The organism is Aeromonas sp. PrichA-15, from assembly GCF_017939245.1.
Taxonomy (GTDB): Bacteria; Pseudomonadota; Gammaproteobacteria; order Enterobacterales; family Aeromonadaceae; genus Aeromonas; species Aeromonas caviae.
The window spans coordinates 1-57,117 of sequence record NZ_JAGKRH010000027.1; the positions used below are offsets into that span (position 1 = coordinate 1).

Consider the following 57,117-nt stretch of genomic DNA (forward strand, 5'->3'; position numbering starts at 1 on the left):
AGGGTCTTTGAGTTCAGAGAAGAATTGAGTAAATGCAGCATGGTGGTTCATCGCGAAACTCCCGTAAAAGAGAGTATAAGATCACACCCAGATCGGTCGGTCAAATCCTCTTAACATTGCTTCAAAACGTTCACGATCTCGCCCTGGGGGGATCCTGGCGAGTGCAAACTACCCGATGCACACGAGTGTGCTGGAAGGGGTGAACAACAAGATCAAAGTGATAAAGCGCATGGCATATGGATTTAGGGACTCAGAATACTTTTTTCTGAAAATCAAGGCGGCCTTCCCCGGAAAGCCGCGATGAACCGAAAAAATGCGGCACCGTGGGAGGAAGACCATCCCCGCAACGAGGCGGTGACGGCGCTCAAGGCCGGTGAACTGAAGCAATGGAAGAAAGACTCCGGCTATCACCAGCGCTCGATAGCCGAGACCGCCATGTACCGGTTCAAGCAACTCATCGGGCCAACGCTGAGCCTGCGGAACTACAACGCCCAGGTGGGCGAAATCCTGGCTGGCGTGAAGGTGATGAACAAGCTGATAGGGCTTGGTATGCCTGTTCGCCAGCCAGTGAATTGAGTGGTATCAACGGGTTGGGGAACGGCCATCCAGCGACGGATTTGATCAACAACGCCGCTTCCAGGTAGTGGTGGCCATGGTGCTGGGCGCGCTGGTCGGGGCGCTCATGGGAGAGCAAGCCACGGTGTTTGCGCCGCTCGGCACCCTGTTTATCCAGCTGATCAAGATGCTGGTGATCCCGCTGGTGGCGGTGGCCATCCTGTCCGGGGCCGCCAACCTGGGGGCCAGTCCCGCTGCTGGCAAGATTGGCGTCACCACGCTCGCCTTCTTCCTCGGCACCTCCGCACTGGCGGTGTTCCTGGCGCTGGTGATGGGTCAGGTGTTCAAACCCGGTGTGGGCGTTGACTTTGGCGCCACCGCGGCCATGTTCTCCGGCGACTACGCCGACAAGGGTGCACTGCCCGATGCGGTGGCCACCCTGCTTGGCATGATCCCGACCAACGTGTTCAGCGCCTTGAACGAGGCCAACATCCTGCAGATCCTGGTGTTCTGCATGTTCCTCGGCATCGCCCTGGCCAAGCAGCCCCGCGAGCGCGCCAAGCCGCTGGTGGACGGGCTCAACACCCTGGTGGACGCCTTCGTCTGGATGATCAACAAGGTGATGCTGATCGCCCCCATCGGCGTCTTCGGCCTGATGGCCGACGCCATCGGCACCTACGGATTTGACGTGCTGACTCTGGTGCTCAAGCTGTTCGTCGTCTATGTCGCCGCCATCCTCATCTTCGGCTTCGTGGTCTATCCGCTGCTGATCGCGTTCTTCTCCAACACACCGGTACGCAAGTACTTCTCCGCGATGAAGAAGCCGCAGATCGTGGCCTTCTCCACCGCCTCTTCCATGGCGACCCTGCCGGTCAACATGGAGACCTGCGAGCGCGATCTGAAGGTGACCAACGCCACCGCTTCCTTCGTGCTGCCGCTGGGCGCCACCATCAACATGAGCGGCAATGCCATCTATTACGGCCTGGTCGCCATCTTCTTCGCCCAGGTCTATAACATCGATCTTTCCATGGGTGCCTGGGCGGCGATCATCGTCACCTCCACCCTGGGTGCCATCGGTCAGGCCGGTGTACCGGGCCCGAGCTTCCTGGTGGTTGCCGTGCTGCTGGCGGCCGGGATTCCCATCGAGGGTCTGCCGCTGCTGTTCGCGCTGGATCGTCTGTTCGACATGATCCGCACCGCGCTGAACATCACCGGCGATGCGGCCTGTGCCATCATCGTCGATCGCTACAGCCCGGATTACGATCCGAACCGCTGGAGCAAGGAGGCCTGATATCGGTCGTCCACGATGCATGACAAGAGGGAGGCTTCAAGCCTCCCTCTTTCATTTGTGTCTATTTGCTGGCGGTGTTCCCCGCTCGCCTCGCCCGTCTGCGTGCCTCAGGGGGAGAGGTGTGCCAGGGCCTGGCGGCAGCGCTGTTCGGCCGCCTCCAGCTCCAGCAGGACCATCTGGATATCTTCCAGCTGTTGCTGCAGGGTCTCCCGCTTGTCGGCTACCAGCCCCAGCATGGTCTGCAACTGGGAGCGGCTGCTCTTGTCCGCATCGTAGAGATCGAACAGCTCCCGGATCTCTGCGAGGCTGAAGCCCAGACGCTTGCCACGCAGGGTCAGCTTGAGCCGCACCCTGTCCTGACGGCTGTAGATCCTGTGCTGTCCCTGGCGGGTCGGGTTGAGCAGGCCCTGATCCTCGTAGAAGCGGATGCTGCGGGTGGTCACATCGAACTCGCGAGCCAGTTCGCTGATGCTGAAGGTGCGGGTGTCGTCCCTGGATTTGGTCATGGGGCTGTCTTGGCTGCCATCTGGTTGTCAATGCAGGCTGGCACCTTACCCAAACGTCAACTTCCCCGCAAGTCTTGTTCCTGTCGCGGTCGCGGCATATGTTATCCCGATGTAACAAGGAGAGTGCTATCGATGGATATCGTGATTGTGGCGGCCAAACGTACCCCCATGGGGGCTTTCCAGGGGGCCCTGAGTGTGCTCGGGGCCCCCGAGCTTGGCGCCTGCGCCATCCGCGCCGCGCTGGCGCAGGCCGGGATGACGGGGGAGCAGGTCAATGAGGTCTATATGGGCAACGTGCTGAGCGCAGGGGCCGGCCAGGCGCCAGCCCGCCAGGCGGCGCTCAAGGGGGGGCTGCCGGACAGCGTGCCCTGCACCACCATCAACAAGGTATGCGGCTCCGGCATGAAGGCAGTGATGCTGGCGGCGGACAGCCTGCGTCTGGGGGAGGCCGAGGTCGTGGTGGCGGGGGGCATGGAGAGCATGAGCCGCGCCCCCTATCTGCTGGACAAGGCGCGCAGCGGTTTTCGCATGGGGCACCAGAGCGTGCTCGATCACATGTTCCTGGACGGCTTGCAGGATGCCTACGAAGGCCATCTCATGGGGCATTACGCCCAGTTGAGTGCCGATCGCAGCGGACTGATCCGGGCCGATATGGATGCCTTTGCCATCGCCTCCCTGGAGCGGGCGCTGACGGCGCAGCGCAGCGGTGCCTTTGCCGCGGAACTGGCTCCCGTCATGACCTCTGAGGATACCCTGCTGCTGGCCGAGGATGAGCAACCGGGCAAAGCCAGGCCCGACAAGATCCCCGGCCTCAAGCCGGCCTTCAGCAAGCACGGCACCATCACGGCGGCCAATGCCAGTTCCATCTCGGACGGGGCGGCAGCCCTGGTGCTGATGCGGGGGGAGACCGCTGCCCAGCTCGGATTGCCGGTGCTGGCCAGGGTAGTGGGTTACCAGAGTCACGCCGCCTTGCCGGCGGAGTTTACCAGTGCCCCCGTCGGCGCCATTGACAAGTTGCTGGCCCGGGTGGGCTGGTCGGTGGAGGAGGTGGACCTGTTCGAGGTGAACGAGGCATTCGCCATGGTGAGCATGCTGGCCATGGCCGGGTGCGGCATTCCCCATCACAAGTTGAACGTGAACGGCGGGGCCTGTGCGCTGGGGCACCCTCTTGGCGCCAGTGGCGCCCGCATCCTGGTGACCCTGATCCATGCCCTGCGTGCCCGCGGGCTCAGACGAGGGGTGGCGAGCCTGTGCATCGGGGGAGGGGAGGCAACGGCCATCGCCATCGAGGCAGGCTGAATGCGTGGGTGAGATTGCTGCGGGTTGATGAAATGACAACGTCCCTTCAAGAGGGACGTTGTCATGTCTGGCGGGAGTGGACCGGTTGCTCTTCCATGGCCTGAAGCTGCTGGTTGACCCAGGCGGTGGCGCTCAGATAGAGGTGGCTGACCTTCTCTTCGTTGAGGCCGAGCCGGACGGTGTTGGCGGCGACCCGCTGCCAGTCGGCTTTCTCGAAATCTTCACACAACGCCAGGTAGAACCCGAGCTTGCCCTTGCGGGTGAGCAGGGCGGCACGAATGTCGTCGGTCAGGGGAATGGAGCCGAGCAGCTGATCCAGCGGTTCACCCATGAGCACGTCCAGCAGGGAGAAGAGGCCGGTGACAAAGGCTTGCTGTGCCTGCTCTGCGGGCGCATGGGTCTGGGCCAGCAGTTCGCAGAACCGGGCTCTGATGAGGGACATCTGGTGGAGTTCGGCGCTCTTTTCACTTCCCGCACTGGTGGCGGCGATCAGGGCGACGAAGCGCTTGAGCTGGGCGTGCCCCAGGGAACTTGCGGCCTGGCGAAACGAGGCGATGGGCTGGGGGAAGCGCTTGAGGTGGTTGATGTAGCGCAGCAGCTTGAGGGAGAGGGTGAGATCCTGGTTGAGCAGTTGCTCAATCTTGTCCAGATCCGGTTCGGTCTGATTGACCACCTCGAGCAGCTGCATCACCACCAGTTGGGCCGGCGGTATGGTGGGCTGTTGCACCATCTGGGGGCGGCTGAAGAAAAATCCCTGGAACAGGGTGACGCCGAGCTGCTTCATCCGCTCGAACTCGGCCTGATCCTCGACTTTCTCGGCCAGATAGGTGAGGGGTAGGTGGCGATGATTCGCCATGAAGTGCTCTATGCAGGGTTGCGGAGTGCTGCGCAGGTCGAACTTGATGATATGGATGTAGGGGAGGAACCTGTCCCAGTCTGAGACCATGGTGAAGTCATCCAGCGCCAACCGATAGCCCAGCCCATAGAGCTGGATCACTTTTTCCAGCAGCGCATCGTCGGGCTCGGCATCCTCCAGTATCTCGATCACCACCTTGTCCCGTGGTAGGCACTCGGCCAATCCGTCCAGCAACAGGGAGTGGGGGAAATTGATGTAGCAGGGGTGATCTCCGATGAGATGATCGATGTTCTGCTGCAAGAACTGCTCGGCAACCAGCCTGGAAGTGGCCTGCTGTGCGGAGACGGAGGGAAATACATTGTCCAGGCTGTCGCGAAACAGCAGCTCATAGGCTTGGGTGTTCAACTCCCGATCCAGAATGGGCTGCCTTGCTACATAGGAATACATGCATCTCTCCACCATGGTTACAGGCTTGATTCTATGGTGAAGCGGATCACTATGCCAGTGCCGACCGGTCGGGAAGGTCAACAACTGGCATACTATTTGTCAGGAAACCCGGGGTGTCAGAACAGGTAGTTGAGCTGCAGGCCGGCGAGCCAGGCATCCCCTTCCGAGGTGCCATTGAAAGTGGAGGTGGTCTGGGGGATGCCGGGCCTGAGCTGCATGGTTTCGCTCACGTCCACCTTCTTGCCGTCGATCAGCGTCACCCCCAGATCCAGCGAAAGGTTACGATCGATCTGATAACCCACCCCGGCGCTGTACCAGACCCGATCCGAGTCGGGGATGGAGATGGTGCGGCGATCCGCCGGGACCGGGCTGCGGTCGTAGGCGATACCGGAGCGCAGTTGCCACTGGGGGGCCAGCTGGTAGGTCATCCCCAGCGCATAGCGCCAACTGTCTTCCCAGTGCTCATCCTTTATATGCATGGTGCCGTGGTGGTCGAGCTCGGATTCGAGCTGCACGAATTTGCTCCAGTTGGTCCAGTTGATGCTCGAATGCAGCGCCAGCGCCGGCGTCAGCTGATGGAACAGGGCCAGCTCGGCGGTGGCGGGCAGCGGCAGATCCAGGCTGCCGGTATCGGTGAAGGGCTGCCCGTTCTGATCGATGCCGATGGCGTCGCCGGAGAGGGTCAGGGTGACGTCGTGGCGGTAGGAGAGGCCGATGCGGGTTGCCTGCGACAACTCAAGCAGGGTGCCCAGGTTCCAGCCCATGGCCCAGCCATCCCCTTTCAGGTGCTTGGCGATCTGGTTGTTGGACGGGAAGGTGCCACCCACTTCCCCTTCGCCCTGAATGGCGGAGAGGCCGGCGCCGACGGACCAGACGCGGTTGATGCGGTAGGCCAGTGACGCCCCCAGATCCACGGTCTTGATGTCGGAGACATTGCCGAAGTGACCGGCATTGTAGTTGTCCGGCATCTTGACGCCGAGCCCGTAATAGGAGGTGGCAGCCAGCCCCAGGCGCCACTGGTCGTTGAGGGGCACAATGAGGTAGGCGTTGGGCACCCAGGCATCATCGGCGATGTCGTGGGCCGCCGCATCCAGACTGACCGGCCCCTTGGGGGTCGGCACCCGGGTGGTGCCCTCGATGTTGACGTCGGGGTGCACATAGATGAAGCCACCGGAGAAGGCCATGGTATCGAAACGGGTCATGGCGGCGGCGTTGCGGGAGAGCACGCTGGCATTGTCGGCGATGGCGGCTTCGCCGGCGAAGGCGCGGCCCATGCCGGTGGCGGATTGCTCGGCCAGCTGAAAACCTGCCGCCTGGGCCTGGCTCGACAGCACCAGCAGGGCGATGAGAGACGGCTTCATGATGGAGTGCATTGCATTATCCTTGAAAATGAACCTGGAGTTCGAACGTTCTTATGGTTGGAGGCAGGATTTTATATGGTATGACCAGTAAGGCAACGGGCGTGGGAGTGAGCGGATGAAAACGGGATTAAATGCTGGGGGATGTGCTGCTAATAGCTTGATAAAAAAAGAAAAGTGTACAGTTGTTTACTACAGATGTACGCTGAAACAGGAATTCGGAATAAAAAAAGAGCGCCCTGGGGCGCTCTCGATGATGACGTGAAAATCAGAATTTCATGTTGAACTGAGCGGAAGCGAGGAAGGCGTTGCCGTGGGAGGTGCCTTTCCAGCGCAGTCCGTCATCATGGCTACGCAGTCCTTCGTTTACGTCTACTTCTTTGCCGTCCAGATAGGCCATGCCGAAGTCGACGCTCATGTCCTTGTCTATGTGGTAGGTGGCGCCGGCGCTATACCATACGCGGTCGGAATCCGGAATGCTCAGGCTGCGATATTCCGGCTCGATCGGGGTGTTGTCGTAGGCAAAGCCGATACGGGCTTCCCAGGACGGGTTGACGTACCAGGTACCGCCCAGAGAGTAACGGGTGGAGTCCTTGAACTTTTCCGGTTTATTGAGGCATACACCTGGTTGGCCAGGCATATTACATCCTGAACTTGTTGCTTTCAGCTCCTGAAAGGCGCTCCAGTCGGTCCAGTTGACGGAGTAGTGCACGGCAAACTGCTGGTTCAGACGGTGATAGCCGGCGAATTCGGCCTGGGCTGGCAGATCCAGCTTCAGGTTGCCGTCGACGACCCGGTTGAGGGAGGTGGCGCCCTGGAAGTCGCCGTCAAAGCTCAAGTCGACCTGGGAGCGGTAGGTCAGGGCGAGGCGGTTGTTTTCGTTGATCTCGTACAGGGTGCCGACGTTCCAGCCAAAGCCCCAGGTGTCGCCCTTCAGGTGAGCCAGACGGGTATCGGAGTTGGCACCCGGAATGGCAGCGGAGAGCGCACCGGCATAACGGTTCAGCTCGGCGGCGGCGTAGACGGCATTGATGCCGGCACCGACGCTGAAGCTGGAATTGATGCGATAGGCGATGTTGGGGTTGATGTTGAAGGTCAGCAGCTCGGTGTCACCGGCACCAGCACCGGCCGCGAAGGTCTTGGAATATTCGGTGGAGAGGCCGTAGTTGGAGAAGAGGCCGATCCCCCAGGCCCACTGATTGTTCAGGGGCTGGATGAAGTAGCTGGCCGGCACGAAGGCATCGGGGGCGATGTCGCTCTCGCTAGCCGGAATAGCACCTGCAATTTTCCCCTCCACATCCACATCGGGCTTGATATAGGTGCCGGAGAAAGACAGAGCCATCTTGTCGAAGGTGGTCATGGCTGCCGGGTTGCGGGACAGCACGGCTGCATTGTCGGCGATGGCGGCTTCACCGGCATAGGCACGGCCCAGACCGGAGGCCGAGTGCTCGTTCAGCTGGAACGCGGCGGCGAAGGTCTGGGTGCTGGCCAGGGTCACGGCCGCAGCGATCAGGCTTTTCTTGAAAAAGGCAGTCGTCATAGTGTTCTCTCTTTGTAGCAGATTTTCTGTCGACATCGCGGCTCTTTGGCGGCTATTGACGACATGATCTGTTGTTATGTCAGCTTCTTCCCATTCATTGCTGGCGTGATTCTATGGATCTGGTAGGAGGTAAGAAATCAGACCAGTGACAGCAGAATACATAAAAGTTTCCATTGTGTTAATCATTTGTTTTAAATTGCCGTTTTATTAGGCTAATTTATCTATTATTGGATAAATAAAGCACAAATGGTGCCGTTTGCGTCATTTAAAATAAATAGTAAAAATGTGACTTCGCGCGGGCAATGGGCGGGAACATGCGGGGATGTGGGGATGAACAGGCAGACAATGAGGATGTCTGCCTGTGATGTGGCTGAGGCGGAGGACGAGTCAGCCTGGGTCAAGGTCTGTTAAATGGACCAGTGCAGGCGTGACTCAAGCTGGCGGGCAACCGGGGCGAGGGGCTCCTGCATGTCTCCGATGAGCACCATGTTGGCCCCCTTGAGCGGCAGTATCTCCCCCTTGAGGGTCCCGTCTGCAAAATCGGACTGGATCGTCAGTGGCAGATGCTTGGGGACGAGGAACAGGGTGACCGGTCCCATCTTGCCCTGGAGCACCATGTGCAGGGCCGGTCCCTGGTAGAAGGCGCAGTGGTTGACATAGGTTACCTTCATGCCCGGCATCTCGCTCAGGGTGGCACCATATTTCTCCATTTTTGCGTTGATGGTGTGCAGGCTGACCCGCTCATCCACCGCATGAATGAAGGGCTCTTCCCCATAAACGTGGGACATGGCGACCTGAGCCAGCGACAGGGTGTCCGGTGCCACAGGCCAGCTGATCCAGCGGGTGCTCATGCCGAGCAGGAAGGCGACCGAGGCTGCGATAGCCAGAGCGCGCCATTGCGTGTGTGCAGGAGTGACGGGCAGCGGGACCACCTGCTCCTCTTCGGCTGCCATCGCCTGCCTGAGCAGGATCCGCTCCGCAAGACCGGCCGGTACGTCCACTTCCAGAGTGCTGCGCACCTGGCGCTCGAGCTGCTGCATCTCGTCCAGATGCTTGCGATTGGCCGGTGACGCCTCGGCGGCTTTCAAGAAGGCGGGATCCCTGTCCGAGGGGTGAGTGATGGCCCGGCGGCGAAATTCAAGCTCATCCATTGGTGTGTCCTCTCTGTTGTTTCGCAGACTCCATGGCCTCTTTTATCTGGTTGCGAGCGCGAAACAGCCTTGTCATGACGGTGTTCTTGTTCAGGCCGAGTTGCTCGGCGATCTCCTCCCCGCTGAATCCCCCCAGTACCTGCAGCAGCAGCGGCTCCTGATACTCGGCAGGCAGGCGGGCGATGTGGCGCCTGAGCCATTCGTGCTCCATCTCCTGCTCGCTTGGCAGGACACCCTGATCCCGCAGGGGGTGCTCGTCGAGGTCGACAAGATCGAACTGCTTTCGCTCAAAGCGGCGGGCATTCTCCCGCCGCAATATGGTGATGAGCCACGCCTTGGCAGCCTTGTCGTCCAGCAGGGTATCTATCGCCTTCCAGGCGCGCAGGAAAGTCTCCTGCACCAGATCGTCGGCGATTTGCGGATCCCGGCACAGCCAGTAGGCGTAGCGGTAGATGTCCCCGTGCAGGGCGTGCACCAGGGCTTCGTACTTGGTTTGTTTGTCTGCCATCTCCCCATAGACCGGAGAAGTGCAGGGATCCTTTCCCGTGTCGGCCCTTTTTCTTCTGAAAAAACCTAACGCCATAAAGGGGTGTCCTGTTTCATGAGGGGCGCATCATGCACGCATCCACGCCAGTATTCGAAGACCATAGGCTATCGCAAAGCTCTCCCTGGAGCACAACTCCCTGGCGAGCGCCTGCCTGGGCAGGTGTTCGCCAGGGACTCGCTTGGGGGAAAAACAGGCCCGATCCAGGTCGTCCAGCAGCGCCCCCATGGCGGGGTCGCGGTGACAGGGCAGCCTGGCCAGATGCAGGCAGGGGGTGTCCCAGCGCAGGACGGCCCAGGTCAGCAGGGTTTCCCTGGCCTCGTCAGGAGAGCCCGTTGCGAGGGCCCGTTGCAGGCGATAGAAAGCGCGCCAGCGCGGCCAGCGGCGCATGAATGCCCGCAGCAGGATGGCCAGGAGCACCCAATAGAGATACTGGATCCCTGGTGCGGGGGAGGCGGGAGTGGCGCTCTCCCTTGCCGTGAACACCAGAGGATGTGCGGGCAGGCGCGCCTCCTCGATGCGACCGCTCTGGGTGTTGAACCAGCGCAGGGTCTGGGGGGGCAGCACATAGCGCCCCGCCTCGTCGGCGGTCAGGGCCTGGCGCCACTGGCGCTCGAAGCGTAGCGCCCCCTCGGCCACGAATCGCTCCTGTTGCTGCTCGCCGTCCGGCTTCATGGAGAGGCCGGCGGGCAGGGGCGGGGCCGGCAAGGGGGGCAGGCGGTTGCCATCCCCCCCTTCCATCACCAGGGTGAGGGTGCGGATCACCGGCTCACCCACCCTGGCCTGGGCCGGGCTGAACTGCTGGCGCAACACCAGGCTGCTCGCCACCGGCTCCAGGGGGGCCTTGTCCACCTTGATGAAGAGGGTCGCCGCCCTGGCGGACAGCAGATCCCCCGCGTTGCCCGGCGCGGTCGCACCGGCCTGGTCCTGGGGCGGCAACCGCCCCTGAAAGCGGGGGGATTCGACGGGATGGAGCCCGGGTCCTTTGGCCTGCAGCAGCCATTTTCGCGTGAGACGCCCGGGCAGGCCGGGGCTGGTGGGAGAGTCCCAGCGGTCATCGCCAAGGCGGCGAATGGTAAAGGCCGGGGTGATGGGCTCGCCGAGGTTGGGGGCCTCCAGGTTGGCAGGCAGCCAGAGGGTCAGCTCATAGATGAAGGGCTGGCCGGGGTAGAGATTCCCCTCATGGAGCACCCGGGCCTGCAGCTCGACCGGAGAGAATACCGGGTCTTGTGCCGGCATCAGGGTGCCGTCCAGAGAACGTGTCGGCACCGCCAGGGAGGGGGTGAGATCGGCGCCAAGGGGCAGGGAGGGCACCTGGCGCGGGCTGGTATCGAGCAGGTGCAGGGGGATCTGCCAGCGGGTCAGGCTGCGGCTCTGGGCACTGACCCGCTGGATGCTGACCCGCCCGACCGCAAACTGGCGCAGCAGCGGTTGCAGGTTGAGATCCTCATCGCGGTGCAGCCCGTCGGCCTCGATGACGAGCAGCCAGTCGCGCTCGCTCGCCCCCGGCAACAGCTCGGCCTCGACAGGGGCGGCCTGCACCCGCATGGCGCACAGGGCGAGCAGCAGCCAGCAGCCGATCCGGGGGGAGAGCAAGCGCAGTACGAGGATCACCAGGGCTCCTCCACCTTGATCAGGGGGCGGCGCAGGGCCTCCTTGCGAAGGCGCTGCTCCAGCAGCAGCACGGGGGGCGCCGGGGGGCGGGGAGCCTCTGAGGCGTGGGCGGGGTCGGGAGTGTCAACCTGCTCCGGGGCATTTGCCGAGGGCGTTGTCTGCGGCGGGTTGGCCCGCAGCAGGGCCAGGTTGTGCAAGGCATCCCTGTGCCCAGGTTCAAGGCGAAGGGCGCTCAGATAGGCCTGCTCCGCGGCGGCAAGATCCCCGAGCCAGACCAGGGCATTGCCCCTGTTGTAGTGGGCGGTGGCGCTGCTTGCCCTGCCATAGGCGGCGACGGCCCTGGCGTAATCCCCGGATCTATACCAGGCGTTGCCTTGCCAGACCGGATCCTGGAAGGCGTTGGCCGCTTCCCGATAGTGTCCCTGGCGATAAGCCTGCCAGCCTGCTTCATCTTGTCGGGAGGCCGCCTGCAGGGAAGGGGGCGCGAAGCCAATGACGAGGATCACCAGCAGCCAGTGGGCGCCGATCCGCGCCAGCAGCGCCAGGGGGAGCAAGGGGATGAGCAGCCAGGGGCCGAGATCCCGGGATTGCCCCTGCGTCAGGGCCTGGCCCATGGGCAGGGGACCAAAGCGGGGCAGGCCGGAATCAAGCCAGGCCAGCCTGCCTCCGGTACTGGCGGCAAGGGCGGCCATGGCCTCCTCGTCGGGCGCCGGCAAGGTGTGGCCGATCGGGCTGCCGAGCTGCCAGCGCTCGGCAGCCACGCCGGGCAGCCGGGTCTCCTTGCCCCCGCTGGCCAGCAAGATGTCGAGCCGCGGGGCCGAGCCTGCCTTGCAGAACAGGTCGTTGAGGCAGGGCCAGAGGGCGGCGATGCGATCGCGCGCTGTCCCGGAGAGGCCGTCGGTCACGAGCAGCAGACGGGCGGACTGGCCCGGCGGGATCAGGGTGAGGGCCAGGGCCACGGCGCGCTCGGGGGCGCTGCCCTGGACAGGCATGATGGCCGGGCGCAGGTCTGGCAGCAGCAGGGCGATGGCCTGATGATCCCGGGTGGGAGGCATGGCGAGGTAGGCATCCCCGGCAAACAGGATGAGGGCGATGGGATGGGCCGCGTCCTGCTGCGCTATGTCGGCCAGCATCTCCTGCAATCCCAGCCTCACCCGGGTTGCCCGGTCCGGCGCCAGATCCTGCGCCAGCATGGAGTCGGAGAGATCCAGCAGCCAGATATCGAGGGCCGGGCTCGGCATGGGGAGACTCTGCTGGCGCAGGGCGGGGCCCGAGAGCGCCAGGATGACCGGCAGACAGGCAAGCCAGCGCCAGGGGATGGCCCGATGGCGGCTCGGCAGCAGATAGGCCTGCATGGCCGGGGAGAGCAAGCCGGGATCGCGGCGGCGGCGCCACCCCTGCCATAGCCAGGGGAGCAGGGCCAGCAACCAGAGGGGGCGCAGCAAGGTCAGCTCCATGGTGCCACCATCATGGCCTGCCTACTCATGGGATGGCCTGTGTGACAGGGGGATGTGCCAGCGGGCTGGCCAGCAGAGCAGCAGCCAGGCCAGGGCCAGTGGCCAGGGGTAGAGCTCCTGGTGGGGCCGGGAGAGGATCTGGGGCCGGGCGAGGGGCTCCAGGGTGTCGATGGCCTGGTTGATGGCGGCGAGATCGCCCCGGTTGCGGGCGCGAAAATAGCGGCCTCCTCCCAGTGTCGCCAACTGCTGCAACAGGGCTTCATCCAGTTCGGCACTGGGATCGGCGTCCCCTGCGGGCCCGGCGAAGGTATCGGGGTCGGCGCCCACCCCCAGGGTATAGAGACGGATGCCGGCTTTGGCGGCGAGCCGGGCCTCGGTCAGGGGATCCGCATTGCCCGAGGTATTGCGCCCGTCCGTCACCAGCAGCAGGGCGGTGGGGCGGGTGGGGTCGGCGTGCTGGCGTGCCAGCAGGATGGCTTCCCCCAGGGCCGTGGTGCGCCCCACCAGATCGAAATCGAGCTCCCTGGCCAGGGTGAGCAGAGCCCTGGTCTCCTGGGTGAGGGGGGAGAGCAGATAGGCGTGATCGGCAAAGACGACGAGGGCGATGCGATCCCCCGGGCGGGAGGCGACAAGGTTGCTTATCTGCTGGCGCACCGCGGCAAGCCTGTCCGTTTGCTCTCCGTCATCCAGCATGTCCTGAGTGCGCATGCTGTCGGAGAGATCCACCGCCAGGATGAGGTCACGGCTGCTCTGGTAGTGAATGATCGGGGGCTCCTGCCACTGGGGGCGGCACAGGGCCAGTACCAGGGCGCACCAGCAGAGCATCATGCGCCACAAGGGCTGCCCCGCCTGGGGCTGGAGCAGGGGAAAACCTCCGTGAACGAGCCGGTTTCCTCCCTTGCGCCCCTTCATGGGAGGCAGGCCGAAGCGCACCAGCAGCGGCAAGGCGAGGGCGAGGGAAAACCAGGGCCAGGCGAGGATCATCGCGTACCCTCCGGGGAAGGGGCCCCTCGCTTGCTTGCCGGGAATCGCGGCGCGCTGACGCAGCGTCGCCCCCAGGCGAGATAGGCGAGGCGCAATCTTTTGCGCTGCGCTTCATCGGGCACTCTGCCCCCATAGAGCCAGAGCGGCCACTGGGCGGCAAACCGGGAAAAATCGCTCCCCCCCTTGCTGTCCAGCCAGGCGAGCCAGGCCTCCCCTTGCAGAGGGGCCGCCTCGGGCCAGCGGGCCATGGCCGCTTCTCGCAGGGCATCCTGCAGCCTGGGGACGAGATCGTCGGCCTGCCAGTCTATCCGATGCGCCCAGCGGCGCTGGCGCCACAGGGTGAGGGCCGTCATGGCGATCAGGCAAGCGGCGATCGCCGCGATCAGCAGCCCCCCGAGGGCCATCAGGCGAGGATCCTGTGCAGGCTCGAGAGCGGGGCCTTGGTGGATGTCGCGCAGCTCGGCACGAATGGCTTGCAAGGACTCGCTGGACGAGGGCTGGCGATATGCATCCGGTGCGGGCACGCCCTGCTCCCCCCTCAAAACAGACGGCATCCACCCTCCTGCCACTGGCGTTGCAGGGTGGCGCCGTTGTCGAGGCGATAGAGGCGCGTCACCAGGGGCAGCAACTGCTGGCGACAGGCCTCGGCCTGTTCGTCGGCCGCCCTCTGATAGCGGGCGCGAAAGCGGAGGTCTTCTCCCGCGAGCCAACCGCTGTGTCTGCCTGCCTGCACTGCCAGCTGCCCCTGCTCGGGCAGGGCGGCTTCCAGGGGATCGCGGATCTGCCAGTAGTGGATGTCGTGGCGCGGGCGAAGGCGTTGCAACTGCTGGCAGAGGGCCTGGTCCGGTGCCTGGTGATGGCTTATCAGGGTCAATCTGGCCCCGTGGGGCAGGGTGAGTCGTGCCAGGGTCTGGGCCAGCGTCCAGGGTGGGGGGGCGCGATCCAGCCCTGCCTCGTAATGGCGGCAGAGCGCTTCCAGCAGAGGCATGAGAGAGCCGCGCTGGTGCTCTGTGTGGGGGGCTTCGCCCTGGCAGATCAAGGTATTGGCCTGTTTCTCCCCCTGCCAGAGCAGGGCGGCGGCCAGCTCGCAGCCAAGGCGGGCCTTGAGCTGGGCGCGGGAGCCAAAGTACATGGCAGGTGAGAGATCCAGCAGCAACCAGTGGGCCTGATCCTGCTCTTCCCCGTAGAGGCGGGTGTGGGGGCGGCCGAGGCGGGCGGTGACCCGCCAGTCGATGTGACGCACCTCGTCACCGGCCTGATAGAGGCGAAGCTCCCTGAAATGCAGCCCGGGCTGGCGCCCGATACGCCCCTGGGCCGCCTGATGAATGCGGGCACGCTCGCCCTGGCGCGTCCAGAGGCGCACCGCCAGCAGCCGCTCGAGGGTGAGGGCGATGTCGGGGTGATCCCGGGGCTCGGTGACGGGGGTCATGGCGACAGGGCTGCCTGTGGGGGCCGGTTCAGGGGCATGGAATGGCATCCAGCAGCAGGGTGATGAGCGCCTCGCTATCGAGGTTGTCCGCCAGCGCCTGATAACTCGGGATGAGGCGGTGGCGCAGCACGGCAGGCGCCAACTGCTGAATGTCTTCGGGCAGCACGAAGTCGCGCCCGGCGAGCCAGGCCCGGGCCCGTGCGGCTCTTGCGAGGCCGATGCTGGCTCTGGGGCTGGCCCCCACCGCGACCAGGGGGTCTAGCTCGGGGCACAGGCCGCTGCCGGGGCGGGTGGCGCACACCAGTTGCACCAGATAGTGCTCGAGGCGCCCCTGCATCTGTACCCCTTGAACGGCGGTGCGGGCTTCCAGCAGGTCGGACTGGCTGAGGGTGACCGGCGGCGTCGGCAGGGCGTCGCCGCGGGCGTTGAGCTGGAGGATGGCCAGCTCCATGGCGGGGCTGGGGTAATCCACCAGCAGCTTGAGCAAGAAGCGATCGAGCTGGGCCTCCGGCAGGGGATAGGTCCCTTCCTGCTCGATGGGGTTCTGGGTGGCGGCGACCATGAAGAGGGAGGGCAGGCGCCAGCTCTTCTTGCCCACGGTGATCTGGTGCTCGGCCATGGCCTCCAAGAGGGCGGATTGCACCTTGGCCGGCGCCCGGTTGATCTCGTCCGCCAGCACCAGATGGTTGAACAGAGGACCTGGTTGAAACACGAAGCTCGCATCCTGGGGATGGAAGACCTCGCTGCCGGTGAGATCGGCAGGGAGCAGATCCGGGGTGAACTGGATACGGGCAAAGCGCCCCTCCACGGCACCGGCCAGCGCCTTGACCGCCCGGGTCTTGGCAAGACCGGGGGCCCCCTCGATCAGCACATGTCCTTCACATAACAGGGCGATCAGCAACCCCTCGATGAGGGGGCCCTGTCCCAGGATCTGGCTGCCCAGATAGTCTCCAAGTGCTCTGAACTCGGCCGCTGCCATGCGATAAACCCGTTGTTTTTATGGAAGTTGATCTTTTTATACCCCAGTTGGCTCACAAGGGCGAGGGAGGGTGGCAAGATGGGGACAATTTAGTTTCAATCAGCTGTATGAAAGTTGTGAGTGGATTGTTAAGATGTGGCGCAATGAGGTCAGACCTCTGCCTTTTTAACCCAAGGAGCCAGGATGAAACAGCCATTGAAACTGACGACTCGCCAGGGCGAACGGATAGCCGTCGTGGCGGGTCTGCGCACCCCCTTTGCCAAGCAGGCCACCGCTTTTCACGGCGTGCCTGCGGTGGATCTGGGCAAACTGGTGGTGAGCGAGATGCTCGCCCGCACCGATCTCGACCCCAAGCTCATCGACCAGCTGGTGTTCGGCCAGGTGGTGCAGATGCCGGAAGCGCCAAACATCGCCCGGGAGATCGTGCTTGGCACTGGCATGAGCGTCAGCACCGATGCCTATAGCGTGTCGCGCGCCTGCGCCACCAGTTTCCAGGCGGTGGCCAATGTCACCGAATCCATCATGGCCGGCACGGTGGACATCGCCATCGCCGGTGGTGCCGACTCCTCTTCCGTGCTGCCCATCGGGGTCAGCAAGTCTCTGGCCCGCGCCCTGGTGGATCTCAACAAGGCGCGCAACCTCCAGCAGCGTTTCAATATTCTGCGCCGTCTGCGCCTGAAGGACCTGCTGCCGGTTCCCCCGGCCGTGGCCGAGTACTCCACCGGTCTCTCCATGGGACAGACCGCCGAGCAGATGGCCAAGACCCACCAGATCAGCCGCGAGGCGCAAGATGCGCTGGCCCACCGCTCCCACACCCTGGCGGCCGAAGCCTGGGCGCAGGGCAAATTGAATGGTGAGGTGTTCACCGCCCACGTGCCCCCCTACAAGTCGCCGCTGGAGCGGGACAACAACATCCGTGAAAGCTCGGATCTGGCGAGTTACGCCAAGCTCAAACCGGTCTTTGACCGGGCCCACGGTTCGGTGACGGCCGCCAACGCCACTCCGCTTACCGACGGCGCCGCCGCCGTGCTGATGATGCGCGAAGGGCGTGCCCGCGAGCTGGGTCTGGAGCCGCTGGGTTACATCCGCAGCTTCGCGTTTTCCGCCATCGATGTCTGGCAGGACATGCTGATGGGCCCCTCCTATGCCACGCCGCTGGCGCTGGACCGCGCGGGCATCACCTTGGCTGATCTCACCCTCATCGACATGCACGAAGCCTTCGCTGCCCAGACCCTGGCGAACCTCAAGATGTTTGCCAGTGCCGAATTTGCCCGTGACAAGCTGGGCCGGGATCAGGCCATCGGCGAGGTGGACATGGACAAATTCAACGTGCTCGGCGGCTCTTTGGCCTACGGCCACCCCTTTGCCGCCACCGGGGCGCGCATGATCACCCAGACCCTGCACGAACTGCGGCGCCGGGGCGGGGGACTGGGGCTCAACACCGCCTGTGCGGCGGGTGGGCTGGGTGTGGCCATGGTGCTGGAGGTGGAATGATGAACGAGAAGACTTTTTCCCTGGAAATTCGCAAAGACGGCATCGGCATCCTCACCATGGATGTGCCCGGTGAGAGCATGAACACCCTGAAGGCCTCCTTTGCGGACGAGATCCGCCACCTGCTGGCCGAGGTGCGGGGGAACGGGGATCTGATCGGCCTGGTGATCGTCTCCGGCAAGAAGGACTCCTTCATCGCGGGGGCCGACATCGCCATGCTGGCAGCCTGCACCAGCGCCCAGGACGCCGAATCGCTCTCCCGGGCCGGGCAGGATGTGTTCGCCGAGATCGAATCCCTGGGCATACCGGTGATCGCCGCCATCCACGGCCCCTGCCTCGGCGGCGGGCTGGAGCTGGCGCTCGCCTGCCATGGCCGGGTGGTGACCGATCACGCTAAAACCGTGCTGGGGCTGCCGGAAGTGCAGCTCGGCTTGCTGCCGGGCTCCGGCGGCACCCAGCGTCTGCCGCGCCTCATCGGGGTGGCCAAGGCGCTGGATCTGATGCTGACCGGCAAGCAGGTGCGGGCCAAGCAGGCCAAGAAACTCGGGCTGGTGGATGACATGGTGCCCACCTCCATTTTGCTGGAAGCCGCCATCAAGCTCGCCAAGAAGGGCAAGCCGCGCCACCGCCTGAAGCGGGATCTGCAGGGCAAGGTGCTGGAGACCAACGCGCTCGGGCGCAAGGTGCTGTTCGATCAGGCCCGCAAGGGGGTGAAGGCGAAGACCCGGGGCAACTACCCGGCGCCGGAGCGCATCATCGAGGTGGTGCGCATCGGCGTGGAGGAGGGGATGCAGGCCGGCCTGCTGGCCGAGGCCCGCCACTTCGGCGAGCTGGTGATGACGCCGGAATCCGCCGCCCTGCGCTCTATTTTCTTCGCCACCACAGAGATGAAGAAAGAGGTGAGCTATCAGGGGGCCGAGCCCCGCAAGGTGGCCCATGCGGCCGTGCTGGGGGGCGGCCTGATGGGGGGCGGCATCGCCTTCGTCACCGCCACCAAGGCGAGGGTGCCGGTGCGGATCAAGGATGTGGCGAGCGCCGGCATCGGCAACGCCATGCGCTACAGCTACGACATCCTCGCGAGGAAGCTCAAGCGTCGCCAACTGCTGCGCAGCGAACTGGAGAAACAGATGAGCCTGCTCACCGGCACCCTGGACTACTCCGGCTTCCACCGGGTCGACATGGTGGTGGAGGCGGTGTTCGAGGATATCGATCTCAAGCACCGGATGGTGCAGGACGTGGAGCGCGAGTGCGCTGAGCACACGGTGTTTGCCTCCAACACCTCCTCCCTGCCCATCCACCAGATCGCCTCGGCGGCGACGCATCCGGAGCGGGTGGTGGGGCTGCACTACTTCAGCCCGGTGGACAAGATGCCGCTCGCCGAGATCATTCCCCACGCGGGTACCAGCGCCGAGACGGTGGCCACCACCCTGGCGTTCGCCCGGGCCCAGGGCAAGACCCCCATCGTCGTGAAGGACGAGGCGGGTTTCTACGTCAACCGCATCCTGGCCCCCTACATGAACGAGGCGGCCCGCCTGGTGCTGGAAGGGGAGCCGGTGGAGGTGCTGGACGGCGCCCTGCTCGACTTCGGCTTCCCGGTGGGCCCCATCACCCTGCTGGACGAGGTGGGGATCGACGTGGGGGCCAAGATCTCCCCCATCCTCGAAAAGGAGCTGGGTGGTGAGCAGTTCCAGGCCCCCAAGGCGTTTGACAAGCTGCTGGAAGACGATCGCAAGGGGCGCAAGAACGGCAAGGGCTTCTACCTCTATGGCAAGGCGGCGCCGCGCAACCGGCTCACCGGCAAGGAGGGCAAGAAGACGGTGGACGCGAGCGTCTACGACGTGCTCGGCGTCAAGCCCCAGGCCAGGCTGGCCAGGCAGGAGATCGCCGAGCGCTGCGTGCTGCTGATGCTCAACGAGGCGGCCATGGCGCTCGACAGCGGCGTGGTGGCCTCGGCCCGGGACGGCGACATCGGCGCCATCTTCGGCATCGGCTTCCCGCCGTTCCTGGGCGGCCCCTTCCGCTACATGGACAGCCTCGGCATCGACTATCTGGTGGGGCGCCTCGAGCACCATCAGAAGCGCTTTGGCGACCGCTTTGCCCCCTGTGCGCGGCTCAAGGCGATGGCGGCGGAGCAGCAGCGCTTCTACGGCTGAGGCGTCTGCGTGACAAACAGGCGGGGCGGCCCTGGGTCGCCCCGCCTTTTTTGTCCAAGCCAGGGGCCTCGGGGAGCGGAAAACGGGGTGACAAGGGGCTAAATTATTGATCTGGCGCAAACTGGTGCCCCATTTATTACTTTGGTGGCATAGGACTCAGGCGCGGGTTGAGGTCAAATAGCCTTATCAGGAGCGGGGACTACCCCGTCGCGAAAGGGACACCCATTTCACTGGATGAAGGACACACTATGAGTCTGCTCGAACAAACCATCTGGAACATATTGGGATACGGGGCCATGCCCTTTATCTTTCTGAGTGGCTTCGTGGCCGTGGCAGTCACCTGCTGCCTGCTGCTCAATGCCTTCGGGGTCAAGTCCGCCGAGAAGTGAGTCACTCTCGTTCATGCCGCCAAATGCCAGTCCTCGGACTGGCATTTGTTTTTTGTGTCTCCTGAAGCACTTATCCCGACCCTGATAGGGTAAAGGGAGCGCAAGACGGTCGAACCCGGCGGCCATTTTGATTACACTGACGCCCGGCATGTCCGCCCCTTTCTCTTTTATCAGGTGTTCACGACTTCTATGGCGCTCAAGGCAACCATCTTCAAGGCCCAGATCAGCTTGTCTGACATGGATCGCAATCTCTATCAGGACTTCTCCCTCACCCTGGCCCGTCACCCCTCCGAGACCGACGAGCGCATGATGATCCGCCTCGCGGCCTTCGCCTGGCATGCCGCCGAGCGGCTGGAGTTCACCAAGGGGCTCTCTGCCGACGACGAACCCGAGCTCTGGCGCAAGAACTACTCCGACGAGATTGAACTCTGGATTGAGCTGGGCCAGCCGGACGAGAAGCGCCTCAAGAAGGCGTGCAACCGTTCCCGCCAGGTAGTGCTCTACCTTTACGGCGGCCGTGGCACCAGCGTCTGGTGGAAGCAGAACCAGGGCAAGCTCGGTCTGCACGACAACCTGAGCGTCATCGAGCTCTCCGACAGCCAGACCCTGCCGCTGGCGGCCATGGTGGAGCGCACCATGCAGCTCACCTGCACCATCTCCGACGGCCAGCTCTGGGTCAGCAACGGCAGCCAGGAGGTCACCCTGGATCCCGTGGTGCTGATGGGACGTCCGGCCCGCGAACTCTGATCGGGAGCCCCCATGTTCAGCGCCCTGCTCAATATCGTCATCCCGGTGTTTGCGGTGGCGGGCCTCGGCGCCCTCTATGGGCGGCTGCGACCGGGTGGCGACCTGGGTTACATCAACCGGGCCAATATCGAGCTCTTTACCCCGGCGCTGGTCTTCTCGGCCCTGGTGAAATACCCGCTGGATCTGGCGGCGCACCTGCCGCTTGTCGCGGCTGGCGCCCTGGTGATTTTGCTCCCTGGCCTGCTGCTCGCCCTGCTCAGGCTCAAGGAGATAGCGCGGGCGGCCCTGATCCTGCCCGCCATGTTTCGCAACACGGGCAACCTCGGCATTCCGCTGATGGTGCTCGCCTTTGGCGAGCAGCAGCTCGGCGCCATCGTCATCCTGTTCGTGCTCTCCAACCTGCTCCACTTCACGGTGGGCATGTTTATCCTCTCGGCCAGTAGCTCCCGCTGGGGCTGGCTGAGAAGCCCCGTGCTCTGTGCCGCCTTCGCCGGCCTGCTGGTGGCCAACCTGCATATCCCGCTGCCGGAATACCTGGTGACCAGCGCCGCCCTGCTCGGTCAGATAGCGGTGCCCCTGATGCTGTTTGCCTTGGGGGTGAGGCTGATGGAGGGGGATCTGAGCCATCTGGGGCTGGCCCTCAAGTGCAACCTGCTCTATCTGCTGGCGGGGGGCCTCTCCCTTGGGCTCGCCGTCTGGCTGCTGCCCCTGGAGCCTGCCTGGATCCCGCTGCTGACACTCTCGGTGGCACTGCCCCCGGCGGTATTGAATTACATCCTGTGCGAGCAGTACCAGTGCCAGCCCGACAAGGTGGCCAGCATAGTGCTGGGCGGCAACGCGCTCTCGATAGTGGTGATCCCGCTGGCGGTCTGGTTGGCGCTGCATCTGGGGAGTTGACCCGGTCTTATTTTCACCTGCAAGGACGCCTGATGGCGTCCTTTTTATCGCCATCGTGCATGTCCGATGTTGCTTTGCTCATCGAGCACAGCCGAGCTTGCTCGCTTATCTGGCAAGGTCTTGAAACAGGTTCTGGTTAGCCGGATAAGGCAGAAAGTGGAAGGGGGAGGAAAGGGAATAAAACCGGGCGGCCAAGGCCGCCCTGTTTATTGATGGGTGGCCGGCTGAACCTGGCCATCCTTGCGCAGCTGGGTATAGAGGCCAACTCCAGCCAGCAGGCCGGCGAGGGCCAGCAGTGTCCAGATGGCGGTGGTGGGGCGGGTGCCCGCGTCCCCCAGCATAAAACCGATAAGCAGGTTGCCAAAGAGTGCCATGCAGCCGCCGGCGCTGGCATAGAAGCCGTAGTAGCTGGCGAGCTGGTCAGGGGGAGCGTAGCGGGGCAGCTGGGCGGCAAAGAGCGGGAAGCAGAGGATGGAGCCCAGGGAAAGCAGGGCCACCTGCGTCAACACGCCTGCCGTCGGCCAGGGGGAGAGCAGGGGCAGGGCGAGATAGCTCAGCCCCATCAGCCCTATGCCGAGCCCCATGGCGAGCGGCACCCCCAGACGGCGCTCCACCAGGCGCGATGCCGGCAGCTGGAGCAGGACGCCGATCACCGCCGAGAGGGTGAAGACGCCGCCGAGCAGCCGGGTGGCGTCCGGCAGGCTCTGGATATGGGCGGGCAGGGCCAGATAGAGCTGGTGGAACAGGATCTGGTAGCTGCCCGCGAGCAGGGTGAACCCCATGAAGGGGCGCTGGCGCAGGATGTCCCCCCACTGGCGCAAGATGGCGCCGCGCGGGCTCTGGTTGGCCACCGGGCGTTTGGGCAGCACCCGATACTGCAGCACCCCGAGCAGGGCGAAGAGGCTCGCCGCCAAGAGCCCTGTCAGGGCATAGCTCTGCTGGGTCAGGGTGAGGCCGACCAGGGGGCCGAGCAGCATGCCCGCCTGGCTGGCGAGATTGTGCAGGGCGAAGGCGCGCTGGCGCTGGCTCGGATTGTGGCATTCGCTCGCCAGATAGGCCTGGGCGCAGGGGGTGAACAGGGCCCCGGCAAAGCCAGTCAGGGTCGCCGCCAGCAGCAGTATGGGCAGGGACTCGGCCCAGCCCAGCAGCAGGAAGCCGACCGATCGCACCAGGCAACCCCAGACGATGGCGGGGTGATAGCCGATGCGATCCCCAAGCGTCCCCCCTAGCAGGAACAGCCCCTGCTGGCTGAAGACCCGCATCCCCATGACCAGGCCACAGGCCCAGCCGGCCAGGCCCAGGCCGCTGCCCATGTGCTGGGCGAGGAAGGGCATCATCATGTAGAAGCCGAGGTTGAAGGCGAGCCCATTGGTGATGAGCAGGCGGGCGGCCGGGCTCATACCCTGCCAGTCCCGCCAGTAGGAGGCGCCGTTCATGGTCGCCTCCCGCCACCGTGTCGGGAGGAGGTCGCCGGGGTGGCGCAGCACTGTGTCATGACGTCTTTCGCAGGGTTCTGAGGAAGGGGATGCCGCGCTGATCGTGGCTTATCTCCACCGGCACCTGGTAGAGGCGCTCGATGAGGGCCGCGTCGAGCACCCGGGCGGGGGGGCCGAAGGCTTGGAGCTCCCCCCCTGCCAGCACGATCAGCTGATCGGCAAACTGGGCGGCCAGGTTGAGATCGTGCAGCACCACCAGGGTGATCCACTGCTGATCCCGGGTCTGCTGGCACAGGTGCTCCATCAGCTGCATCTGGTGGTGCAGGTCCAGGGCGCTGACCGGCTCGTCCAGCATCATGATGCGGGGATCGCGCAGCAGCACCTGGGCGAAGAGCACCATCTGCCGCTGGCCGCCGCTCAGGGAGTAGAGGGGGCGATCCGCCAGATGGGCGATGCCGAGCGCCTGCAGGGCGCGGCCGGCCGCCAGTATGTCCTCGTCCGCGAGGCGCATGGAGAGGCTGTCGAGGCGCCCGAGCACCACCACCTCGATGACGCTGAGATCCAGCTCCAGCTGGATGTTCTGGGGCATGTAGCCAAACTGCTGGCGCCACCTGGCCTGCGTCATCTGGCGGGCACTCTGGTCCCCGAGGCGGATGTCGCCACTGTCCGGGGTCAGCTCGCCGAAGAGGGTGCGCATCAAGGAGGTCTTGCCGGTCCCGTTCGGGCCGATGATCACATGGACCTGACCCGGATGCAGAGTGAGGCTGAGATCCCGCAGCAGGGTCTGCTGGCCGAGGGAGAGGGAGAGTCGGGATATTTCAAGCACGTTTACGCCCCCTGCCGAGGATCAACCAGATGAAGAAGGGCACGCCAATGAGCGCGGTGACGATGCCGATGGGGAAGAGGGCTCCCGGAATGATGGACTTGGAGAGCACCGAGGCCGCCGAGAGCATGCAGGCCCCGCACAGGGCGGAGAGGGGGATCAAAAAGCGCTGATCTTCCCCCACCAGCATGCGGGCGATATGGGGGGCCACCAGGCCGACGAAGCCGATCACGCCGACGAAGCTGGTGGCGGTGGCGGTGAGCAGGGCGACCAGCACCAGGGTCTTCATGCGCAGCCTGTCGACGTTGACTCCGAGGCTGCGGGCACGGGCTTCCCCGAGGCGCAGGCTGGTGAGGGCCCAGGCATCCCGGTAGATGAGCAGGGTGCAGATCAGGGTGACGACGGCGGTGATGATCAGGGAGTCCCAAGTGGTGCGCATCAGGCTGCCAAACAGCCAGAACAGGATCTGCTGGTTGAGCTCGGGGGAGGAGAGGAACTGCAGCAGGGAGAGCAGGGACTGGAACAGGAACAGCAGGGCGATGCCCGCCAGGATCAGGGTCTGGCTGCTGACATGGCGCATCATGGCCAGCCCAAACAGCAGGCAGGCGGCAAACATGCACACAATGAAGGCGCCGGCCGGGATGGCCACCAGGGGGGAGAGCCCGAGGCCGCCGGTGTAGAGGGCGAGCGCCGCGCCCAGGCCCGCCGCCGCCGCGAGCCCCAGGGTGTAGGGACTGGCGAGGGGGTTGTCCAGCAGGGTCTGCATCTGCACGCCGCCAAGGCCGAGGGAGGCGCCGACCACCAGGGCCATGAGGGCGATAGGCAAGCGCATGTCGTGGACGATGGTGCGGGTCATGGGATCGGCCTGGGCGGGGGAAACCAGGGCATCGATCACGTCGTGCAGGGCCAACAGGGAGGGGCCGGTGGCGATGTCGAGCACCAGGGTAATGCACAGGACCAGGGTGAGCAGCAGGAGCCAGTGCCAGCGACGGCGCTCCCGTTGCCGCTGCCGGGCGAGGGTCTGCTGCAGGGCAGCCAAATCATTCATGATGTCAATCCTGAAACGGGCGCCGCAAGAGGCGCCCACACAATCCAAGAGGGTTGCTGAAGAGGGCGTGGCCGAGGTGGGCCGCACCCGAATTGCCGGGGTTAGCTTGCGTCATCCTGCTTGATGCCCAGCATGAAGGTGCCCTGGGGACGGATGGGCAGGTAGTGCTGGTAGAACGCCTGATAGGTGGCCAGGGGAGCGAGATCCTGGAAAAGGTCCGGATAGAGGGCCTTAGCCATGAACTCGATGAGGGCGGCATCCATGATGCTGCGGGTGGCGCCGTGATAGACCGCGTAGAGGCGACCCTCCTTCACCGCAGGCAGCTCGCTCCAGCCCGGACGGGCAGCAAAGCCTTGCAGACGCTGGCGCACGGTCTCTGCCGACACATCCTGGCCCACCTGCATGGCGACGGCACTGCTCACGCTCTCGTAGCCCGCCATCAGGATCACCTCGGGCTTGCTCGCCAGCAGTTGTTCCGGGTGGATGGGGCCCCAGCGATCGACGAAGGGGGCGGCCACGTTGTCGCCACCGGCCAGCAGGGCCATGGCGCCCCACATGTCCTTGCCATAGGTGTAGCTGTACTCGGCCGGACCCTTGTCACCCAGCTCGATGTAGACCCGGGGCGGCGTGCGCTTCGCGGCGGCGATGCGGGAGGTGATGGTGTCAATCTTGGCCTTGTACTCGTCGGCCATCTTCCGTGCGCGGGCCTCCTGGCCGGTCAGCTTGCCAAGCAGCAGGGTGCTCGCCATGTGCTGTGTCAGGGTCTGGGCGTTGTAGTCGATGACCACCACCGGGATCCCCGCCTGCTCAAGGCGTGGCAGGTCGGCGGCCAGGGCCTCATATTGCCACTTCGCCAGGATCACCAGGTCGGGCTTGACCGCCAGGGTCTTCTCGATGGAGAAGCTCTGATCCTGTACGTTGCCAAGGTCGGGGACCTTGGCCAGTTGTGGCTGGCTGGCCACGTAGAGAGACCAGATGGCGGGACGGGACTTCATGAACCAGCCCAGGGACATGCCCACCAGGCGTTCGGCCCCGCCTTCACCGGCCACCGCCAGGTAATCTTCGGGATAGAAACCGAGCACGATGCGGCTTGCCGGAAGGCTGAGGGAGACCTTGCGGCCCATCACATCTTCCACTTCAACGGGGGGGGCGGCCTGCGCCATCCAGCTCACCAGGACGAGCTGGCCGAGCAGCAGCAACTTTGCCAGGGGGTGACGAAACATCTTGTAGCACCTCGAGAATAGAGACGGTCAAAAAAGAAAGTGAGAACTATTGCCATTCGCGAGCGCAAAAGCAACAAACGTTTGTGTCATCCCCTCTCTTGTTATTTCTGTCATTAATGAAACCGGTTCCACAAGAGCACCAGGAGAGAGTCTCATCCCGCGGTTTTCTGCCTTCTCGGGCCACGAAGGGGGTGGCGCCCGGTATGGCACCCATGGATTTGCCCATGATTCGGAGTCTGTGAGTGGCGCTGTTCACGAAATGGTACCGGGCAGAGGCCGCCGTAGTGTTCCCCCCGTCTGCCCCGGAGCCGATGTCGCTCCCTGACGGAGGCAGCCAGCAGGGGCTGGGGGGCGACAACTTCCTGCGCAGCGATGGCAGACACTGCCCATTCGGGTATTGCCCGTCACCTTGGCGCAACATTTTGTTGTCATTGTTAGCCAGCTCGCAGCAGCCCCGGCGTCGACGGGGCAGAGTGGGCGCGCAGTTTCGGCCGGGGGCTGACATGCCTCCCGCTGATGGCTGCATCCAAGGTGCTGCGGCCCGCCTTGTGCGGGGCGCCAATAACATGATCTGCAAATAAAAAAGGAAACTGACCATGTCAGGAAGACACTCTCTGGTGGCGCTGGCCGTCGGGCTGGCGCTCGCTGGACAGGCACAGGCACAACTGCTCATCACCGAATACCTGGAAGGGTCCGGCAACAACAAGGCGGTGGAGCTGAGCAACCTCGGCAGCGACGCCGTCGATCTCTCACAATACCGGCTGGCCCTCTACGCCAACGGCAAACCCATCAGCGAATCCCCCACCAACAGCCTGGCGCTGCAAGGCACCCTGGCCCCGGGCGCCAGTCTGGTGCTGGCCAACCCCTCCGCAAATGCCGAGATCCTGGCCAAGGCCAATCAGACCAGCGGCAACCTGGTGTTCAACGGCGACGATGCCCTGGTGCTCTATCGCGGCAGCGAGATAATCGACAGCTTCGGCCAGGTAGGGGTGGATCCGGGCACGTCCTGGGTCTCCGGCAACGTTTCGACCCTGGACATGACCCTGCGCCGCAAGGCCACCGTCACCATGGGCCGCACTGATGCGACGTCGCCTTTTGATCCGGCGCAGGAATACGTGGCCGCCCCGAAAGATGACGCCAGTGGCCTGGGTTGCAGTGGCGATGGTCCCTGCGATGGCACCCAGCCGCCCGCCTTCGTCTGCCCGGTGGATCAGTTGGTGCCGGTGCCCGCCATTCAGGGCCCCGGCACCAGCAGCCCCCTGGTGCCAGCCGGCAAGTTCGAATCGGAACAGGCTTACGCCACCCGCGGCGTGGTGACCCAGGTAGTGAGCGGCCTCTACAAGGGCTTCTTCATTCAGGACGAGCAGGGGGACGGGGATGCGGCTACCTCCGACGGCCTCTTCGTCTACACCACCAAGGCCAACGCTGCCGTCGTGCCGGGGGCCGAGGTGTGTGTGTCTGGCAAGGTGAAGGAGTATTTCAACCAGACCCAGATCAACGCAGACGAGCTGGTGGTGACCCGGCCGCAAGGGGCCATCCCGGCTGCGGTGGATCTGCTGCCGGTGGCGGGCGAGAGCCTGAGCCAGCTGCTGGAGCGTCACGAGGGGATGCAGGTACGGCTGGTGCCCGGTTCCAGCCTGGTGGTGACCCGCAACTTCAGCTTCGATTACGACGGCAAGCGCAACAACCTGGTGCTCTCTTATGGCGCGCCGCTCATCAAGTCGACCCAGAAATTTGCCGCCATGAGCCAGGAGGCGAGCGACTGGGCCCTTCGCAACCAGCAGAACCAGCTGGTGGTGGAGACCGACGCCAAGGCGCCGGACGGTGTGCTGCCCTGGTTCCCCGGCTTCAACGCCGAGGACGGTTACCTGCGCATCGGCGACAAGCTCAACGGGCTGGAGGGGGCGCTTGGTTACTCCTACAACCTGTTCAGGCTGGTGGCCAGCAATCGCATCGACGCGAGCCAGATAGATCACAGTGGCTGGGATCGGGTGGAAACCCCCGAGCTCGCCGAGGCGGGGGATCTGCGGGTCGCGAGCTTCAACGTGCTCAACTTCTTCACCACGGTCGTGGGCGGGGATGCCAACCCCACCGGCAGCAACCGGGGCGCCCTGACGGTGGCGGAGTTCGAGTTGCAGCGCACCAAGATAGTCAGCGCCATCACCCGCCTCAATGCCGACGTGGTGGGGCTGATGGAGATCGAGAACAACGGCTATGGCGACAACTCCGCCATCGCCAATCTGGTTACGGCCCTCAACGCCGCCCAGCCGGACGAGGCGGATCACTACCGCTGGATTGCCTCGCCGGATGGCAAGCCCATTGGCACCGACGCCATCACGGTGGGGCTCATCTACCGACCCGCCAAGGTGACCCCGGAGGGGGCCGCCAGCCTTATCGCGCTGCCGGTGCAGCAGGCCGAGGCGGTGGACGCCAGCGGCAAACCGGTGACCATCAATCAGGGGATGCGCGAGTCGCTGGTGCAGCGTTTCAGCTCGCCCAAGGGGGATGCGCCCCTGACCCTGGTGGTCAACCACCTCAAGTCCAAGGGCTCCGCCTGCTTCGAGGATTACCCCGACTACGCCAGCGCCGATCCGCTGGATGGCCAGGGCCACTGCAACGCGCTGCGGGTCTCCGCCGCCAAGGTGCTGGGGGAGCACCTCAAGGATCTGGCCGGGGATCTGCTGCTTATCGGCGACATGAACGCCTATGGCATGGAGGATCCCATCCGGGTGCTGACCGACTATGATCCGGCCGCCCAGGCGCGCCAGATCATGAGCGCCTCCTTCACCACTCTGGCGGGTCAGCCCTTCGAGGAGAGCGGCAGCGCCCTTGGCAAGGGGTATGGTCTGGTGAACCTCAATACCCGCTTCCATGGCACCGACACCTACTCCTACAGCTACGAAGGGGAGCTCGGCAACCTGGATCACGCCCTGGCAAACCCGAGCCTCGCGGCCAAGGTGATCGGCATCGAGGATTGGCACATCAACTCCGCCGAGAGCAACTTCTTCGAGTACGGCACTAAGTACAGCGGTCAGCTGGCGAAATCCGAAGGGCCCTTCAGCGCCTCGGATCACGATCCGGTGCTGGTGGCCATCCAGTATCCGCAGCCACCCGCCGGGGTATTGAGTCTCGAGAGCGCCGCTGCGAACGTGGAGGAGGGGAATACCTTGTCCCTGAGTGTCAGTCGCAGCGATGGCAGCCACGGGGAGGCGAGCGTCAGCTATCGCATCGTCTACGGCAGCGGGGACACAAGCGACGTGGCGCCCCTCACCGGCACCCTGCACTGGGCCGCCGGGCAGAGCGAGCCCCAGACCATCAGCATTCCGGTGAAGAGCGACACCCTGCACGAGGGGGACGAGACCTTTACCCTGGAGCTGTTTGACCCGAGCGGCGCGGCCCTGGGGGATCAGCACCAGACCCTGGTGACCATCAAGGACAAGCTGGCGCCGTCCACCATCTCGCTGGCGCGCGCCAGCATGACGGTGAACGAGGGGCAGTGGTTTGCCGAGATCCCCCTGGTGCGCAGCGGCGATCTGAGCAAGCCGGCCCGGGCCCGGGTGGCCCTTGACGGAGTCACGGCGCGCTGGGGGCTGGATTTCCTGCCCTGGTTCAGCCAGACCGTGAGCTGGGCTGCGGGCGAGGGGGGCAGCAAGTCGGTCAAGGTGCTGATCATCGATGACTGGTTTGTGGAGCCCACCGAGCAGTTCAGGGTGAGCCTCGATCGGGTGGAAGGGGGCCAGCCCGGCGCCCTGCAGCAGACCCGGGTCGACATCCAGGACAACGACAAGTCCTGGTGGCCCTTCGGTCGCCACTGAGGATGACGTCTCAATATAAAAAGGGGCCTGCGGGCCCCTTTCTTAGTTGGGAAGACTTTTGTTGGGAAGACTTGTTGCAGACAGGTTGGGTTGCGAAGATGAAAAAGGCCCACCGTCATGGTGCAATGCTGTTCAGATAAGCACTTTTTTGACTGATTATTCATAAATTGGATTTGAGTTGAGGGGGCAAGGCTGTGTCCAGTCGATCTTCCTCCAGCCTTTATCCAGCGGGGCTTGCAATAGAAAGAGGGAGGCATCATGCCTCCCTCGCTTTTTTGTCCTGATACTACGTGGACTGGAACTCAAATTCTCTTAAGTGAACAGCATTGCACCGTCATGGTGGGCCTTCCTCATGGCAGGGCGCTCCTAACGGAGTATCAACCCTGCGCGTTGCTCAGTACCAGCTTGCCATCCTTGACCGGAATGGTGGGGCCGGGTTGCTTCTCCATGCGTACCACCCCCTCCTGGCCGGCGAGGCGGTAGGTGACGTCATAGCCGATGGTGCGGGTGCTGCTCTCCTGCACCGTCTTGCAGCGCTGCTCCGTGGTGGTGTAGGTATCACCGGCCTGCATGTTGCCCTGCACCTGATTCCCGGCATAACCCCCTGCCACGGCACCGGCGGCGGTGGCCACCTTCTTGCCGCTGCCACCGCCAAACTGGTGGCCGACCACGCCGCCCAGGGCCGCGCCAACCACGGTACCCAGGATCTTGTGCTCGTCCTGCACCGGCTTGCGGTGGGTCAGGGTGACGTTGCGGCACTCCTGACGTGGCGTCTTGATGGTCTCGGTCACCGGCTTGCTGGCCAGCACCTCGGCAAACTGGGGCTCTGATGAAAACAGGGATCCGCTGGCGACCGCCGACAATGCCAGCGCAGAGGCAACACCGATCCCGACACCTGCCAACATGGATTTGTTCATCACTCTTCTCCTTGTACTCATACCCGTTGAGGGCTTGGGATCATTCTTGGCATTTTGCGCCGCAGGCTCAAGGCAAGGGCCACGGGATCGCGACAGGGGCTGACTGCGCAAAAAGTGACCGCGCAAAAATAGCGTCGGCGATTGGCGACAGGGAGAGCAGGGCCGAGGGCCCCTAAGACGTTTCGCTAATACCTGGGATCTGGCCCCCTTGATACCCTTTCATCCGGTTCCAGCCGGCATCCTGGCCCCGCATCAGGGCGCAATGCCGGTCGTGGTGAACCGCGAGAGCCACCCCGTTTTGTGTCCCTGTGAGGAAGGATCCGATGACAGAGCAGAACATGTACGACGCCGGCCTTGGCAAGACGCCCGCCAATTTCGAGGCGCTGACCCCCTTGAGCTTTCTGGGGCGGGCCGCCCGGGTCTATCCCGACTATCCGGCGCTGATCCATGGGCCCCTGCGCCAGAGCTGGGCCCAGACCGAACGCCGTTGCCGCCAGCTCGCCTCGGCCCTGCGCCGTCGCGGCATTGGCGAGGGGGACACCGTCTCCATCGTCGCCCCCAATGTGCCGGCCATGTTCGAGGCGCACTTCGGGGTGCCCATGAGCGGCGCTGTGCTCAACACCATCAACACCCGGCTCGATGCGGACGCCATGGGCTTCATCTTCCAGCACGCCCAGAGCAAGATGGTGCTGGTGGACCGGGAGTTCGGCGCCGTGGTGCGAAAGGCGCTCTCTCTCATTGACAGCCAGCCCCTGGTGATCGCCATCGACGATCCCCTCTACCGGGAAGGGGAGCTGGTCGGCGAGCTCGACTACGAGGGGTTCATCGCCCTGGGGGACGGGGACGAACCCGGCTGGCTGCCGGCGGACGAGTGGCAGGCCATTTCCCTCAACTACACCTCCGGCACCACGGGGAATCCCAAGGGGGTGGTCTATCACCATCGCGGCGCCCACCTCAATGCGGTCAACAACGCCCTCTCCTGGGAGCTGCCCAAGCACCCCGTCTACCTCTGGACCCTGCCGATGTTCCACTGCAACGGCTGGTGCTTCCCCTGGACCCTGGCGGCCACCGCCGGGGTGAGCGTCTGTCTGCGCCACGTGCAGGCGGCGGCCATCTACGGGGCGCTGCGCGAGCACAAGGTGAGCCATTTCTGCGCCGCCCCCATCGTGCTCAATATGCTCAACAATGCCGATCCGGCGCTCAAGCAGGGGCTCGACCACCCCGTCAAGGCGATGACGGCGGGGGCAGCGCCGCCCGCCACCGTGATCGCCGGCATGGAGGCCATGGGGATCGCCGTGACCCATGTCTATGGCCTCACCGAAACCTATGGCCCCTGCGTGGTGTGCGAGCCGCAAAGACGCTGGCAGGGGCAGGATGCCACCACGCTCTCCCGTCTCAAGGCGCGCCAGGGGGTGGCCTCCCCCCTGCAAGGGGAGATGCGGGTCATCAACCCCGTCAGCGGCGAGCCGGTCCCCATGGATGGCAAAACCCTGGGAGAGATAGTGCTGCGGGGCAACATCGTCATGAAGGGCTACCTCAAGAACTCGGCGGCGAGCGAAGAGGCGATGGCACAGGGATGGTTTCGAAGCGGGGATCTCGCGGTCTGGCACCCGGACGGTTATGTGGAGATCAAGGACAGATCCAAGGACATCATCATCTCCGGCGGGGAGAACATCTCCAGCCTGGAGGTGGAAGACGTGCTCTATCGCCACCCCGATGTGGAAGAAGCCGCGGTGATCGCCATGCCGGACGAGACCTGGGGGGAGGTGCCCTGCGCCTTCGTCAAGCTCAAGGAGGGGCGCGAGCTCACCCAGGCCGAGCTCATCGGGTTCTGCCGCGAGCAGATGGCCCACTTCAAGGCCCCCAAGCGCATCATCTTCACCCCGCTGCCCAAGACCTCCACCGGCAAGGTGCAAAAATTCATGCTGCGCAAGCAGTTGGCGTGACGACAAAGGCGCCGTGCCATCAACGGGCCTGCGGGTCCGTTTTGTGTTGCGCGATGCAAAGAAGCAGGGCCTCGCCGGTAGCGGTCGCCAGCCAACAAGACGTGCCTTTCGAGCCCGTCCCGGCTTACCATGCCTGCCATGTCCCGCGAGCCTGAGGATGCCTGTGAGAAAATCGGATCGACTGTTTCAACTGACCAACCTGCTGCGGGCGCATCAACCCCTGACCGCCCGGGAGCTGGCGACGCGCCTGTGTGTGTCGGAGCGCACCATCTACCGCTATATCGACGATCTCTCTTTGGCGGGCATTCCGGTTTACGGGGAAGCCGGGCTGGGCTATCGGCTGAGCGAGGGGTTCGAGATGGCCCCGTTGCAACTGAGTGCGGCCGAGCTGGAGGCCCTCATCACCGGGGTGAACCTGGTGGCGGTGCTGACGGGCAAGGGGATGGCCGATCCTGCCCGCGCCCTGCTCGCCAAGATTGAGGCGGCCCTGCCCGCCAAGGAGGCTCGGGCACCTCGCGTCCCCGTGGTGCGGGTGCCGGACTATTCCACGGCGCACCCTGCATACGCTCGCTGGGACAGGTTGCACGATGCCATCACGGCCGGTCACTGGCTGCACATTGGCTACCGGGATGCCAGCGCCAGCAGGACGGAACGCCAGCTCTTTCCCCTCGGGCTCTTCTACTGGGGCGGATGCTGGACGCTCGGCGCCTGGTGTGCGCTGCGCCTGGCCTACCGGGATTTCAGGGTGGATCGCATCGACACCCTGGCGTCGTGCCGACCGGGAGAAGGGGCACCACCTGGTGCGACCCTGGCCGATTACCTTGCCCTGCGCCAGTCGGACGCGTTCCCCCCTGGGCGCAGTGGCGCCGAAAAAGTCATTCAGGACTGACACAAGGCTGTCAGTAGCCCTTCGTTATGCTGGGTTCTCCAGACCATCCACAACGGAGAAAACGAGGTGATCATCAAGGGTGACATGCAAGAGGCAAGGGACGTCGAATTTGCCACCTTTAGGCTCAGGGAAGGGGTGACGGAGGCGGATTTGCTCGCCCTGTCACGGCGGGTCGAGTCCGAGTTTCTTGTCCAGCAATCCGGGCTCATCATGCACTGCCTGCTGCGCGGCGCCGACGGCCTCTATGCGGACGTGGTGATGGCCCCCAGCCAGTCGCTGGTGGAAGCCTACTGCCAGCAGTGGCTGCACAACGACGTGGCAGGGGAGTACCTGACCCTGCTTGACCATGACTCGGTCAACATGAGCTTCTGGACCCGTATCGGCTGAGGGCGGCGCGGGGCCTGCCATCCCCCGGCGAGGGGACAATCATGAAATGAAACGGGCCCACAGGGCCCGTTTTGTTGAACAGAATTCAATAATTACTTGGTGTGGCGCTCATGCAGGCGCTGCACCACATCCTTCAAACCCAAGCCTTCGTTTTGCAGCAAGACGGTCAGGTGGTAGAGCAGGTCAGCGGATTCGTTGATGAGCTCTTCTCTGTCTTTCGCCATGGCGGCCAGGGCCACTTCCACCCCCTCTTCACCCACCTTCTGGGCGATGCGCTTGGTGCCTTTGCCATAGAGGCTGGCGGTGTAGCTGGTGGCGGGATCTGCCCCTTTGCGTGATGCCAGGATCTGTTCGAGCTCGGCCAGGAAGCCGAGCGGCGGCACGGGGTGGCCGTCGAAGCAGGAGGGGTTGCCCAGATGGCAGGTGGGGCCGACCGGGTCGGCGGCAATGAGCAGGGAGTCCTGATCACAATCGGTGGTGATGGCGACGAGCTTGAGCACATGGCCCGAGCTCTCGCCCTTGGTCCACAGGCGCTGCTTGCTGCGGCTGAAGAAGGTGACCTGGCCGGTGGTCTGGGTCTTTTCCAGCGCCTCGCGGGTCATGAAGCCCTGCATCAGCACTTCGCCGCTGAGGGAATGCTGGACGATGGCGGGGATCATGCCCTCACACTTGGCCCAGTCCAGGCGCTCGGCCAGCGGCAATGCATTGTCTACTGCTTGATTATTCACGGATGGCGACTCCTTCGTTTTTCAGCCAGCGTTTCAATTCGGGAATGGGAATGAGGCCCTTGTGGAACACGGAGGCGGCCAGCGCCCCGTCCACGTCGGCCAGGGTAAAGGCATCGCGAAAGTGCTCCATGGCCCCGGCGCCGCCGGAGGCGATGAGGGGCACCTTGCACACGGCGCGCACCAGCTTGAGCTGCTCAAGGTCGTACCCCTGACGCATGCCGTCCTGGTTCATCACGTTGAGCACTATCTCTCCCGCGCCCCGGCGCTGCACTTCCTGTACCCACTCCAGGGTGGTCCAGGTGGTGGTGCGGGTGCGGCTCTCGTCGCCGGTATACTGTTTGACCTGATATTGACCGAGGGCGGCATCGAAGTAGGAATCGATACCCACCACCACGCACTGCACGCCGAAGCGCTCGGCGAGCCGGGTGATCAGGGTGGGATCGGCCAGGGCGGGGGAGTTGATGGAGACCTTGTCGGCACCGAATTCCAGGATCTGGCGGGCATCCTCCACGCTTTTGATGCCGCCGGCGACGCAGAAGGGGATGTCGATGACTTCCGCCACCCGGCTTACCCAGCTCTTGTCCACTACCCGTTCGTCGCTCGAGGCGGTGATGTCATAGAAGACCAGCTCATCGGCGCCCTCGGCGGCGTAGCGGCGGGCGAGGTCGACAATGCCGCCCATCACCTCGTGGTTGCGAAACTGCACGCCCTTGACCACCACGCCATCTTTGACGTCGAGACAGGGGATAATACGCTTTGACAACATGCTCATTGCTCCATGTAAAGCACGGTTAAAGAAACGTCGTTCTGCCGCCGGCGTTGGCCCGGGCGGCGGACGGGAACAGGGTTGGCATGCCTTGAACGGGGGCCCATGAAGGGAGAAACGACAGGCCCGGCAGGCCGTCTCGTCGCCTCTGGGCACCCCACTATATGCATGACTTCATTCAGTGATTCAACCCTTTGTCGCCCTTCACCTGCCCCGGATGGCAGGCTGGCGCCTCGGGGAGGGGAGCCCGATCGTCCGGGTGGGTCTCGTCCGTTGCCATATGCTGGCGCAGGGTGAGCAGGGCGGCATCAAAATCAAACGCCTTCAGTTGCCTGGTCAGGGTGTCGCTGCGAGACCCCAGCATGAGGCGAAGGGGGCCGGCATACTGCTCGTAGAGGGGGATCACGGCGGTGTCGCTTTGCACCAGCAGGGCTTCCATCTGGCCCAGCAGTTGCTGGCGCCACTGATCTCCCAGGGGCACCAGATCGGTGGTCGGGGCGGCGAGATCGTCCCCGAGCAGAGCGCAAAGGGTGGCTATCTCCTCATCGATGGATGACATGAGTCCGGTTGGCTCAGTGTCGCCGCCCGCGATGGCCTGCTCCAGGGCGAGGCAGTGGCGCGACAGCTCATGTGCCCCCAGGGTGCTCGCCACGCCGCGCAGGCTGTGGGCCATGCGAGTTGCATCGCTGTGCTCCCCGGCCTGCAAGTGGCAGTGCAGCCGGGCCATGTCCTGGCCATGCTCATGGATGAAGTAGCGAAGCAGGGCCAGGTATTTCTCCTGATTGCCGTTGAGGGTCGCCAGCCCCTGGTCGAGATCCAGACCCTGGTGTGCCTGCAGGCGGGCAAGGGGGCCTGTCACGGGATGGCGAGTGCTGTCGTCCGGGTCAATCTCGGGGACCTTGCTCTGGGGCAACCAGCGCTGCAGGGCGTCAAACAGCTTGGCGGGGGTGACGGGCTTGGCAATGAAATCGTTCATGCCGGCCGACTCGCTCGCCTTTCTGTCCTCCTCGAAGGCGCTGGCGGTGAGCGCCAGAATGGGCAACCTGTCCATGCCGGGCAGGGCCCGGATGGCGCGGGTGGCGCTGTAGCCATCCATCACCGGCATCTGTATGTCCATCAGGATGAGGTCGAAGGGATGCTGGTTGACGAGGGCCAGGGCCTCCTGGCCGTTGACGGCAGTCTCGATGACGAGGCCGCTGTGGCACAGGAGCTCGAGCACCACTTCCCGGTTGATGGCGTTGTCTTCCACCAGCAGGATCCGGGCGTGGCGAGGGAAGCTGAAGGCCTGTTGGTTCCCCTGCTCGGACGGGGTCCGGGAAGGAGCGTCCTCTTTTGCCTTGAACAGCCTGGCGGTAAACCAGAAGCAGCTTCCCTGGCCTGGCTCGCTGGTGACTCCGACCTCACCCCCCATCAGGGCGGCGATCCGGCTGGTGATTGCAAGGCCAAGGCCAGTGCCGCCATATCTGCGAGTGGTGGAGACATCCGCCTGTTCGAACGCCTGGAACAGCTTCTCGCGCTGTGCAGGGGTGATGCCGATGCCGGTGTCTTCCACCTCGAAGCGCAGCAGGTAGCCGGTGGTGAGGGGGCGGGCCAGCCTGACGCGCAGGGTGACGGTTCCCTGCTCGGTGAACTTGATGGCGTTGGTCGCATAGTTGAGCAGGGCCTGGCGCAGGCGGGTGATGTCGCCGTGCACCCAGGCGGGGGTATCGCCGATGTCCGTCACTATGGTGAGCCCCTTGGCCCTGGCCTGGTCGTTCATCAGGGCGCGGACGTTGTCCAGCATGGCGGAGAGGGAGAAATCGGTCAGCTCCAGCGTCATCTTGCCCGCATCGATCTTGGAGAGATCCAGGATGTCGTTGAGGATGCTGAGCAGGTGCTGGGCGGCAGTGTCTATCTTGGTCAGCCGTTCGAGGTCGGTGGGATCCCGGGTGTCGCGCTTGAGCAGATAGGTGAGCCCCAGGATGGCATTCATGGGGGTGCGGATCTCGTGGCTCATGTTGGCAAGAAAGGCGCTCTTGGCGTGGTTGGCACTTTCGGCCCGCTGGTGGGCCTGGGCCAGCTGCCGGGTGCGCTCGTTGACCATCTCCTCCAGGTGGTAACGATACTGGTCCAGCTCCTCGCCGAGCTGCTTCTTCTCGGTGATGTCGGCCTGGACCGTGACGTAGTGGGTGATTTCGCCGCTCTCCTGGCGGATCGGCGACACCGTGGCCAGCACCTGGTAGTGGGAGCCATCCTTGCGCTGGTTGATGAATTCGCCATGCCAGCGCTGGCCGTGGTTGATGGCATCCCACAGGGCGACATAGCTGGCATCCGGGGTGAGGCCAGAGCGCAGCAGGGACGGGGTCCGGCCTATCACTTCGTGCTGCTGGTAACCGCTGGCGGCGAGGAAGGCGGGGTTGACGTACTCGATGCGCGCCCGGGTGTCGGTGATGAAGACGCCGTCAGGGCTCTGTTCGAGGGCCAGGGACAACTGGCGCAACTGTTGCTCGGCCAGCTTGCTCTGGGTGATGTCCAGATGGATGCCAAGGAGGCGCACGGGCCGCTGCTGGGCGTCCCGATAGACGCTCCCTTTGCTCACCAGCCAGCGGATGCCGCCATCTGGCAGCAGGATCCTGAACTCCAGCTCGACGGGGGCGCCGCTGACCGCCCGCTCCGCCAGCAACTGCTCGATGCGGGGCCTGTCATCCGGATGCAGGCAGGCTTGCCAGGCGGCCAGCTCGCCGAGCGCCTCGGCACTGCGGCCATAGAGGCGGGCACATTCCGGCGAGAAGACGAGGCGGTTGCTGACCATGTCCCATTCCCAGATGCCGACATGGGCTCCTTCCTGGGCCATCAGCAGGCGCTGCTCGCTCTCGCGCAGGGCGCTGCTGACGGTTTCGGCGCGCACCCGTGCACTGATGGCGTCGTCCATCAGGTTCAGGGCTGCGAGGCGAGCACGACGCTGGGTATCGAGCGCCATCTGCTGATTGTGTTGCAGGCGCTGCTCCGCGAGCTTGCGCTCCGTGATGTCCTGCACGGTGCCGTAGAGCTCGAGTATGGTGCCATCCCTGTCCCTGAGCGCCGCCCCGCGGGCAATGACCCAGGCGGTCTCCCCCTGCTCCGTGATCACTTCGGCATCGCACTCGTAGGGCTGCCCGTCCATCCTGCAGCGCTCGACGGCCTGGGCCACCGTGTGCCACCCCTCCTGGGTGAAGTATTTTCTGACCTCGGGATAGACGGCGGGGGGGAGGGCCGGATCCCGGCCATAGATGCGATAGATCTCCGGTGACCAGAAGTGGCTGTCATCGGCCACGCGCCAGCGCCAGTTCCCTATCTTGGCGAGACGCTGGGACTCGCGCAGTATGGCTTCGTTGCGGCGCAGCGCCTCCTCGGTCTCCTTGTTCTGCCGGTTGTCCTCGATGATGGAAATGAAGTAGTCGGGATTGCCTTCGGCGTCGCGCACCAGGGCCACCGTCAGAGTGGTCCAGATGATCTCGCCCCCCTTGTGCAGGTAGCGCTTCTCCAGGGTGTAGTGGGGGATAGTTCCCGCCAGCACCCGGGCCACATGTGCCTCATCGAGGTAGAGATCGTCCGGGTGGGTCAACTGCTGGAACGTCATCCCGGTGAGCTCGTCGGCCCGGTAGCCCAGGATGTGGCACAGCCGCTGATTGACACGCAGCCAGTGTCCATCGGGGGAGACCAGGGCGATGCCGACCGCCGCCTGTTCGAAGGTGACCTGGAAGCGGTTCTCGTTCTGCTGCAACTGGTTCTGGGTGTTCATCAGCTCCTGCCAGCGCAGGACCTCTCTGGCCCGGGCGCGATGAAAGGCGGCACTGAGCACGCTGATGAGCAGACCGTTGGCGATGAGCAGGCACCATTGCACCAGATCCTGGCCAGCCTCGACACTCAGTGAATAAATGGGGGGGAGCATGAAATAGCTGGTGACCAGGGCGGTGATCAGGGTGCAGAGCAGACCTGGCAACAAGCCCCCCAACAGGGCGCAAACGATGATGGGCAGCATGAAGAGAACCAGCAGCGGTCGCTCACCAAAGGCGATGGGCAGCTGGACACGGATTTGCAACATCAGAACGGGCAGCAGCACGGCCAGCAGGGAGATCCCCCAGCGCTGGGTGGAGGGGCGCACATGCCACAGGGGTGACCAGCTCATCATGGGAGATCCTCCGGTGGCATGGGGGCCTGGGGATAGGGGGGCGGCACTCCGAGCCGACGGGAGAGCCCGTTGATCTGGTGCTTGAGGGCCAGCATGGCGAGCTCCCTGTCTACCATCACCTTGTTGAACCGCTCCAGCTCATGGTTCTGCTGGCGCAGCTCGCTGGCCTGGCGGGTCAGGGCCTGTTCAACCTGCTCCCGTTCGGTGACATCGAGCAGAATGCCGATGATGGCGGGCTGGCCGAGGTAGTCGACGCGCCGCCCGTACAGCTCGACCTCCAGGGATTCCCCGTGCTGATGCAGGGCACTGAAGCGGGTGTGGATATCGCGCGCGTCCTGCTCGCACGCGTGCACCAGCTCGGCAACCCTGGTGCTGTCCTTGGGAGCGGCAAGGGCGTGCAACTGGCCAACGGCGATCAGCGCCCCCGGGGTGTCATAGCCAAACAGTCGGGCAAAACAGGGGTTGATGTAGCAGAGCCGACCCTGCTGGATGATGTAGATCCCGGCAAGGGATTGCTCCACCAGTGCACGGAACAGCCCCTCCCGCTCTCGCAAGTCGGCCTCGGCCCGTTTGAAGTCCGTGATGTCCCGAGAGATGCCGAAGATCCCGATCACCTGCCCCTCGCTGTCTTGCAAGGGGCCTTTGGTTGCGAGAAACACATGCTCGCCATCGGGCAGGGTCAGGTACTCCTCCTCGGTCTGCACCCGGTTGCGCTCTATGACCTGGCGCCCGGATGCCATCAGCATCTGCGCCTGCTGCGGCGGGAAGAGCGTCAGATCATCCTGGCCCAGCACCTCGTCAACCGGCTTGCCGACAAACTGGCTGGCGGCCCGGTTGAAGAGGATGTATCTGCCCTCCTTGTTCTTGGCGAAGATGGCGTCTTCCGAGCTGTCGGCGATGGCGGAGAGCAGTTGCAACGCCTCCAGCCGCTGGGACTGGGAATGCTGAAGCTGCTCGGCCATCTGCAGCCGGGTGTGCTGGCGCAGCAGGATGATGCCGGCGTTGGTGACAAAGAGCACCAGCAGGCCGATGAGACCGATCCAGACGCTCTCCTTGAAGGTGGCCTGGTAGAGTTCCGCCTTGTCGATCTTGGCCAGCAGGTACCAGTCCGTGTTCATGACCGGATAGACAACCCCGAAGACCTCGCTGCCCCGGTAATCCTGGCCATAGAGTACCTGGGGCATGCCGCGTTCGGCGAGCCGCAAATACTGGGCAGCCAGCAGGGTGGGGTGGGTGACGGGATAGTGCAGGGTGAGAGCCGGTTCCGGGCGATAGCGCAGGCTACTCAGATAGTGGACCTGATCCCCCTGCTGGCGAAACAGAATGGCTTCTCCACTGCTGTCTGGGACGGGCCAGGACCCCAGGATCTGATCGAGCCAGCGATTTGCGCTTATCTGCATCACCAGCACGGGGGCAGGTCCTGCAGCAACCTCCAGATTGACCAGAAAGTCCAGCCTGGCGTGACCGCGATCATCGAGATAGGGACCAAGACGCATGACGTTGCCCTGCTCGAGCCGTGGCAGGGCGTCACGCAACGTGGCATTCATGGTGTCGCCACCCGGGGTATGCCACAGGGGCTGTCCGGCAGGATTGAACACGGCCGCACCGTGAAATCCGCGTACCGAGATGAATTCGAGCAGCCTTGCCAGTGGTGGCGTGATCGCTTCGGGTGAGGATGGTGCTTGTCCGGGACGATAGAAATCAGTACTGCCCAGACCCTTTATGAGCTGGTGAATATCCTGCTCGTGGGTTCCGAGCCACTCGGTGACGCGCTGGCTCTTGAGATCCGCGATGGCTTCGAGACGAGCCACCTCCTTGTTGCGTGCCAGTTCGATGTTGCGGGCGATGGCCATGGCGGTCAGGGCCAAAATGAGCCCGTTGAGCAACAGGAAGGGGATCCATTGACGCCGCGTAAAGACAGGTGTGCTGCCGGTGGTGTCAATGCGACGACGCAGCATGGCATAAAGCATGAGGGCCGTGATGAGGATGAAGAGCCAGCCCTTGATGGTGCTTGCCATGGCGAACTGGGCAGGGGTGCTGAACAGCCACTCCACCGCCTTGTCGGAGAGCAGGATCCACAGGCTTGCCACGGCGGCATAGGTGAGCACGACGTTGAGCACATGTGCCCGGGTCAGGGGAGCCTCAGCCATCCACGGCCTCGCTGCCATCCTGGTAGCGTTCGGCAATGGTGACGAACGCGTCGAAATGGCGATCGAAGGCGGTCACGACATCGGGATCGAAATGGTGGCCGCTGCCGGAGAGGATGAGGGCGCGAGCCTCGTCGTAGCTCATGGCCGGCTTGTAGACCCTGGCGCAGATGAGGGCGTCAAACACGTCTGCCAGCGCCATCAGGCGGGCCGAGAGGGGTATGGCGTCCCCTTGCAAGCCATCCGGGTAGCCGCTGCCATCCCACTTCTCGTGGTGCCAGTGGGCGATCTCCTTGGCCAGGGTGAGGAAGGCCAGGGGCTGCTCCATGTCCTGTTCGGCCTCCTCGATGGCATCGCTGCCGAGCTTGGCGTGGGTGCGCATGATCTGCCACTCCTCCGGGGTCAGCTTGCCCGGCTTGAGCAGGATGTGGTCGGGAATGCCCACCTTGCCGATATCATGAAGCGGTGCGGAGCGGCTCAGCAGATCGATGTAACCCGGGCTCAGGGTATCGGCGAAACGGGGGTGATCAGCCAGGGCGCTCGCCAGCAGACGCACATAGCCCTGGGTGCGCAGGATATGGTTGCCGGTTTCGGGGTCGCGGATCTCCGCCAGATGGGCGAGGGCGCGGATGGAGACCTGCTGGATCAGGTCGTTTTCCGCCATTCGCCGCGCGACCTCGGCTTCCAGCGCCGCATTCTGGTTTTGCAGACCGTCACGGGCCTGCTTGGCCTCCAGCTGGGTACGCACCCGGGCCTGAACGACCACCGGTTTGATGGGCTTGGTGATGTAATCAGCGGCGCCGAGGGAGAGGCCGAACTCCTCGCTCTGGGGGTCGGCGAGGGCGGTGAGCAGAACGACGGGAATACGGCTGCTGATCGGGGACTGACGCAATTGCCTGAGCACTTCATAACCATCCATGCCGGGCATCATCACATCCAGCAGGATGAGGTCAGGCTTTGGATCCGCGCTGACGATGCGCAGGCATTTTTCCCCGCTCTGCGCAGCCAGCACGCGGTAATGAGGCGAAAGCAATTCGGTCAGTACCATCAGATTTTCGGGTGAGTCGTCGACGATCAGGATGGTGGCGTTGTGAGGTGTCAACATATGTCTTCCATGACGCTATCCCTGTGAGGTCGAGTATAGAGCCAATTGCTGCCAAATCATAAGGTTCGCCCCCATCGGGGAGAAAGAGGCCTGCCCGGATGGGCAGGCTGTCTGATGCCGGAAAGGGGCGCGTCACGCAGCGCGGCCGTCACCCCAGCAGTGAATGGCTTCTGCCACGTCAAACTTGCCCTCCAGCAGGGCACGGCCGAGGATGATCCCCTTGACGCCGGTTCCCTTGAGCGCCTCGATATCCGCCAGACCGCCGATACCGCCGGACGCCTGGAAGCCGACGCTCGGGTAGCGGGCGCAGAGATCCCGGTAGAGTTCGACGTTGGTGCCCGCCAGGGTACCGTCCCGGCTGATGTCGGTGCAGAGCACATGCCTGAGTCCGGCGGGGAGGAAGCGCTCGATCAGCGCCTCGATGGAGATGCCGCTGTTCTCCTGCCAGCCAGCCACTGCGATGTGGCGGTTGCCCTGTTCATCGATGTTGACATCCAGGGCCAGCACGATGCGCTCGGGACCATATTTCTCCATCCAGCTGGCCACCAGATCCGGGGATTTGACGGCGGTGGAACCGATCACCACCCGGCTGGCGCCGGCCGCCAGCAAGTCGGCCACATCCTGTTCGCTGCGCACGCCGCCGCCGACCTGCACCGGTGCCTCGGTGGCGGACAGCAGCTGGGCGATGAGGGCCAACTGGCGGGCCTTGGCATCCTTGGCGCCGTCCAGATCCACCAGGTGCAGCTGCGCCGCCCCCTGGCTGACATAGCCATCGAAGCGGGCCTGCGGGTTGTCGCTGTAGGCGGTTTTCTGGCCGTAGTCGCCCTGGTAGAGGCGCACGACCTGACCGTTGATAAGGTCGATTGCGGGAATAATCATGCCTGTCATAGCTCCAGAAAGTTTTGCAGTAGGCGGGCACCGGCCGGGCCGGATCGCTCCGGGTGGAATTGGGCGCCAAAGAAGTTGTCCCGCCCGACGATGGCGGTAAAGGGCAGGCCGTAGTCGCAGGTCGCCAGGGTCGCGTCGGTCACCTCCAGCGCATAGGAGTGGACAAAGTAGAAGTAGCTGCCGCTGGGGATGCCTTTGAGTAGCGGGTGGGTCTCGTCGTGTTCAATCTGGTTCCAGCCCATGTGGGGCAGGCGCAGGTTGCCCACCTCCATCAGGCGGATCCTGCCAGGCACGATGCCGAGGCAGTCGATGAGCGCTCCTTCGCTGCCATCGGCGCTCATGTTCTCTTCCGAGGCCTGTGCCAGCATCTGCATGCCGAGGCAAAAACCGAGCAGCGGCTGCTTGGCGGCGCGAATGAGGGGCACCAGTTCCCGCTCATTGAGGTTCTTCATGGCGGCGATGGCAGTGCCGACGCCGGGCAGGATCAGCTTGTCGGCCTGCTCGATGTCGGCGGCCTTGCAGCTCACCCTGGGCTGCACGCCGAGGCGCTCGAACGCCATGCGCACCGAGGCGAGATTGGCGCAGCCGGTGTCGATGATGACCAGGTTCTGTTTCCCCATCACAGCACCCCCTTGCTGGAGGGAAGCTCGCTCCCTTCCACGCGAATGGCCTGGCGCAGGGCGCGGCCAAAGCCTTTGAACAGCGCTTCCACCTGGTGGTGGGTGTTGCCGCTGCCCACCTTCATCTGCAAGGTGATGGCCATGGCGTCAGAGAGGGAGCGGAAGAAGTGGGGCACCATCTCGGTGGCCATCTCTCCCACGCTGTCGCGACCAAAGCCGCTCGGGCAGTCGAACACGAAGTAGGGACGGCCGCTCAGATCCAGCGCCGTGGCCACGTCCAGCTCGGTCAGCGAGGTGTTGTCAGCCTCCTGGCGGGGACGCCCGTCGATCACCGCCTGCACCTCGTCCATCGCCAGCACGAAGCCGAAGCGGCCGATGCCGCGCTTGTTGCCAAGGGCCTGGCGCAGGGCTTGACCCAGCGCCAATCCCACATCTTCCACCGTGTGGTGATCGTCGATGTGCAGATCGCCGCTCACTTTGAGCTTGAGGCGAAAGCCCGCGTGGGTCGCTATCTGATCCAGCATGTGATCGAAGAAGCCGATGCCGGTGGCGATCTGGTTGCCACCGCTCTTGTCGAGATCCACCGCCACCTGGATGCGGGTCTCCTTGGTGTAGCGCTCCACCTCGGCCACGCGCCCCTTGGAGAGCAGCTGATCACGAATGACAGTCCAGCCGTGATCTTGCGGGTGGTAACGTATGCTGCGGATGCCCATGTTCTCGGCAAGCTGGATGTCGGTCTGTCTGTCGCCAATCACGAAGGAGTTGGCAAAGTCGATGCGGCCCGAGGCGAGATACTCCTTCACCAGCCCAAGGTGAGGCTTGCGGCAGCTGCAACCGTCGGTAGGGAAGTGTGGACAGATCAGCACTTGCTCCCAGGTAACACCCTGGGATTCGAAGAGGTGCATCATCAGGTCGTGGGGCGGCTGGAAGTGTTCAAGGGGCAGGCTGGCGGTGCCGAGCCCATCCTGGTTGGTCACCATCACCAGCACGTAGCCGGCGGCCTGGAGCTCACGCAGCACAGGTATCACCATGGGCTCGAAGCGCAGCTTCGCAAGGCTGTCCACCTGCTTGTCGGTGACCGGCTCCTCGATCAGGGTGCCGTCACGGTCGATAAACAAAAACGGGGTTTTCATCGCTACATCCTTGCTTGTCTTACAGAGAGGGTGGGGGCAGGTCACGCAGCACGGCCAGCACGGCGTCCATTTCGCCCTGATAGCCGATGGTGATGCGGATGCTGTTGTCAAGGCCAGGCTTGCTGGAGAAATCACGCAAGATGATGCCGGCGGCCTTCATGGCGGCGAACACGGCGGCGCCATCTTTGAAGCGCACCAGCACGAAGTTGCCCTTGTCCTCGAACACTTCCTTGACGCAGGGCAGACGAAGCAGCTCCGCCTTGATGAGCGCCTTTTGCTTGTTGAGTTCCAGCACCCGCTCCTGCATCAGTTCCAGCCCCATGGGAGAGAGCGCCTGGGCGGCAATCTGGGCGATGGGGTCGGGAATGGGGTAGGGCGCGATCACCTTGGCCAGCATGGCAATCACCTCGGGATCCCCCAAAGTAAAGCCGCAGCGGATCCCTGCCAGGGCAAAGGCCTTGGAGAGGGTACGGGTCACCACCAGGTTCGGGTATTGGGCGAGCAGGTCCACCACAGAGGCCTCCGGGCAGAATTCGATGTAGGCCTCGTCCACGACGATGATGGCGCGGTCCCGGGCCTTCTCCAGCAGGGCGACGAGTCCCTTGCGGCCCACCAGATCCCCGGTGGGATTGTTGGGGGAGCAGAGGAACACCAGCTTCACGTCAGAGAGGCGATCGGCGATGGCGGGCCAGTCCGGCTGACGGCTGGCGGTCAATGGCTGCTCGACAATCCCCACGCCACAGGTCTCGGCGCTGATGGCGTACATGCCGTAGGTGGGGGGGCAGATGAGGATCTGATCTTCCCCCGCCTCGCAGAAGGTGCGGATCAAGAGCTCGATGGCCTCGTCGGCACCGCGGCTTACCAGCACCTGATCCGGATTGACCCCGGCGTAGGCGGCATAGCCATTCACCACCTCGGCCGGCTGGCACTCGGGATAGCGGTTGAGGCGACTCCCCTCGACGGTGAAGGGATAGGCCAGGGGGGCCTCGTTGGCATTGAGCCAGACGTGGCCCTGGCCGCCGATGCGGCGCGCGGACTGGTAGGGAGTGAGAGCCCGTACAACGCGACGGGCCAGATTGACGATGCTCATGACAAATCCTTCTGCTGTGCTGTTTGTTGGGGCTCGGCGGCCAGGGCGTTCAACCTGAGGGTGACGGCATGCTTGTGGGCATCGAGCCCCTCGGCCTGGGCGATGCGCTGGACAATGGGGCCAAGGCCGCGAATGCCGTCTGCAGTGAGCTCTTGAACCGTGTAGCGGCGCTGATAGTCAGCAAGCCCCAGGCTCGAGCAAGTGCGGGCATAGCCGTAGGTGGGCAGAGTGTGGTTGGTGCCGCTGGCGTAATCACCGACCGACTCCGGTGTCCATGCCCCGAGGAAGATGGAGCCCGCGTTCTCGAGCTTGTCCAGCAGATCCCGGGGTGCCCGGGTCTGCACGATGAGGTGTTCCGGTGCATAGGCGTTGGAGATGGCGCAGGCCTCCTCCAGGTTGTCGCAGAGGATCACCAGGCTTGCCTTCAGGGCTTGCTCGGCGATGTCGCGGCGGCTGAGGTCGGCGAGTTGCGCCTGGATCTCGCTGCCGATGGCATCGGCCAGGGAAGCGGAGGTGGTGACCAGCACCACCTGGCTGTCGGGGCCGTGCTCGGCCTGGGAGAGCAGATCCGATGCCACGAAGGCCGGGTTGGCGCTCTCGTCTGCGATCACCAGCACCTCGGAGGGGCCGGCTGGCATGTCGATGGCGGCGCCCCGCCAGTCACGGGAAACCTGGCCCTTGGCTTCGGTCACATAGGCGTTGCCCGGGCCGAAGATCTTGTCCACCTTGGGGATGGTTTGCGTGCCATAGGCCATGGCCGCGATGGCCTGGGCGCCGCCGATGGCGAACACCTGACGGACGCCACAGGCGCGGGCGGCAAACAGGATCTCGTCGCTCGCCGGAGACGGGGTACAGAGCACCACCTCACGGCAACCGGCCAGGCTTGCCGGAATGGCCAGCATCATCACGGTGGAGGGGAGCGGCGCGCTGCCTCCCGGGACATAGAGGCCGACCCGGCTGATGGGTTGGGTGCGCAGCTCGCACAGTACCCCGGGCTGGGTTTCGACTCGGACGACGGGCTGTACCTGGGCGGCGTGGAAGGTACGGATATTGGCGATGGCGGCCTCGATGGCACCCTTGATGTCATCACCGAGTCGAGCGCAGGCGGCATCCACTTCCGCGTCGCTCACCCGAAGCTGTTCGCGGGGCGCGCGTTCGAAACGCTGGCTCAGCTCGCGCAGGGCCTCATCGCCCCGGCTACGTACCGCGGCAATGATGTCTCGCACCACGGTACCGATGTCGGCTTCGTCGCCAAGGGCGGGCCGGGTCAGGACCTCGGCTTGCCGGGCGGGGGAGAGGGTCTTCCAGATCAGGGTCTGCATGATGTGTCTTCCTTATTCCATCATCTCGGCTTATTCCATCATCTTTTCAATGGGCAGCACCAGGATGGAGCTGGCACCCAGGGCCTTGAGCTGTTCCATGGTCTCCCAGAACAGGGTTTCGCTGGAGACGACGTGCAGGGCCACCTGGTTGGTGTCACCGGCGAGCTGCATGATGGTGGGACGCTCCGCCCCCGGCAGCAGATCGGTGATGGCATCGAGCTTGTCTTTGGGGGCGTGCAGCATGATGTATTTGCTTTCGCGCGCCTGCTGCATCCCCTGGATGCGGGGCAGCAGCTTGTCGATGAGTTTCTGCTTGGCATCGTTCAGGGGGTTGGGAGCCTGCACCAGGACGGCCTTGGAGCGGTAGATCACCTCGACCTCTTTCAGGCCGTTGGCTTCCAGGGTCGCGCCGGTGGAGACCAGATCGCAGATGGCATCGGCCAGACCCGCGCGGGGGGCCACTTCCACCGAGCCACCCAGCATCACGCTCTTGAAGCCCAGGCCCTTCTCGTCGAAGAAGCGCTTGAGCAGACCGGGGTAGGAGGTGGCGATGCGCTTGTCGGCCAGGCTCTCGGGTCCTGTGTAGTTGACATCGTCCGGCACCGCCAGAGAGAGGCGGCAGCCGCCGAAGTCGAGCTGCTTGAGGGTCTTCACCGCAAAGGGCTGCCCCTGGGCTGCGCGAATGAGCTGCACCTCTTCGAGAACGTTCTCGCCGATGATGCCAAGATCGACCACCCCTTCCATCACCAGACCCGGGATGTCGTCATCACGCACTCGCAGAATGTCGATGGGCATGTTCTCGACATGGGCGATGAGGCGCTGTTCCCGCAGGTTGATCTTGAGGCCGCAGCTCTTGAAGAGGGCCTGGGAATCCTGGCTCAGACGACCGGATTTTTGCATGGCGATGCGCAGACGTTGTGTTTCCATTGCTCGATTTCCTTCTAGTCAAAAACGAAAAAACCCTCGGAAGTATGTGCTTCCGAGGGTTCATGAATCTTGCGGTCCTTTTGGAAGTCACCAGTTAAGTGTCTTCCAGCAGTCAACCTCCTGAAAGACTATTCGGGATGATGATGGTGATGATGAGTCTTCAGGGTGGTGAACTTCATGATGTAATGAATCCTTTACAAATCAGATGCCGTTGTTGACGCCCGATTTAAACTACCTGCCTTGACAGAAAATGCAACCGAAAAATGTGATCCGGACGATTAAAGTTGAGAAAACGGTTTTCTGGTCGATAACTAGACAATGAGATGCCAAAGGAGGCGACATCATGCCCAGCCAGGACCTGTTATTTCCCATCCTGCCCCGCGCACCCTCGACACCGAGCCCGGATGACATCAAGCGGGAGGTGACCCAGATCAGCCAGAAACATCAGCTGCGCAAGATAGGCACCGACAATGGCGGCGGTGGCCAGCATCACCAGCAGAGAGAGCAGCCGCCAAAGCCTGATCAACCAGCGGTGCAGGATGATGATCACAAACCGGATCCGGACCACCGGATTGATCTCTTCGTCTGAACGCATTATCAGTCCCGCTTTTTCCGCGCTTTTGGCATAATACCCGCTTTTGCAGCGGGACATGCCTTTGACCATCACCCAGACCCTGTTCAAGCCAGACGGCCCCCTGGCCCGCCATATCGACGGCTTCAAGGCCCGTGCCCCGCAACTGGAGATGGCCGAGGCGGTGTCGCGCGCCATCAAGCAAGGTGGCCGCTTGCTGGTGGAGGCTGGAACGGGCACTGGCAAAACCTATGCCTATCTGGTGCCTGCGCTGGAATCCGGCAAGCGGGTGGTGATCAGTACCGGGTCCAAGAACCTGCAAGAGCAGCTCTTCTATCGGGATCTGCCCACCATCACGGGGGCGCTTCACTACACCCCGCCGGTGGCACTGCTCAAGGGGCGCAGCAATTATCTCTGCATCGAGCGGATGAACCGGCTGTTGAGTGAATCCCATCTGCAAAAGCCCGAGATCCTGAGCGATCTCGTGAAGGTCAAATCCTGGTCGACTGCCACCGACAACGGCGATGTGGGGGATATCCCGGGGCTACAGGAGAACGCCGAGATCCTTGTCCACGTCACCAGCACCAACGACAACTGCCTGGGTCGCGACTGCCCCTATTACGATGATTGTCACCTGGTCATCGCCCGGCGCCGTGCCATGGACGCCCAGGTGGTGGTGATCAACCACCATCTCTTTTTCGCCGACATGGCGGTCAAAGACACCGGCTTTGGCGAGCTGGTGCCCGAGGCGCAGGTCTATGTCTTCGACGAGGCGCACCAGCTGCCCGAGATCGCCAGCCACTACTTCGGCAAGTCCGTGGGCAGTCGCACCATCCAGGATTTGGCGCAGGATATCCAGCTCGCCTACCGGGCAGAGGCTCATGACATGGCCCAGCTTGGCAAGGCGGCGGACAGGCTCGCCATTGCCAGTCAGGATTTGCGCCTTGCCTTCGGCGTGGAGGGGGGGCGCGGCAACACCCGGGATCTGCTGAGACAATCCCTCTGGGCCCAGGCGCTGGCCCGCCTCAACGATGCCATCGGGCTCTGTTATGAAGTGCTGAAACTGGCGCTCGGGCGAGGGGAGCAGCTGGATCATTGTTTCGAGCGCATCAGCGAGCTGCGTACCCGCCTTGGGGAGGTGCTGGCGGTCAACCAGACCGGTTTCTCCTACTGGTATGACTGTTCGCGTCTGCACTTTACCCTCAATCTGACGCCGCTGTCGGTCGCCGAGCGCTTCGGTGCCGAGGTGCAGCGCCCCGAGGTGGCCTGGGTCTTCACCTCGGCCACCTTGACGGTGGACAATCGCTTCGCCCACTTTGTCGCCGAGATGGGGCTGGCCGGCAGCGCCGAACTCATTCTCGACAGTCCGTTCGATTACGCCGAGCAGGCGCGCCTGTGCGTACCCCGTTTCCTGCCAGAGCCCAATGCCTTCGGGCGCGGGGAGCAGCTGGCGACCCTGATGATCCCCCTCATCAACAAGACGCCGGGGGGGTGCTTCTTCCTCTGCACCAGCCATCAGGTGATGCGCCAGGTGGCCGAGGTGCTGCGCCGGGAAATCGGCCGCACCGTCCTGCTGCAAGGGGAAGACAACAAGCAGCGGCTGCTCAAGACCTTCGTGGAGAACGGTCGGGCCGTGCTGGTGGCCACCAGCAGTTTCTGGGAGGGGATAGACGTGCGGGGGGCGGCATTGTCCTGTGTTATCATCGACAAGCTGCCCTTTGCGAGCCCGGACGATCCCCAGCTCAAGGCACGGGTGGAGGATTGCAAGCTCAAGGGGGGGGATCCCTTTGCCGAGCTGCAGTTGCCCAAGGCGGTGATTGCCCTCAAGCAGGGGGTGGGGCGGCTCATCCGTGATCGCAGTGATCACGGTGTACTGGTTATTTGTGATCCTCGGGTGGTCAACAAGCCCTATGGCGCCACCTTCATCAAGAGCCTGCCTGCCATTCCACGGACCCGGGAGCTGGCGACCCTGGGAGAATTTTTCGGACCACGGGAGTGAGTCCGCCGCGCCGGGGCTGATTGCACCCGGCCATGCATGACGGCAGGCCTTGGCCATGCTGACGATTTAACTGACTGATGTGAAGAGAATAAAAAGAATGGATGAGTTGAAGATCCTGGCCGTGGATACCGCCACCGAAGCCTGCTCCGCAGCCCTCTTGGTGGGTGACACCCTCTTTTCCCGCTGGGAAGAGGCGCCCCGTGACCATACCCGCAAGATCCTGCCCATGGTTCAGGCTCTGTTGGATGAAGCCGGTCTATCGTTGGATGAGCTCGACGCCATCGCCTTCGGCCGTGGGCCAGGATCCTTCACCGGGGTACGGATCGGGATCAGCGTGGCTCAGGGGCTCGCCTTTGGTGCCGGCGTGCCGATGATCGGTGTCTCCACCCTGGCAGCCATGGCCCAGGGGGCCCATAAGCTGGAAGGGGCCGAGCAGGTGCTTGCCGCCATCGATGCGCGCATGAACGAGGTCTATTTCGGCCACTACGCCTTGGTGGACGGGGTGATGACGCTGGTGGGCGAGGAGGTGGTGAGCGAGCCAGCCGCACTGGTGCAGGCCCGTGACAAGCTGACTGGCGCGGTGAGCTGCGTTGGCACCGGTTTTGAAACCTATGGCGAGACCCTGGGCGGCCTGGCAGATGTGCTGATGCCAAGCCAGGTGCGTTTCCCGGCGGCCGCCGACATGCTGCCTCTGGCATGCCAGGCCTGGTTTGCGGGTGAGGCGGTGCCGGTTGAGCAAGCCACCCCTGTCTATCTGCGTGACAAGGTGACCTGGAAGAAACTGCCGGGTCGCGAATAGGCGGCAACGGCTGCCCCGGGCTGCTTTATCGGACGATGATGGAGAGACGAATGAGAAAATCCGTGATCATGCTGGGATTGGTGGGGCTGTTGCTGGGCGGTTGCAGCACGGTGCCCAAAGAGCTTGCCTATGAGCCTGCGGATCAGCTGGTGGCCTATCAACCCGCCCTGCAGGGGATGGAAGGCAAGCCGGCCCGCTGGAGCGGTGTCATCTCGGCGGTCCACAACAAGGCGGATCAGAGTGTCATCGAGGTGGTCTATCTGCCCCTCAAGTCTAACGGGGTGCCGGAGCAGACCGAGCAGAGCCCTGGTCGTTTTCTCGCCATCATGCAGGGGTTTGTCGACCCGACCCTCTATGCCAAGGGTCGCAGCCTGACGGTGCTCGGCACCCTCGACAAGCCGGTGGACAGCCAGATTGGCGAGCACAAATATCGCTTCTCGGTACTCAAGGTGACGGGGAGCAAGCTGTGGCCACCGGTGAAGGAGGTGGAGATCCGCTACATGGATCCCTACTTTTACGATCCTTTCTATGATCCCTTCTGGCCCAGACGGCCCCTGCGCCGCTGAGGAGCCCGGATGACGGCGACATTGCAGGAGCGCAGGCTGCGCCTGGCGGACGGGCGGCACATCGCCCTGCTGGACAATGGTCAGGAGGACAGACCGCTGCTGGTGGCCCTCCATGGCTGGCTCGACAACGGCGCCAGCTTTTTGCCTCTGGCCCCCTGGCTGGGGGCGTTTCATCTGGTCTGCGTCGATCTGCCGGGCCATGGTCACTCCGATCACAAGTCGACTCCCTATGTCTTCGTGGACTGGCTGGATGATCTCTACCAGATCACCCAGGCCGCGGGCTGGCAGCGTTTCATCCTGCTTGGTCACTCCCTGGGGGCGCTGATTGCCTCTGCCTATGCCGGCGTTTTTCCCGAGCAAATCGAGCGGCTCATTCTGCTGGAGGGGCTCGGCCCCTTGAGCCAGCCCGACGAGGAGGTACCGGGGCAGCTGCGCCGCGCCATCCTCAACCGCACTCGTACCCGTGAGCGTGCAACCAGTGGATTTGCCACCCTCGAGGAGGCGGTGGCTGGCCGCTGCAAGGTGGCGGACATCCCCCCGAGTGCGGCACGCCTTATCTGCGAGCGACAACTGGAGGCGCGGGAAGGGCGCTGGTATTGGCGCAGTGATCCCCGTCTTCGCGATCTCTCCCCCCTTCGCATGAGCGAGGGGCAGGCCCAGGCCCTGATCCGGGCCATCGTCTGTCCGGTGCTCTTTATCCGGGGAGAGCAGGGCTTCCCCGGGCTCCTGGCACAGTGGCAGTTGCGGGAGGCGGTCTTTGGCCACATTGAACGGGTGACAGTGGCAGGAAGCCATCATTTTCATATGGAAAATTCATCAGAAACCGCCGTTTATATCGAAAACTTCGCTCAAATCCGGTAGGATCGGCGGCTTTGAATCATGTCAGGTTTGCTTTCTCCTTCACATTTCCCGTTGTTAATTCACTGTTAATTGATGTTGCCTTATGTAAATATGTGCGGCATTAGAGCATGAACTTAAAACAACTGATTGAAATGGATGTGACAGGGACGGAGGCAACACAGTGAGCGCACAGGTGCGAGTTATGCAGGAGAAGTTCGTGGAAAGAGTCTGGCTGAAGCGTTATCCAGAAGGGGTTCCCGCCGAGATCAATCCAGACCAATACGGCTCTCTGGTCGAGATGTTTGAAGAGTCGGTGAACCAGTTCGCCGATCAACCCGCCTTCGTCAACATGGGGCAGACCATTACCTACCGCCGGCTGGAGGAGCAGTCCCGAGCCTTCGCCGCCTACCTGCAAAACGAGCTGAAGCTCGGCAAGGGGGACAGGGTGGCCGTGATGATGCCGAACCTGCTGCAATACCCCATCGCGGTATTCGGCATCCTGCGGGCCGGCATGACGGTGGTGAACGTCAACCCCCTCTATACCCCGCGCGAGCTGGAGCATCAGTTGAAAGACTCCGGCGCCAAGGCCATCGTCATCGTCTCCAACTTCGCCCACACCCTGGAAAAAGTGGTGTATGACACCCCGGTCAAGCACGTGATCCTGACCCGGATGGGTGACAACCTGGGGCTGGCCAAGGGGACCCTGGTCAACTTCGTGGTCAAATACGTCAAGAAGCTGGTGCCCAAGTACAACCTGCCCCATGCCAGCACCATGCGCCAGGCCCTCGCCAAGGGGCGCTACCTGCAGTACATCAAACCCGAGATCAGCAACCAGGACATCGCCTTCCTGCAATACACCGGCGGGACCACCGGCCTCTCCAAGGGGGCCATGCTGACTCATCGCAACATGATCGCCAACGTCGAGCAGTGCCTCGGTGTCTATGGCCCCGTGCTGGAGCGCGGCAAGGAGTTCGTGGTCACGGCGCTGCCGCTCTATCACGTCTTCGCCCTGACGGTAAACTGCCTGCTGTTCATGCGTCTGGGGGGCTACAACCTGCTCATCAGCAACCCCCGCGACATCCCGGGTTTTGTCAAAGAGATCAAGAAGTATCCTTTCACCTGCATCACCGGGGTGAACACCCTGTTCAACGCCCTGGTCAACAACGACGAGTTCAAGGGCATGGATTTTGCCAAGCTCAAGCTCACTATCGGTGGCGGCATGGCGGTGCAACGGGCGGTGGCCGAGCAGTGGAAGGGGCTGACCGGCACCCCGTTGCTGGAGGGCTATGGCCTGACCGAGTGCTCGCCCCTGGTGAGCGTCTGCCCCTATGATCTGGTGGATTACAACGGCTCCATCGGCCTGCCGGTCTGTTCCACCGAGATCCGTCTGGTGGATGACGAGGGGAACCAGGTCACCGAACGGGGCGCCCCCGGCGAGATGCAGGTGCGCGGTCCTCAGGTGATGACCGGCTACTGGCAGCGCCCGGAGGCGACCGCCGAGGTGATGCAGGATGGCTGGCTCTGCACCGGCGACATCGCGGTATGCGACGAGCAGGGTTTCTTCAAGATCGTCGATCGCAAGAAGGACATGATCCTGGTCTCCGGCTTCAACGTCTACCCGAACGAGATAGAAGACGTGGTGGCCCTGCATCCCAAGGTGCTGGAGGTGGCCGCCGTCGGCGTACCCAACCCGGTGTCCGGCGAGCAGGTGAAGATCTTCGTGGTCAAGAAAGATGCAAAGCTGGCGGAAGAGGAGATAATTGCCCACTGCCGCAAACATCTGACTGCCTATAAGGTGCCGAAACTGGTAGAATTTCGCGACGAACTTCCCAAGACCAACGTGGGCAAGATCCTGCGCCGCGTACTGCGCGACGAGGAGATTGCCAAGCAGTAACCGGCATGCACTGCTTTGCAGTCCAGCGCTGTCGTTATGCAAAACCGTGGGACATCCACGGTTTTTTCTTTCTGGATCCGACCAACGTGCAGGCAACGATGCAATATCAACTCATTTCACAGCAAGCCGAACTGGATCAGTATCTCGCTTCTCTGGCCGACGTTCCCCTGGCCATCGATACCGAATTCGTTCGCACCCGTACCTACTATCCCCAGCTCGGTCTGTTCCAGATCTACGATGGCAAGCAGCTTGCCCTGCTCGATCCCCTGACCCTGGATCTCTCCGGTTTGTGGCAGCGCCTCGGTCGGGCCGGACAGATTGCCATCCTGCACGCCTCTGGTGAGGATCTGGAACTTATCCAGCATCAGGCGGGTCACCTGCCCAACCAGATGCACGATACCCAGCTGGCGGCAGCCTTCCTGGGTCATGGCGTGTCGGTGGGGTTTGGCGCCCTGGTCAACGAATTCCTCGGGGTCGAGCTTGAGAAGGATCAGGCCCGTACCGACTGGCTGGCGCGCCCCCTTACCCCTCGTCAGCTGGAATATGCCGCGGCGGATGTCTTCTACCTCATGCCCCTCTACGAGAAGGTGATGGCCAGACTGCGCGAGAGCGGCAAGTTCCCCTGGTTCGAACAGGAGTGCCAGAACCACTCCGCCCGCAAGACCCAGGGCAGCGATCCCCGTCAGGCCTACCTCGAGATAGTCAACGCCTGGCAACTGGGTCGCCGTGAGCTGGCCATCCTGCGCGAGCTGGCCGCCTGGCGCCAGCAGGAAGCGGTACGCCGGGATCTCGCCCTCAACTTCGTGGTCAAAGAGCTGCACCTGTTCAAGGTGGCGGAGCGTCGTCCCGCTTCGCTGCGGGATCTCAACGAGCTGGGCCTCTCGCCCATCGAGATCAAGATCCACGGCAAGCGGATGCTGGACATCGTCGCCGCCGCCCAGCAGAGCGACCCTGCTAGCTGGCCCGATCCCATCCGCCGTCTGGTGGACTTCCCCCAGTACAAGGCCGAGCTCAAGCGCATCAAGGCCATGGTGGAGGAGAAGGCCAAGGCCAGCAACATTCCGCCGGAGCTGGTGGCGAGCAAGAAGATCATCCACCAGTACTTCACCTGGAGCTGGCGCATGAGTGCCGAGGAGCGGGCCAGGGCGGACAAGCCCATGCTGCTGCAAGGGTGGCGTCATGAGCTGGTAGGCCACCTGCTGGCCCAGTGACGAGTACGCAGTACGAGAAGGGGAGTCCATGACTCCCCTTTTTCATGGTTCATCGCGGCTTTCCGGGGAAGGCCGCCTTGATTTTCAGAAAAAAGTATTCTGAGTCCCTAAATCCATATGCCATGCGCTTTATCACTTTGATCTTGTTGTTCACCCCTTCCAGCACACTCGTGTGCATCGGGTAGTTTGC

At 63.7% G+C, this 57,117-nt stretch carries 47 protein-coding genes, 2 pseudogenes and 1 other annotated feature; of the genes and pseudogenes, 20 read left to right on the forward strand and 29 right to left on the reverse strand.

Translation table 11 applies throughout. From position 1 onward, the window contains the following. Window positions 1-121: 121 nt before the first annotated feature. From J9889_RS04375 to J9889_RS04385, 3 genes and pseudogenes are all read left to right on the forward strand, one after another. A pseudogene (locus J9889_RS04375) lies at window positions 122-304 on the forward strand (transposase); the annotation flags it as partial. 2 nt (window positions 305-306) lie between these two features. After that, window positions 307-576, forward strand: a pseudogene (locus J9889_RS04380) (IS5/IS1182 family transposase); the annotation flags it as partial. A 67-nt stretch (window positions 577-643) separates the two neighbouring features. Next, window positions 644-1,846, forward strand: coding sequence for a dicarboxylate/amino acid:cation symporter (locus tag J9889_RS04385; protein WP_210556021.1), 1,203 nt, complete (start codon window positions 644-646; stop codon window positions 1,844-1,846). Window positions 1,847-1,953: 107 nt separating this feature from the next. On the opposite strand, the gene J9889_RS04390 is transcribed toward J9889_RS04385, so the two are convergent. Next, window positions 1,954-2,352: a MerR family DNA-binding transcriptional regulator gene (locus tag J9889_RS04390; RefSeq protein WP_010674655.1), complete on the reverse strand. Its 399-nt coding sequence runs from the start codon at window positions 2,350-2,352 to the stop codon at window positions 1,954-1,956. A gap of 132 nt (window positions 2,353-2,484) precedes the next feature. Here J9889_RS04390 and J9889_RS04395 point away from each other — a divergent pair, with 132 nt between their 5' ends. Further along, a complete protein-coding gene (locus J9889_RS04395; protein WP_210556022.1) occupies window positions 2,485-3,651 on the forward strand; it encodes an acetyl-CoA C-acyltransferase in 1,167 nt (388 codons plus the stop codon). 61 nt (window positions 3,652-3,712) lie between these two features. Here the strand turns inward: J9889_RS04395 and J9889_RS04400 are convergent, their stop codons facing one another. The 11 genes from J9889_RS04400 to J9889_RS04450 all read right to left on the reverse strand — a co-directional run bounded on the left by J9889_RS04400 (window position 3,713) and on the right by J9889_RS04450 (window position 16,010). Continuing rightward, window positions 3,713-4,954, reverse strand: a complete 1,242-nt coding sequence (locus J9889_RS04400) for an HDOD domain-containing protein (RefSeq protein ID WP_210556023.1) — start codon at window positions 4,952-4,954, stop codon at window positions 3,713-3,715. A gap of 116 nt (window positions 4,955-5,070) precedes the next feature. Further along, window positions 5,071-6,327: an OmpP1/FadL family transporter gene (locus tag J9889_RS04405; protein WP_210556024.1), complete on the reverse strand. Its 1,257-nt coding sequence runs from the start codon at window positions 6,325-6,327 to the stop codon at window positions 5,071-5,073. A 253-nt stretch (window positions 6,328-6,580) separates the two neighbouring features. Continuing rightward, window positions 6,581-7,852, reverse strand: coding sequence for an outer membrane protein transport protein (locus J9889_RS04410; RefSeq protein ID WP_210556025.1), 1,272 nt, complete (start codon window positions 7,850-7,852; stop codon window positions 6,581-6,583). Window positions 7,853-8,259: 407 nt separating this feature from the next. After that, complete coding sequence (locus J9889_RS04415; protein WP_210556026.1) at window positions 8,260-9,003, reverse strand: DUF3379 domain-containing protein; 744 nt, start codon at window positions 9,001-9,003, stop codon at window positions 8,260-8,262. Next, on the reverse strand, window positions 8,996-9,586 hold the full coding sequence (locus tag J9889_RS04420) for a sigma-70 family RNA polymerase sigma factor (RefSeq protein ID WP_198497874.1): 591 nt from the start codon (window positions 9,584-9,586) through the stop codon (window positions 8,996-8,998). Before J9889_RS04420 ends, J9889_RS04415 begins: the two co-directional genes overlap by 8 nt. A gap of 30 nt (window positions 9,587-9,616) precedes the next feature. Next, on the reverse strand, window positions 9,617-11,095 hold the full coding sequence (locus J9889_RS04425) for a BatD family protein (RefSeq protein WP_210556034.1): 1,479 nt from the start codon (window positions 11,093-11,095) through the stop codon (window positions 9,617-9,619). A gap of 62 nt (window positions 11,096-11,157) precedes the next feature. Further along, a complete protein-coding gene (locus tag J9889_RS04430) occupies window positions 11,158-12,618 on the reverse strand; it encodes a tetratricopeptide repeat protein (RefSeq protein ID WP_210556027.1) in 1,461 nt (486 codons plus the stop codon). A 21-nt stretch (window positions 12,619-12,639) separates the two neighbouring features. Beyond that, complete coding sequence (locus J9889_RS04435) at window positions 12,640-13,602, reverse strand: VWA domain-containing protein (RefSeq protein ID WP_111896829.1); 963 nt, start codon at window positions 13,600-13,602, stop codon at window positions 12,640-12,642. Beyond that, window positions 13,599-14,156 (reverse strand): DUF4381 family protein, encoded by a 558-nt coding sequence (locus J9889_RS04440; RefSeq protein ID WP_234925205.1) that lies wholly within the window; start codon window positions 14,154-14,156, stop codon window positions 13,599-13,601. The genes J9889_RS04435 and J9889_RS04440 overlap by 4 nt, the downstream gene beginning before the upstream one ends. Continuing rightward, window positions 14,141-15,031 carry a DUF58 domain-containing protein gene (locus tag J9889_RS04445; protein ID WP_210556028.1) on the reverse strand — a complete coding sequence of 297 codons (891 nt, stop codon included), beginning with the start codon at window positions 15,029-15,031 and terminating at the stop codon, window positions 14,141-14,143. Before J9889_RS04445 ends, J9889_RS04440 begins: the two co-directional genes overlap by 16 nt. A 28-nt stretch (window positions 15,032-15,059) precedes the next feature. After that, window positions 15,060-16,010: an AAA family ATPase gene (locus tag J9889_RS04450; protein WP_039039116.1), complete on the reverse strand. Its 951-nt coding sequence runs from the start codon at window positions 16,008-16,010 to the stop codon at window positions 15,060-15,062. A 183-nt stretch (window positions 16,011-16,193) separates the two neighbouring features. On the opposite strand from J9889_RS04450, the gene fadI reads away from it, so the two are divergent. The 5 genes from fadI (at window position 16,194) to J9889_RS04475 (ending at window position 21,687) form a co-directional block, all read left to right on the forward strand. Beyond that, window positions 16,194-17,504: an acetyl-CoA C-acyltransferase FadI gene (gene fadI, locus J9889_RS04455; protein ID WP_210556029.1), complete on the forward strand. Its 1,311-nt coding sequence runs from the start codon at window positions 16,194-16,196 to the stop codon at window positions 17,502-17,504. Next, entirely contained in the window at window positions 17,504-19,654 is a 2,151-nt protein-coding gene (gene fadJ, locus J9889_RS04460; protein WP_052815039.1) for a fatty acid oxidation complex subunit alpha FadJ, read from the forward strand. Before fadI ends, fadJ begins: the two co-directional genes overlap by 1 nt. 248 nt (window positions 19,655-19,902) lie before the next feature. Next, complete coding sequence (locus J9889_RS04465; protein WP_005325161.1) at window positions 19,903-20,043, forward strand: TIGR02808 family protein; 141 nt, start codon at window positions 19,903-19,905, stop codon at window positions 20,041-20,043. Window positions 20,044-20,232: 189 nt separating this feature from the next. Then, the gene (locus J9889_RS04470; protein ID WP_052815038.1) at window positions 20,233-20,790 is read left to right on the forward strand and encodes a YaeQ family protein; all 558 of its coding nucleotides are present in this window, start codon (window positions 20,233-20,235) and stop codon (window positions 20,788-20,790) included. Between the two features lie 12 nt (window positions 20,791-20,802). Further along, entirely contained in the window at window positions 20,803-21,687 is an 885-nt protein-coding gene (locus J9889_RS04475; protein WP_052815037.1) for an AEC family transporter, read from the forward strand. Window positions 21,688-21,893: 206 nt separating this feature from the next. Here J9889_RS04475 and J9889_RS04480 read toward each other — a convergent pair whose 3' ends face one another. The 4 genes from J9889_RS04480 to J9889_RS04495 all read right to left on the reverse strand — a co-directional run bounded on the left by J9889_RS04480 (window position 21,894) and on the right by J9889_RS04495 (window position 26,217). After that, window positions 21,894-23,123, reverse strand: coding sequence for an MFS transporter (locus J9889_RS04480; RefSeq protein WP_124814416.1), 1,230 nt, complete (start codon window positions 23,121-23,123; stop codon window positions 21,894-21,896). A 55-nt stretch (window positions 23,124-23,178) separates the two neighbouring features. Then, window positions 23,179-23,949, reverse strand: coding sequence for an ABC transporter ATP-binding protein (locus tag J9889_RS04485; protein WP_052815035.1), 771 nt, complete (start codon window positions 23,947-23,949; stop codon window positions 23,179-23,181). After that, window positions 23,942-24,994 carry an iron ABC transporter permease gene (locus J9889_RS04490; protein WP_053288212.1) on the reverse strand — a complete coding sequence of 351 codons (1,053 nt, stop codon included), beginning with the start codon at window positions 24,992-24,994 and terminating at the stop codon, window positions 23,942-23,944. The genes J9889_RS04485 and J9889_RS04490 overlap by 8 nt, the downstream gene beginning before the upstream one ends. A 101-nt stretch (window positions 24,995-25,095) precedes the next feature. Next, window positions 25,096-26,217, reverse strand: coding sequence for an ABC transporter substrate-binding protein (locus J9889_RS04495; RefSeq protein ID WP_052815033.1), 1,122 nt, complete (start codon window positions 26,215-26,217; stop codon window positions 25,096-25,098). 596 nt (window positions 26,218-26,813) lie between these two features. On the opposite strand from J9889_RS04495, the gene J9889_RS04500 reads away from it, so the two are divergent. Continuing rightward, window positions 26,814-30,032, forward strand: a complete 3,219-nt coding sequence (locus J9889_RS04500; RefSeq protein WP_053288211.1) for an ExeM/NucH family extracellular endonuclease — start codon at window positions 26,814-26,816, stop codon at window positions 30,030-30,032. Between the two features lie 377 nt (window positions 30,033-30,409). On the opposite strand, the gene J9889_RS04505 is transcribed toward J9889_RS04500, so the two are convergent. Beyond that, window positions 30,410-30,949 carry a glycine zipper 2TM domain-containing protein gene (locus tag J9889_RS04505; RefSeq protein ID WP_010674678.1) on the reverse strand — a complete coding sequence of 180 codons (540 nt, stop codon included), beginning with the start codon at window positions 30,947-30,949 and terminating at the stop codon, window positions 30,410-30,412. A 323-nt stretch (window positions 30,950-31,272) separates the two neighbouring features. Between J9889_RS04505 and J9889_RS04510 the strand changes: the two genes are divergently transcribed. From J9889_RS04510 to J9889_RS04520, 3 genes are all read left to right on the forward strand, one after another. Next, a complete protein-coding gene (locus tag J9889_RS04510; protein WP_124813820.1) occupies window positions 31,273-32,895 on the forward strand; it encodes an acyl-CoA synthetase in 1,623 nt (540 codons plus the stop codon). A gap of 190 nt (window positions 32,896-33,085) precedes the next feature. After that, complete coding sequence (locus tag J9889_RS04515) at window positions 33,086-33,784, forward strand: YafY family protein (RefSeq protein WP_185702520.1); 699 nt, start codon at window positions 33,086-33,088, stop codon at window positions 33,782-33,784. 66 nt (window positions 33,785-33,850) lie between these two features. Further along, window positions 33,851-34,171: a hypothetical protein gene (locus tag J9889_RS04520; RefSeq protein ID WP_210556030.1), complete on the forward strand. Its 321-nt coding sequence runs from the start codon at window positions 33,851-33,853 to the stop codon at window positions 34,169-34,171. A gap of 92 nt (window positions 34,172-34,263) precedes the next feature. Here J9889_RS04520 and hisIE read toward each other — a convergent pair whose 3' ends face one another. The 11 genes from hisIE to hisG form a co-directional block, all read right to left on the reverse strand. Next, window positions 34,264-34,899 carry a bifunctional phosphoribosyl-AMP cyclohydrolase/phosphoribosyl-ATP diphosphatase HisIE gene (gene hisIE, locus J9889_RS04525; RefSeq protein WP_029314506.1) on the reverse strand — a complete coding sequence of 212 codons (636 nt, stop codon included), beginning with the start codon at window positions 34,897-34,899 and terminating at the stop codon, window positions 34,264-34,266. After that, a complete protein-coding gene (hisF, locus tag J9889_RS04530) occupies window positions 34,892-35,665 on the reverse strand; it encodes an imidazole glycerol phosphate synthase subunit HisF (RefSeq protein WP_052815017.1) in 774 nt (257 codons plus the stop codon). The genes hisIE and hisF overlap by 8 nt, the downstream gene beginning before the upstream one ends. A gap of 178 nt (window positions 35,666-35,843) precedes the next feature. Then, window positions 35,844-39,815: a PAS domain S-box protein gene (locus tag J9889_RS04535; RefSeq protein WP_210556031.1), complete on the reverse strand. Its 3,972-nt coding sequence runs from the start codon at window positions 39,813-39,815 to the stop codon at window positions 35,844-35,846. After that, complete coding sequence (locus J9889_RS04540; RefSeq protein WP_210556032.1) at window positions 39,812-41,965, reverse strand: PAS domain S-box protein; 2,154 nt, start codon at window positions 41,963-41,965, stop codon at window positions 39,812-39,814. Before J9889_RS04540 ends, J9889_RS04535 begins: the two co-directional genes overlap by 4 nt. Continuing rightward, window positions 41,958-43,067 (reverse strand): two-component system response regulator, encoded by a 1,110-nt coding sequence (locus tag J9889_RS04545; RefSeq protein WP_109112963.1) that lies wholly within the window; start codon window positions 43,065-43,067, stop codon window positions 41,958-41,960. The genes J9889_RS04540 and J9889_RS04545 overlap by 8 nt, the downstream gene beginning before the upstream one ends. Window positions 43,068-43,199: 132 nt before the next feature. Beyond that, window positions 43,200-43,946, reverse strand: a complete 747-nt coding sequence (gene hisA, locus J9889_RS04550; RefSeq protein ID WP_052815013.1) for a 1-(5-phosphoribosyl)-5-[(5-phosphoribosylamino)methylideneamino]imidazole-4-carboxamide isomerase — start codon at window positions 43,944-43,946, stop codon at window positions 43,200-43,202. A gap of 5 nt (window positions 43,947-43,951) precedes the next feature. Then, window positions 43,952-44,575, reverse strand: a complete 624-nt coding sequence (gene hisH, locus J9889_RS04555) for an imidazole glycerol phosphate synthase subunit HisH (protein ID WP_039039129.1) — start codon at window positions 44,573-44,575, stop codon at window positions 43,952-43,954. After that, on the reverse strand, window positions 44,575-45,708 hold the full coding sequence (hisB, locus tag J9889_RS04560) for a bifunctional histidinol-phosphatase/imidazoleglycerol-phosphate dehydratase HisB (protein ID WP_052815012.1): 1,134 nt from the start codon (window positions 45,706-45,708) through the stop codon (window positions 44,575-44,577). Before hisB ends, hisH begins: the two co-directional genes overlap by 1 nt. A gap of 19 nt (window positions 45,709-45,727) precedes the next feature. Beyond that, a complete protein-coding gene (hisC, locus tag J9889_RS04565) occupies window positions 45,728-46,798 on the reverse strand; it encodes a histidinol-phosphate transaminase (RefSeq protein WP_052815011.1) in 1,071 nt (356 codons plus the stop codon). Continuing rightward, window positions 46,795-48,120 carry a histidinol dehydrogenase gene (hisD, locus tag J9889_RS04570; protein ID WP_041211399.1) on the reverse strand — a complete coding sequence of 442 codons (1,326 nt, stop codon included), beginning with the start codon at window positions 48,118-48,120 and terminating at the stop codon, window positions 46,795-46,797. The genes hisC and hisD overlap by 4 nt, the downstream gene beginning before the upstream one ends. Window positions 48,121-48,150: 30 nt before the next feature. Beyond that, entirely contained in the window at window positions 48,151-49,047 is an 897-nt protein-coding gene (hisG, locus tag J9889_RS04575) for an ATP phosphoribosyltransferase (RefSeq protein WP_041211400.1), read from the reverse strand. Window positions 49,048-49,075: 28 nt separating this feature from the next. Next, window positions 49,076-49,200 (reverse strand) — a sequence feature (His leader region). Window positions 49,201-49,390: 190 nt separating this feature from the next. Here hisG and J9889_RS04580 point away from each other — a divergent pair. The 7 genes from J9889_RS04580 (at window position 49,391) to rnd (ending at window position 56,927) form a co-directional block, all read left to right on the forward strand. Then, on the forward strand, window positions 49,391-49,636 hold the full coding sequence (locus J9889_RS04580; RefSeq protein WP_010674695.1) for a hypothetical protein: 246 nt from the start codon (window positions 49,391-49,393) through the stop codon (window positions 49,634-49,636). 67 nt (window positions 49,637-49,703) lie between these two features. After that, entirely contained in the window at window positions 49,704-51,617 is a 1,914-nt protein-coding gene (locus tag J9889_RS04585) for an ATP-dependent DNA helicase (RefSeq protein ID WP_210556035.1), read from the forward strand. A gap of 97 nt (window positions 51,618-51,714) precedes the next feature. Continuing rightward, a complete protein-coding gene (gene tsaB / locus J9889_RS04590; protein WP_041211402.1) occupies window positions 51,715-52,416 on the forward strand; it encodes a tRNA (adenosine(37)-N6)-threonylcarbamoyltransferase complex dimerization subunit type 1 TsaB in 702 nt (233 codons plus the stop codon). 50 nt (window positions 52,417-52,466) lie between these two features. Continuing rightward, the gene (locus J9889_RS04595; RefSeq protein WP_039039136.1) at window positions 52,467-52,982 is read left to right on the forward strand and encodes a Slp family lipoprotein; all 516 of its coding nucleotides are present in this window, start codon (window positions 52,467-52,469) and stop codon (window positions 52,980-52,982) included. A 9-nt stretch (window positions 52,983-52,991) separates the two neighbouring features. After that, a complete protein-coding gene (locus J9889_RS04600; protein ID WP_210556033.1) occupies window positions 52,992-53,843 on the forward strand; it encodes an alpha/beta hydrolase in 852 nt (283 codons plus the stop codon). A gap of 196 nt (window positions 53,844-54,039) precedes the next feature. After that, on the forward strand, window positions 54,040-55,716 hold the full coding sequence (gene fadD, locus J9889_RS04605) for a long-chain-fatty-acid--CoA ligase FadD (RefSeq protein ID WP_010674700.1): 1,677 nt from the start codon (window positions 54,040-54,042) through the stop codon (window positions 55,714-55,716). A 98-nt stretch (window positions 55,717-55,814) separates the two neighbouring features. Further along, window positions 55,815-56,927 carry a ribonuclease D gene (gene rnd / locus J9889_RS04610; RefSeq protein WP_039039174.1) on the forward strand — a complete coding sequence of 371 codons (1,113 nt, stop codon included), beginning with the start codon at window positions 55,815-55,817 and terminating at the stop codon, window positions 56,925-56,927. Window positions 56,928-56,976: 49 nt separating this feature from the next. Here rnd and J9889_RS04615 read toward each other — a convergent pair. Beyond that, the coding region (locus J9889_RS04615) for a transposase (protein WP_210537842.1) at window positions 56,977-57,117 on the reverse strand (141 nt) is incomplete at its 5' end.

Bases quoted from the DNA above. Each gene is read 5' to 3' on its own strand.
- J9889_RS04400 (WP_210556023.1), bottom strand. From the start codon at position 4,954: ATGTATTCCTATGTAGCAAGGCAGCCCATTCTGGATCGGGAGTTGAAC.
- J9889_RS04600 (WP_210556033.1), top strand. From the start codon at position 52,992: ATGACGGCGACATTGCAGGAGCGCAGGCTGCGCCTGGCGGACGGGCGG.
- J9889_RS04420 (WP_198497874.1), bottom strand. From the start codon at position 9,586: ATGGCGTTAGGTTTTTTCAGAAGAAAAAGGGCCGACACGGGAAAGGAT.
- hisH (WP_039039129.1), bottom strand. From the start codon at position 44,575: ATGGGGAAACAGAACCTGGTCATCATCGACACCGGCTGCGCCAATCTC.
- hisF (WP_052815017.1), bottom strand. From the start codon at position 35,665: ATGTTGTCAAAGCGTATTATCCCCTGTCTCGACGTCAAAGATGGCGTG.
- J9889_RS04465 (WP_005325161.1), top strand. From the start codon at position 19,903: ATGAGTCTGCTCGAACAAACCATCTGGAACATATTGGGATACGGGGCC.
- J9889_RS04540 (WP_210556032.1), bottom strand. From the start codon at position 41,965: ATGGCTGAGGCTCCCCTGACCCGGGCACATGTGCTCAACGTCGTGCTC.
- hisB (WP_052815012.1), bottom strand. From the start codon at position 45,708: ATGAAAACCCCGTTTTTGTTTATCGACCGTGACGGCACCCTGATCGAG.
- J9889_RS04435 (WP_111896829.1), bottom strand. From the start codon at position 13,602: ATGATCCTCGCCTGGCCCTGGTTTTCCCTCGCCCTCGCCTTGCCGCTG.
- J9889_RS04445 (WP_210556028.1), bottom strand. From the start codon at position 15,031: ATGACCCCCGTCACCGAGCCCCGGGATCACCCCGACATCGCCCTCACC.
- rnd (WP_039039174.1), top strand. From the start codon at position 55,815: ATGCAATATCAACTCATTTCACAGCAAGCCGAACTGGATCAGTATCTC.
- J9889_RS04545 (WP_109112963.1), bottom strand. From the start codon at position 43,067: ATGTTGACACCTCACAACGCCACCATCCTGATCGTCGACGACTCACCC.
- hisD (WP_041211399.1), bottom strand. From the start codon at position 48,120: ATGCAGACCCTGATCTGGAAGACCCTCTCCCCCGCCCGGCAAGCCGAG.
- J9889_RS04535 (WP_210556031.1), bottom strand. From the start codon at position 39,815: ATGATGAGCTGGTCACCCCTGTGGCATGTGCGCCCCTCCACCCAGCGC.
- J9889_RS04425 (WP_210556034.1), bottom strand. From the start codon at position 11,095: ATGCGGGTGCAGGCCGCCCCTGTCGAGGCCGAGCTGTTGCCGGGGGCG.
- J9889_RS04580 (WP_010674695.1), top strand. From the start codon at position 49,391: ATGCCCAGCCAGGACCTGTTATTTCCCATCCTGCCCCGCGCACCCTCG.
- fadI (WP_210556029.1), top strand. From the start codon at position 16,194: ATGAAACAGCCATTGAAACTGACGACTCGCCAGGGCGAACGGATAGCC.
- J9889_RS04475 (WP_052815037.1), top strand. From the start codon at position 20,803: ATGTTCAGCGCCCTGCTCAATATCGTCATCCCGGTGTTTGCGGTGGCG.
- J9889_RS04415 (WP_210556026.1), bottom strand. From the start codon at position 9,003: ATGGATGAGCTTGAATTTCGCCGCCGGGCCATCACTCACCCCTCGGAC.
- J9889_RS04410 (WP_210556025.1), bottom strand. From the start codon at position 7,852: ATGACGACTGCCTTTTTCAAGAAAAGCCTGATCGCTGCGGCCGTGACC.
- J9889_RS04490 (WP_053288212.1), bottom strand. From the start codon at position 24,994: ATGAATGATTTGGCTGCCCTGCAGCAGACCCTCGCCCGGCAGCGGCAA.
- J9889_RS04405 (WP_210556024.1), bottom strand. From the start codon at position 6,327: ATGCACTCCATCATGAAGCCGTCTCTCATCGCCCTGCTGGTGCTGTCG.
- hisA (WP_052815013.1), bottom strand. From the start codon at position 43,946: ATGATTATTCCCGCAATCGACCTTATCAACGGTCAGGTCGTGCGCCTC.
- J9889_RS04395 (WP_210556022.1), top strand. From the start codon at position 2,485: ATGGATATCGTGATTGTGGCGGCCAAACGTACCCCCATGGGGGCTTTC.
- J9889_RS04510 (WP_124813820.1), top strand. From the start codon at position 31,273: ATGACAGAGCAGAACATGTACGACGCCGGCCTTGGCAAGACGCCCGCC.
- J9889_RS04500 (WP_053288211.1), top strand. From the start codon at position 26,814: ATGTCAGGAAGACACTCTCTGGTGGCGCTGGCCGTCGGGCTGGCGCTC.
- J9889_RS04440 (WP_234925205.1), bottom strand. From the start codon at position 14,156: ATGCCGTCTGTTTTGAGGGGGGAGCAGGGCGTGCCCGCACCGGATGCA.
- J9889_RS04470 (WP_052815038.1), top strand. From the start codon at position 20,233: ATGGCGCTCAAGGCAACCATCTTCAAGGCCCAGATCAGCTTGTCTGAC.
- J9889_RS04430 (WP_210556027.1), bottom strand. From the start codon at position 12,618: ATGGAGCTGACCTTGCTGCGCCCCCTCTGGTTGCTGGCCCTGCTCCCC.
- tsaB (WP_041211402.1), top strand. From the start codon at position 51,715: ATGGATGAGTTGAAGATCCTGGCCGTGGATACCGCCACCGAAGCCTGC.
- J9889_RS04595 (WP_039039136.1), top strand. From the start codon at position 52,467: ATGAGAAAATCCGTGATCATGCTGGGATTGGTGGGGCTGTTGCTGGGC.
- J9889_RS04480 (WP_124814416.1), bottom strand. From the start codon at position 23,123: ATGAACGGCGCCTCCTACTGGCGGGACTGGCAGGGTATGAGCCCGGCC.
- J9889_RS04505 (WP_010674678.1), bottom strand. From the start codon at position 30,949: ATGAACAAATCCATGTTGGCAGGTGTCGGGATCGGTGTTGCCTCTGCG.
- fadJ (WP_052815039.1), top strand. From the start codon at position 17,504: ATGAACGAGAAGACTTTTTCCCTGGAAATTCGCAAAGACGGCATCGGC.
- J9889_RS04450 (WP_039039116.1), bottom strand. From the start codon at position 16,010: ATGGCAGCGGCCGAGTTCAGAGCACTTGGAGACTATCTGGGCAGCCAG.
- J9889_RS04495 (WP_052815033.1), bottom strand. From the start codon at position 26,217: ATGTTTCGTCACCCCCTGGCAAAGTTGCTGCTGCTCGGCCAGCTCGTC.
- hisG (WP_041211400.1), bottom strand. From the start codon at position 49,047: ATGGAAACACAACGTCTGCGCATCGCCATGCAAAAATCCGGTCGTCTG.
- J9889_RS04390 (WP_010674655.1), bottom strand. From the start codon at position 2,352: ATGACCAAATCCAGGGACGACACCCGCACCTTCAGCATCAGCGAACTG.
- hisC (WP_052815011.1), bottom strand. From the start codon at position 46,798: ATGAGCATCGTCAATCTGGCCCGTCGCGTTGTACGGGCTCTCACTCCC.